This window comes from Pseudomaricurvus albidus, assembly GCF_018863235.1.
GTDB lineage: Bacteria > Pseudomonadota > Gammaproteobacteria > Pseudomonadales > Cellvibrionaceae > Pseudomaricurvus > Pseudomaricurvus albidus.
The window spans coordinates 57,672-115,342 of record NZ_JAHKRS010000006.1 but is presented as its reverse complement, the minus strand read 5'-3'; the positions used below and the strand labels follow the sequence as shown (position 1 = coordinate 115,342).

The 57,671-nt window shown below is 51.6% G+C and carries 54 protein-coding genes and 2 tRNA genes (2 of these 56 cut by a window edge); 21 read left to right on the top strand and 35 right to left on the bottom strand.

Features of this window, described 5'->3' with window-relative positions:
* Both KOI40_RS11545 and KOI40_RS11540 read left to right on the top strand, forming a co-directional pair.
* Nucleotides 1-40, top strand: partial view of a phosphatase PAP2 family protein gene (locus KOI40_RS11545; protein ID WP_216097679.1) — the final stretch only. It extends 479 nt beyond the left edge of the window; only the last 40 of its 519 coding nucleotides appear in the window; the start codon falls outside the window, past its left edge; it ends in the stop codon at nucleotides 38-40.
* Between the two features lie 39 nt (nucleotides 41-79).
* The gene (locus KOI40_RS11540) at nucleotides 80-1,189 is read left to right on the top strand and encodes an MJ1255/VC2487 family glycosyltransferase (RefSeq protein ID WP_216097678.1); all 1,110 of its coding nucleotides are present in this window, start codon (nucleotides 80-82) and stop codon (nucleotides 1,187-1,189) included.
* A 33-nt stretch (nucleotides 1,190-1,222) separates the two neighbouring features.
* Here KOI40_RS11540 and KOI40_RS11535 read toward each other — a convergent pair whose 3' ends face one another.
* The 3 genes from KOI40_RS11535 to KOI40_RS11525 all read right to left on the bottom strand — a co-directional run bounded on the left by KOI40_RS11535 (nucleotide 1,223) and on the right by KOI40_RS11525 (nucleotide 3,620).
* Nucleotides 1,223-1,996, bottom strand: a complete 774-nt coding sequence (locus KOI40_RS11535) for a TatD family hydrolase (RefSeq protein ID WP_216097677.1) — start codon at nucleotides 1,994-1,996, stop codon at nucleotides 1,223-1,225.
* Nucleotides 1,997-2,161: 165 nt separating this feature from the next.
* On the bottom strand, nucleotides 2,162-2,515 hold the full coding sequence (locus tag KOI40_RS11530) for a PilZ domain-containing protein (protein ID WP_216097676.1): 354 nt from the start codon (nucleotides 2,513-2,515) through the stop codon (nucleotides 2,162-2,164).
* A 34-nt stretch (nucleotides 2,516-2,549) separates the two neighbouring features.
* On the bottom strand, nucleotides 2,550-3,620 hold the full coding sequence (locus tag KOI40_RS11525) for a DNA polymerase III subunit delta' (protein ID WP_216097675.1): 1,071 nt from the start codon (nucleotides 3,618-3,620) through the stop codon (nucleotides 2,550-2,552).
* Between the two features lie 170 nt (nucleotides 3,621-3,790).
* Between KOI40_RS11525 and KOI40_RS11520 the strand changes: the two genes are divergently transcribed.
* Nucleotides 3,791-4,438: an RluA family pseudouridine synthase gene (locus tag KOI40_RS11520; protein WP_233710216.1), complete on the top strand. Its 648-nt coding sequence runs from the start codon at nucleotides 3,791-3,793 to the stop codon at nucleotides 4,436-4,438.
* A gap of 54 nt (nucleotides 4,439-4,492) precedes the next feature.
* On the opposite strand, the gene tmk is transcribed toward KOI40_RS11520, so the two are convergent.
* The 10 genes from tmk to KOI40_RS11470 all read right to left on the bottom strand — a co-directional run bounded on the left by tmk (nucleotide 4,493) and on the right by KOI40_RS11470 (nucleotide 12,801).
* The gene (tmk, locus tag KOI40_RS11515; protein WP_369413181.1) at nucleotides 4,493-5,122 is read right to left on the bottom strand and encodes a dTMP kinase; all 630 of its coding nucleotides are present in this window, start codon (nucleotides 5,120-5,122) and stop codon (nucleotides 4,493-4,495) included.
* A 60-nt stretch (nucleotides 5,123-5,182) separates the two neighbouring features.
* Entirely contained in the window at nucleotides 5,183-6,220 is a 1,038-nt protein-coding gene (gene mltG / locus KOI40_RS11510) for an endolytic transglycosylase MltG (protein ID WP_216097673.1), read from the bottom strand.
* Complete coding sequence (pabC, locus tag KOI40_RS11505; RefSeq protein WP_216097672.1) at nucleotides 6,217-7,083, bottom strand: aminodeoxychorismate lyase; 867 nt, start codon at nucleotides 7,081-7,083, stop codon at nucleotides 6,217-6,219. The genes mltG and pabC overlap by 4 nt, the downstream gene beginning before the upstream one ends.
* A gap of 52 nt (nucleotides 7,084-7,135) precedes the next feature.
* Nucleotides 7,136-8,377, bottom strand: a complete 1,242-nt coding sequence (fabF, locus tag KOI40_RS11500) for a beta-ketoacyl-ACP synthase II (protein WP_216097671.1) — start codon at nucleotides 8,375-8,377, stop codon at nucleotides 7,136-7,138.
* A 306-nt stretch (nucleotides 8,378-8,683) separates the two neighbouring features.
* Nucleotides 8,684-8,920, bottom strand: a complete 237-nt coding sequence (gene acpP / locus KOI40_RS11495; protein WP_166993717.1) for an acyl carrier protein — start codon at nucleotides 8,918-8,920, stop codon at nucleotides 8,684-8,686.
* Between the two features lie 184 nt (nucleotides 8,921-9,104).
* Nucleotides 9,105-9,848 (bottom strand): 3-oxoacyl-ACP reductase FabG, encoded by a 744-nt coding sequence (gene fabG, locus KOI40_RS11490; protein ID WP_216097670.1) that lies wholly within the window; start codon nucleotides 9,846-9,848, stop codon nucleotides 9,105-9,107.
* A 130-nt stretch (nucleotides 9,849-9,978) separates the two neighbouring features.
* Nucleotides 9,979-10,917 carry an ACP S-malonyltransferase gene (gene fabD / locus KOI40_RS11485; RefSeq protein ID WP_216097669.1) on the bottom strand — a complete coding sequence of 313 codons (939 nt, stop codon included), beginning with the start codon at nucleotides 10,915-10,917 and terminating at the stop codon, nucleotides 9,979-9,981.
* Between the two features lie 114 nt (nucleotides 10,918-11,031).
* Nucleotides 11,032-12,024, bottom strand: a complete 993-nt coding sequence (gene plsX / locus KOI40_RS11480; RefSeq protein WP_216097668.1) for a phosphate acyltransferase PlsX — start codon at nucleotides 12,022-12,024, stop codon at nucleotides 11,032-11,034.
* 15 nt (nucleotides 12,025-12,039) lie between these two features.
* Complete coding sequence (gene rpmF, locus KOI40_RS11475) at nucleotides 12,040-12,222, bottom strand: 50S ribosomal protein L32 (protein WP_167183736.1); 183 nt, start codon at nucleotides 12,220-12,222, stop codon at nucleotides 12,040-12,042.
* A 42-nt stretch (nucleotides 12,223-12,264) separates the two neighbouring features.
* The gene (locus KOI40_RS11470) at nucleotides 12,265-12,801 is read right to left on the bottom strand and encodes a YceD family protein (protein ID WP_216097667.1); all 537 of its coding nucleotides are present in this window, start codon (nucleotides 12,799-12,801) and stop codon (nucleotides 12,265-12,267) included.
* Nucleotides 12,802-12,927: 126 nt separating this feature from the next.
* Between KOI40_RS11470 and KOI40_RS11465 the strand changes: the two genes are divergently transcribed.
* The 6 genes from KOI40_RS11465 to KOI40_RS11440 all read left to right on the top strand — a co-directional run bounded on the left by KOI40_RS11465 (nucleotide 12,928) and on the right by KOI40_RS11440 (nucleotide 19,175).
* The gene (locus KOI40_RS11465; RefSeq protein ID WP_216097666.1) at nucleotides 12,928-13,512 is read left to right on the top strand and encodes a Maf family protein; all 585 of its coding nucleotides are present in this window, start codon (nucleotides 12,928-12,930) and stop codon (nucleotides 13,510-13,512) included.
* Nucleotides 13,513-13,677: 165 nt separating this feature from the next.
* On the top strand, nucleotides 13,678-14,454 hold the full coding sequence (locus KOI40_RS11460) for a hypothetical protein (protein ID WP_216097665.1): 777 nt from the start codon (nucleotides 13,678-13,680) through the stop codon (nucleotides 14,452-14,454).
* Between the two features lie 204 nt (nucleotides 14,455-14,658).
* Entirely contained in the window at nucleotides 14,659-17,016 is a 2,358-nt protein-coding gene (locus KOI40_RS11455; RefSeq protein ID WP_216097664.1) for a fatty acid cis/trans isomerase, read from the top strand.
* 178 nt (nucleotides 17,017-17,194) lie between these two features.
* Nucleotides 17,195-17,533: a YegP family protein gene (locus KOI40_RS11450; protein WP_216097663.1), complete on the top strand. Its 339-nt coding sequence runs from the start codon at nucleotides 17,195-17,197 to the stop codon at nucleotides 17,531-17,533.
* A 371-nt stretch (nucleotides 17,534-17,904) separates the two neighbouring features.
* Nucleotides 17,905-18,558: a GTP cyclohydrolase I FolE gene (gene folE, locus KOI40_RS11445; protein ID WP_216097662.1), complete on the top strand. Its 654-nt coding sequence runs from the start codon at nucleotides 17,905-17,907 to the stop codon at nucleotides 18,556-18,558.
* Between the two features lie 311 nt (nucleotides 18,559-18,869).
* The gene (locus KOI40_RS11440; protein WP_216097661.1) at nucleotides 18,870-19,175 is read left to right on the top strand and encodes a GIY-YIG nuclease family protein; all 306 of its coding nucleotides are present in this window, start codon (nucleotides 18,870-18,872) and stop codon (nucleotides 19,173-19,175) included.
* A 403-nt stretch (nucleotides 19,176-19,578) separates the two neighbouring features.
* Here the strand turns inward: KOI40_RS11440 and KOI40_RS11435 are convergent, their stop codons facing one another.
* From KOI40_RS11435 to hsdR, 4 genes are all read right to left on the bottom strand, one after another.
* Entirely contained in the window at nucleotides 19,579-20,235 is a 657-nt protein-coding gene (locus KOI40_RS11435; RefSeq protein WP_216097660.1) for a hypothetical protein, read from the bottom strand.
* The gene (locus tag KOI40_RS11430) at nucleotides 20,236-21,846 is read right to left on the bottom strand and encodes a restriction endonuclease subunit S (protein WP_216097659.1); all 1,611 of its coding nucleotides are present in this window, start codon (nucleotides 21,844-21,846) and stop codon (nucleotides 20,236-20,238) included.
* A 44-nt stretch (nucleotides 21,847-21,890) separates the two neighbouring features.
* The gene (locus KOI40_RS11425) at nucleotides 21,891-23,348 is read right to left on the bottom strand and encodes an N-6 DNA methylase (protein ID WP_216097658.1); all 1,458 of its coding nucleotides are present in this window, start codon (nucleotides 23,346-23,348) and stop codon (nucleotides 21,891-21,893) included.
* 63 nt (nucleotides 23,349-23,411) lie between these two features.
* Complete coding sequence (gene hsdR / locus KOI40_RS11420) at nucleotides 23,412-25,847, bottom strand: EcoAI/FtnUII family type I restriction enzme subunit R (protein WP_216097657.1); 2,436 nt, start codon at nucleotides 25,845-25,847, stop codon at nucleotides 23,412-23,414.
* A gap of 455 nt (nucleotides 25,848-26,302) precedes the next feature.
* Between hsdR and KOI40_RS11415 the strand changes: the two genes are divergently transcribed.
* Nucleotides 26,303-26,614 (top strand): type II toxin-antitoxin system HigB family toxin, encoded by a 312-nt coding sequence (locus KOI40_RS11415; RefSeq protein WP_216097656.1) that lies wholly within the window; start codon nucleotides 26,303-26,305, stop codon nucleotides 26,612-26,614.
* Nucleotides 26,614-27,048: a helix-turn-helix domain-containing protein gene (locus KOI40_RS11410; RefSeq protein WP_216097655.1), complete on the top strand. Its 435-nt coding sequence runs from the start codon at nucleotides 26,614-26,616 to the stop codon at nucleotides 27,046-27,048. Before KOI40_RS11415 ends, KOI40_RS11410 begins: the two co-directional genes overlap by 1 nt.
* A gap of 172 nt (nucleotides 27,049-27,220) precedes the next feature.
* On the opposite strand, the gene KOI40_RS11405 is transcribed toward KOI40_RS11410, so the two are convergent.
* From KOI40_RS11405 to KOI40_RS11340, 14 genes are all read right to left on the bottom strand, one after another.
* Nucleotides 27,221-27,307, bottom strand: a tRNA-Leu gene (locus KOI40_RS11405).
* 134 nt (nucleotides 27,308-27,441) lie between these two features.
* Nucleotides 27,442-27,515, bottom strand: a tRNA-Cys gene (locus tag KOI40_RS11400).
* Between the two features lie 206 nt (nucleotides 27,516-27,721).
* Entirely contained in the window at nucleotides 27,722-28,282 is a 561-nt protein-coding gene (pgsA, locus tag KOI40_RS11395; protein ID WP_216097654.1) for a CDP-diacylglycerol--glycerol-3-phosphate 3-phosphatidyltransferase, read from the bottom strand.
* Nucleotides 28,283-28,368: 86 nt separating this feature from the next.
* The gene (uvrC, locus tag KOI40_RS11390) at nucleotides 28,369-30,252 is read right to left on the bottom strand and encodes an excinuclease ABC subunit UvrC (protein WP_216097653.1); all 1,884 of its coding nucleotides are present in this window, start codon (nucleotides 30,250-30,252) and stop codon (nucleotides 28,369-28,371) included.
* 111 nt (nucleotides 30,253-30,363) lie between these two features.
* Nucleotides 30,364-31,017, bottom strand: coding sequence for a response regulator (locus KOI40_RS11385; RefSeq protein ID WP_216097652.1), 654 nt, complete (start codon nucleotides 31,015-31,017; stop codon nucleotides 30,364-30,366).
* A 263-nt stretch (nucleotides 31,018-31,280) separates the two neighbouring features.
* The gene (locus KOI40_RS11380) at nucleotides 31,281-31,943 is read right to left on the bottom strand and encodes an alpha-ketoglutarate-dependent dioxygenase AlkB family protein (RefSeq protein WP_233710214.1); all 663 of its coding nucleotides are present in this window, start codon (nucleotides 31,941-31,943) and stop codon (nucleotides 31,281-31,283) included.
* Nucleotides 31,944-32,088: 145 nt separating this feature from the next.
* On the bottom strand, nucleotides 32,089-33,171 hold the full coding sequence (murB, locus tag KOI40_RS11375; protein ID WP_233710213.1) for a UDP-N-acetylmuramate dehydrogenase: 1,083 nt from the start codon (nucleotides 33,169-33,171) through the stop codon (nucleotides 32,089-32,091).
* Between the two features lie 61 nt (nucleotides 33,172-33,232).
* Nucleotides 33,233-33,706 (bottom strand): low molecular weight protein-tyrosine-phosphatase, encoded by a 474-nt coding sequence (locus tag KOI40_RS11370; protein WP_216097650.1) that lies wholly within the window; start codon nucleotides 33,704-33,706, stop codon nucleotides 33,233-33,235.
* Nucleotides 33,707-33,733: 27 nt separating this feature from the next.
* Nucleotides 33,734-34,507 (bottom strand): 3-deoxy-manno-octulosonate cytidylyltransferase, encoded by a 774-nt coding sequence (gene kdsB, locus KOI40_RS11365; RefSeq protein WP_216097649.1) that lies wholly within the window; start codon nucleotides 34,505-34,507, stop codon nucleotides 33,734-33,736.
* A gap of 54 nt (nucleotides 34,508-34,561) precedes the next feature.
* Nucleotides 34,562-35,593, bottom strand: coding sequence for a tetraacyldisaccharide 4'-kinase (gene lpxK, locus KOI40_RS11360; protein WP_216097648.1), 1,032 nt, complete (start codon nucleotides 35,591-35,593; stop codon nucleotides 34,562-34,564).
* Between the two features lies 1 nt (nucleotide 35,594).
* Nucleotides 35,595-36,020 (bottom strand): ExbD/TolR family protein, encoded by a 426-nt coding sequence (locus tag KOI40_RS11355; RefSeq protein ID WP_216097647.1) that lies wholly within the window; start codon nucleotides 36,018-36,020, stop codon nucleotides 35,595-35,597.
* A 10-nt stretch (nucleotides 36,021-36,030) separates the two neighbouring features.
* Nucleotides 36,031-36,657 carry a MotA/TolQ/ExbB proton channel family protein gene (locus KOI40_RS11350; RefSeq protein WP_216097646.1) on the bottom strand — a complete coding sequence of 209 codons (627 nt, stop codon included), beginning with the start codon at nucleotides 36,655-36,657 and terminating at the stop codon, nucleotides 36,031-36,033.
* Nucleotides 36,658-36,836: 179 nt separating this feature from the next.
* Nucleotides 36,837-39,197 carry a DNA internalization-related competence protein ComEC/Rec2 gene (locus tag KOI40_RS11345; RefSeq protein WP_216097645.1) on the bottom strand — a complete coding sequence of 787 codons (2,361 nt, stop codon included), beginning with the start codon at nucleotides 39,195-39,197 and terminating at the stop codon, nucleotides 36,837-36,839.
* A gap of 75 nt (nucleotides 39,198-39,272) precedes the next feature.
* Entirely contained in the window at nucleotides 39,273-39,749 is a 477-nt protein-coding gene (locus KOI40_RS11340; RefSeq protein WP_216097644.1) for a flavodoxin family protein, read from the bottom strand.
* A 161-nt stretch (nucleotides 39,750-39,910) separates the two neighbouring features.
* Between KOI40_RS11340 and KOI40_RS11335 the strand changes: the two genes are divergently transcribed.
* The 8 genes from KOI40_RS11335 (at nucleotide 39,911) to KOI40_RS11300 (ending at nucleotide 51,991) form a co-directional block, all read left to right on the top strand.
* Entirely contained in the window at nucleotides 39,911-40,933 is a 1,023-nt protein-coding gene (locus KOI40_RS11335; protein ID WP_216097643.1) for an AraC family transcriptional regulator, read from the top strand.
* Between the two features lie 506 nt (nucleotides 40,934-41,439).
* On the top strand, nucleotides 41,440-43,119 hold the full coding sequence (locus tag KOI40_RS11330) for an acyl-CoA carboxylase subunit beta (RefSeq protein ID WP_216097642.1): 1,680 nt from the start codon (nucleotides 41,440-41,442) through the stop codon (nucleotides 43,117-43,119).
* 51 nt (nucleotides 43,120-43,170) lie between these two features.
* A complete protein-coding gene (locus KOI40_RS11325; RefSeq protein WP_216097641.1) occupies nucleotides 43,171-46,026 on the top strand; it encodes a biotin/lipoyl-containing protein in 2,856 nt (951 codons plus the stop codon).
* A gap of 14 nt (nucleotides 46,027-46,040) precedes the next feature.
* Nucleotides 46,041-46,457: a methylmalonyl-CoA epimerase gene (gene mce / locus KOI40_RS11320; RefSeq protein WP_216097640.1), complete on the top strand. Its 417-nt coding sequence runs from the start codon at nucleotides 46,041-46,043 to the stop codon at nucleotides 46,455-46,457.
* A gap of 180 nt (nucleotides 46,458-46,637) precedes the next feature.
* Entirely contained in the window at nucleotides 46,638-48,779 is a 2,142-nt protein-coding gene (gene scpA, locus KOI40_RS11315) for a methylmalonyl-CoA mutase (protein WP_216097639.1), read from the top strand.
* 230 nt (nucleotides 48,780-49,009) lie between these two features.
* Nucleotides 49,010-49,969 (top strand): methylmalonyl Co-A mutase-associated GTPase MeaB, encoded by a 960-nt coding sequence (gene meaB, locus KOI40_RS11310; RefSeq protein ID WP_216097638.1) that lies wholly within the window; start codon nucleotides 49,010-49,012, stop codon nucleotides 49,967-49,969.
* Between the two features lie 222 nt (nucleotides 49,970-50,191).
* Nucleotides 50,192-50,734, top strand: a complete 543-nt coding sequence (locus KOI40_RS11305) for a DUF2062 domain-containing protein (RefSeq protein ID WP_216097637.1) — start codon at nucleotides 50,192-50,194, stop codon at nucleotides 50,732-50,734.
* 129 nt (nucleotides 50,735-50,863) lie between these two features.
* On the top strand, nucleotides 50,864-51,991 hold the full coding sequence (locus KOI40_RS11300; protein WP_216097636.1) for a porin: 1,128 nt from the start codon (nucleotides 50,864-50,866) through the stop codon (nucleotides 51,989-51,991).
* 37 nt (nucleotides 51,992-52,028) lie between these two features.
* Here KOI40_RS11300 and trxA read toward each other — a convergent pair whose 3' ends face one another.
* Both trxA and KOI40_RS11290 read right to left on the bottom strand, forming a co-directional pair.
* Nucleotides 52,029-52,883 (bottom strand): thioredoxin, encoded by an 855-nt coding sequence (gene trxA, locus KOI40_RS11295; RefSeq protein ID WP_216097635.1) that lies wholly within the window; start codon nucleotides 52,881-52,883, stop codon nucleotides 52,029-52,031.
* 119 nt (nucleotides 52,884-53,002) lie between these two features.
* Entirely contained in the window at nucleotides 53,003-53,920 is a 918-nt protein-coding gene (locus tag KOI40_RS11290) for an MBL fold metallo-hydrolase (RefSeq protein ID WP_216097634.1), read from the bottom strand.
* A gap of 251 nt (nucleotides 53,921-54,171) precedes the next feature.
* On the opposite strand from KOI40_RS11290, the gene KOI40_RS11285 reads away from it, so the two are divergent.
* Both KOI40_RS11285 and KOI40_RS11280 read left to right on the top strand, forming a co-directional pair.
* A complete protein-coding gene (locus KOI40_RS11285; RefSeq protein WP_216097633.1) occupies nucleotides 54,172-54,453 on the top strand; it encodes a hypothetical protein in 282 nt (93 codons plus the stop codon).
* A 117-nt stretch (nucleotides 54,454-54,570) separates the two neighbouring features.
* Complete coding sequence (locus tag KOI40_RS11280; protein WP_216097632.1) at nucleotides 54,571-55,926, top strand: DEAD/DEAH box helicase; 1,356 nt, start codon at nucleotides 54,571-54,573, stop codon at nucleotides 55,924-55,926.
* 235 nt (nucleotides 55,927-56,161) lie between these two features.
* Here KOI40_RS11280 and KOI40_RS11275 read toward each other — a convergent pair whose 3' ends face one another.
* Both KOI40_RS11275 and KOI40_RS11270 read right to left on the bottom strand, forming a co-directional pair.
* Nucleotides 56,162-56,620 (bottom strand): gamma-glutamylcyclotransferase family protein, encoded by a 459-nt coding sequence (locus KOI40_RS11275; RefSeq protein WP_216097631.1) that lies wholly within the window; start codon nucleotides 56,618-56,620, stop codon nucleotides 56,162-56,164.
* A 2-nt stretch (nucleotides 56,621-56,622) separates the two neighbouring features.
* On the bottom strand, nucleotides 56,623-57,671 hold the 3' portion of the coding sequence (locus KOI40_RS11270) for an NAD(P)/FAD-dependent oxidoreductase (protein ID WP_233710211.1). Its footprint extends 235 nt past the window's final position; 1,049 of the gene's 1,284 nt are visible here — the last part of the coding sequence; its start codon lies off the right edge, out of view; its stop codon occupies nucleotides 56,623-56,625.

Below are 57,671 nucleotides of genomic sequence, written 5' to 3'. Positions count from 1 at the left end.
CAGCATTGCAATAGTAAGTTTCACCCTCTTGGCTGCTTGATATAGCAGCTTTTTTTACATATCTGATTGCAGGAGTCGTATGAAGTTATTTTATGGTGTTCAGGGAACAGGCAATGGTCACATCAGCCGCGCCCGTGCAATGAACACCCATTTACAGGCAGCAAATGTAGATGTTCAGTACCTGTTTTCAGGACGAGCCCGTGAGGACTATTTCGACATGACCCCTTTCGGGGACTGGGAATGCCGCCGGGGCTTGAGTTTCGTTTCACATGAGGGACGTTTGCGGCCTTTGGCCACAATGCGACAAAACAACTTCACCCAGTTGTTCAGGGACATTCGAGAGCTGGATCTGAGCTCATACGATCTGGTCATTTGCGATTTTGAGCCCATTACCGCCTGGGCCGCAAAACAGCAAGGTATCCCCTGCATCAGTGTCGGTCACCAATACGCCTTTTTGTACGATGTCCCCACGCAAGGCGACTCCTGGTTGTCGAAAAAGATTCTCCAACACTTTGCACCGGGGCATCAGCAACTGGGCCTGCACTGGCACCATTTTGGACAACCGATTCTGCCGCCGATCATTGATCTCAGCATTACACCACCCGAAGACAACGCCGAGCAGGTGCTGGTGTATCTGGGGTTCGAATCTCCAGACGCAGTGATCCCTCTGTTAAAGCAATTCCCAGATACACAGTTTGTCTATTACGGAAAATTCAAAGCGCCAACAGAAGAAGGCAATATCTCCCTGCGCCCTTTGAGCGTGACCGGTTTTAAAGAAGATTTGTACCGCTCTTCCGGCGTGATATGCAATGCAGGATTCGAATTGGCCAGCGAAGCTTTACATCTCGGCAAGCGACTGCTGGTGAAACCACTCCACGGTCAAATGGAGCAGCTCTCCAATGGCCTCGCCCTCGAAGAACTGGATTTGGGAAGTTGTATGCAACAGCTGTCTGCAGACAGTATCAGAAAGTGGCTGGACTCACCGGCAGCGCCACACTGCCAGTATCCGGATGTCGCCAAGGCTATTGTCGAATGGCTAACGAACCCTCAGCGCGAGTCCGTTGAAGCGCTTTCGAGCCGCTTGTGGAAAGAAACCCGGATAACCGGAAGAAACAACAACAGTCCGCGTCACAAAGTATCAACCACCGAAGCTAACAATACCGGCAGCCCCCTTCCCGCGGCACTATAACACCAATGATTAGAAACGGGTCACAAGGCCAAATCAGGCCTTGTAAAACAGCCTGTGGAAGTTCTCGCCGGTGATTTCGCACAGCTTTTCGTAACTGATCCCTTTCAGATCAGCGACAAATTCCGCAACTTCCCTGACGAAAGCTGGCTCGTTGGGCTTTCCACGGTATGGAATCGGTGCCAGATAAGGCGAATCAGTTTCCACCAGCAAGCGATCCAGCGGCATCTTGCGGGCAACATCGCGCAGTTCCTCGGCATTTTTGAAGGTCACAATGCCAGACAGGGAGATGTAATAATTCATGTCCATGGCCGCTGAGGCCATTTCCCAGCTCTCGGTAAAACAGTGCAACACCCCGGCGTATTCTGAATTGCCGTGCTCGCGAATCAAATCGAGTGTGTCCTGCCGTGCATCGCGGGTATGGACAATCACCGGCAGCTTGGCTTCACTGGCCGCCCGCAGGTGAATGGCAAAGCTTTTACTTTGAACCTCTTTGGTTTCGTCACTGTAGTAGTAATCGAGTCCCGTCTCACCCAGAGCCACAACCTTGGGGTGTTTTGACCACTCCACCAATTGCGTCTCGGTAGCCAGCCCGGCGTCCACATCCAGAGGATGAACCCCCACAGAGGCCACCACATCGTCGTGCTTCTCTGCCAGCTCAGTCACTGCCTGACGGTTATCCAGGCTGATCCCTACACACAGCATTTTCCCGACGCCACGATCACGTGCAGCCTGTAAAGCTGCATCGAGCTCACCGTCGTATTTGTTCAATTTCAGGCGGTCGAGGTGACAATGGGAATCAACTAACATACAAAACCTCTTACATCTTTTTTCAAATGTGCACGCTTCTTTGAAAAGTACCAAAAATACAAAGAAGAGTACCAAAAACACAAACGCTGTCGTTCATAAAGAAAAAGGCCAGGAAACCCTGGCCTCTCGTTCTGATCCATACGCTGGTGGTGCCCCAATGCATACCTACATCGTATGTGTCGGGCGATCCGATTCCAGCGAGCCCGCCAGATAGGTCTCAATTTTGTTGGCTGCGGTGTCATCCTGATCGCTGAATTGAACACCAACGCCTGCTGCACGGTTGCCCTGTGCTCCCTTCGGGGTGACCCACACAACCTTGCCAGCCACAGGGATCTTTTCAGGCTCATCCATCAGATTGAGCAGCATAAAAACCTCGTCACCAAGGCTGTAGCTTTTGTTGGTGGGGATAAACAATCCGCCATTTTGCACAAAGGGCATATAGGCCGCATAGAGAACCGCCTTGTCCTTGATCGTCAAAGACAGAATACCGTTGCGGGCACCTCCTCCCAATCCCTGCATACATCCTCACTCACATTGCAAATTTAACCAGAGGTTAAAGTAATCCATTCATCACTTGCTGTCTACTTTGCGAGACCTGAACGGACTGTCGGGTCAACGCCTGCCAATCCATCATCAGTTCTTCCAAAAGCAACTGTTTGTTGGGGTTGGCACTGCTCAGGAGCTGGCGTTTGACGGCCACTATTTTATCCCAGAAGCGGTAAACAATAGCACTGGGGATGGTGCCTATAAGCGCCAGCAACTGGTCTTCAACGGAATTACCCACCGACACCTCTTCGGTCACCTGGCGCTTTAACCCCAGTTGAAGCCACTGCATGAGCGATTCCACCACCGGCAAGGGCTCTCCCCGTTGTAATTCGGCCGCGAGCTCCAGGGCTGAACGAGAGCTGTCCGAGAGCGACAGCAATCCAGTGGCCAGTGATTGCCTTTGCTCCAGTGCATCACCATTCAGCAGGTCGAGTGCTGCCAAGGGCGCTCCGCCGGCACAGCCGAGCAGATAAACAGGATCCTGCCCCACAGCCAATGGCGTCAACCAGGCCAGGCTTTCTTCCGACGTTGGGATCTGAAAAGCAATCTGCTGACAGCGGCTGCGAATGGTGGCCATAACCTGACTGGGCACATGAGACACCAGAATCAGGGAGCTGTTGCCTGAAGGCTCCTCCAGGCTTTTCAGCAGGGCATTGGCCGCATTCACGTTGAGTGCCTCTACCGGCTCAATGACCGCGACCTTTTTACCCCCCTGCTGAGCCGTCTTGGCCAAAAATTCGGTCAATTGACGAACCTGATCGATCTTGATGACCCGGCTGGTGCCCTCAGGGCGCAATACAAAAAAGTCGGGGTGGGTTTCGGCCAGATTCAACTCACACCCTTTACACCGCCCGCAAGGTACCTGATTAACCGGCGACAGGCACAGCAAGTAATACCCCAACGCCTTGGCAAAATGGTACTTGCCAATGCCCTTGTGTCCGGACAGCATCAGCGCGTGAGGCAACTTCTGATCCATATGCTGCTGTGACAGGCGCTGCCAGTGCGTCATCTGCCAGGCATAGGGAATTGCCAGATCATCTCGGGATGAACCGTTTGAAGAGCCGTGTTCATTGCTCATAGGTGGAATCCAGTTGGAACTACTGTTCAGTTTGCCAATTAATACCCAATCAGCTCACTTATTGACGACGATTCAGTTAAAAACTGTTGACGGCAAAGCTTAACAATATGGCGTTTCTTTTGCGATAATTTCCGCCCCTGCCCTTATGTCCCTTGAAATTGAGTATTCCTTTGACCCAGACTCCCGCTCTTCCCATCGAACTCGCCTATCACGACGACTATTTTCTGATTGCCAACAAGCCTCCTGGCTTGCTGACCGTCCCCGGACGCGGCCCGGACAAGCAAGATTGCCTGATCAACCGCCTGCTTCCCGAATACCCCAACAGCCGTATTGTTCACCGGCTGGACATGGCCACCTCAGGACTGGTGATCATTGCCCAAAGCCTGCCGGCACTTCAGGCTCTTGGGCGATTGTTTGAAACGCGACAGATTGCCAAGGAATACATCGCCGTGGTGGATGGGTTACTGGAAGAAGATCAGGGAGAAATAAACCTGCCGTTGATCTGTGACTGGCCCAATCGTCCGAAACAAATGGTATGCCATGACACGGGCAAGTCGGCACAGACCCGCTTTGAGGTGATTCAAAGGAATGAAGAGGCAATGCAATCCCGAGTCATCCTGCGCCCCGTCACCGGTCGCTCTCATCAGCTTCGGGTGCACATGCAGGCACTGGGACATCCCATTGTAGGGGACGAGTTTTACGCCCCGGAAGAAGTACGAGTGGCTTCACCACGGCTGTTACTGCACGCCACCAGATTGAAATTTCAACACCCTTTCGAAGAGAGGGAAATGGATATCAGCCTGGCGCCGGCATTTTAATAAACGCAGCATGAGCCTCGGGAAGTCAGACGAAAGGAACAATACAGATGTGGATCAGGAAGCTGACAGCAAACCATCCAACACGGATTTGATATCCTGCTGAACATCCTCCAGTGACTGCCCTGCATCCACCACCGCGTATTGTGAAGGATTGGCCGCCACTCTCTGTTGATAGCCCGCTCTGACACGGTGGAAGAACTCAACGGCTTCGGATTCGAAACGGTCCAGAGCCGCTCGCTGTCCCGCTCTGGCCAGTCCGGTTTCCACATCAATATCGAGCACGATGGTCAGGTCGGGGCGCAGATCGCCTTGCACCAACTGTTCGAGCGTTTCGATGGTACTCAAGGAGAGTCCACGACCCGCGCCCTGATAAGCATAGGTCGCATCGGTAAAACGATCACACAACACCCACTCGCCACGCTCAAGGGCAGGCACAATCACCTGATTGAGGTGCTGAGCTCTCGCGGCAAACACCAGCAACAACTCCGCCTGCTCATCGACGGTTTCGTCGCGCTTCGACAACAGCAATTCACGCACCTCCTCAGCCAGAGGAGTCCCGCCGGGTTCGCGAGTAACGCAAAGTGGAATGCCTTTCGCTTCAAGATAATTCTGAATATATTGACGATTGGTGGTCTTACCGACACCTTCGGTACCTTCCAGGGTAATAAATTTTCCGCGTGCAATCGTCAAAAGAGATTCCTTACTTGTTGGGTCGGGCTAATCGTCACTTTTCGACAGTAACGGTTACTGAACACTGGAGCGGTACGAAGAAGAACGCTGCAACTGGTATTTCTTCACGGCATTTGTGTGTTCAGCCAGAGTTTCAGAAAAATAGTGAGTGCCATCACCTTTGGCGACAAAGTATAAACTTTTACCCTCGGCAGGATGAAGCGCCGCATGAATCGCCTCACGCCCTGGCAAGGCAATCGGTGTTGGTGGCAATCCATTAATCATGTAGGTGTTGTAGAGGGTTTTCTCTCTCAGGTGTTTACGACGGATGTTGCCCTGATAATTGCTGCCCATGCCATAAATTACCGTTGGGTCAGTCTGCAGGCGCATTCCCTTGTTCAGTCGTCGAACAAATACGCCGGCAATCTCTGCACGTTCGTGCTCTGCGCCGGTTTCCTTTTCAACGATCGAAGCCATGATCAGCGCTTCGTAAGCGTTGTCATAGGGTAAATCCTCGGAACGCATCTCCCACTCTTCGGCCAGAACCTCTTGCATGCGCAGGTATGCCTGCTGAATCAAATCCCAATCCGTAGTGTGCTTGGTAAACACGTAGGTATCAGGAAACAACCAGCCTTCAGGATTGTCCTGTTCTATACCCAGTCGGGCACGCACAGCGCTCACATCGACGTCTTGCAGTGTGGTTTTCAGATTTTCATTCGCTGTAATCAGCTTCAATGCATCCGCAAATGTAATGCCTTCCACCAGCGTTAACGTTCTCTGCTTTACCCGGCCATCATGCAATTGCTGCAACAATTGCACGGGCGTCACACTGGCTGGCAACTCATATTCACCCAGTTTGATGTTCGTAGTTTTCGCAATCCTGGCATAAAGAATCAACAACCGCGGGTATTGCAAACCGATCTCGCCACGCAGGCGATAGGCGACTCGCGATAACGAATCCCCGGGCGACAACTCCAGAGTCTGTTTGTCTTCGGGGATCTCCATTGGATCATGAAGCCAATGCCAACCAAAGAGGCCAGCAGCAAGACACACAGAGACACCAACTAACACCAACAATCGGAATGGCTTGGAAACCAGAATTTTTGAAATCATATACAGAACCGACTGGCTTTGAGTGAGCTTAACAAGCGATGAATTGTCTTGCTGTCTGAAAAGTTCACTAATGCCCTGTCACGATTAATCATTACTTTTTCGACCACAACGATGCCACGCAAACTGTTACAACAAATTGCCGAGGAAAAGCTATGCAGCTGATCTTTATGGATTGGTTCTACATGAACCTTAATACCTGACTCGTGAGCCAGCTCTTCCAGTATAAAACGACGCATGACACCGGCGACACCGCATTCATTCAATTCAGGGGTATAGAGCTCGCCGTCACGTTCAAAAAATACATTGCTGCTGACCGTCTCAATAATAAACTGACTGTCAGTCACCAGACCATCATCAAACCCTGCCTGCTGGCATTCGGCTTTCAGCAACACATTTTCGAGACGGTTGAGATGTTTTAACCCTGCCAACATTGTGCTGCGAGCCAATGGTTGCTGGCAAAGGTACAAAGCTGTGGAATGATCAGTTAAGGGCAAAGCGGAATGCAGCTGGCAGACAACCGTTGGCGGCATATGAGGATCAATACCATAGCCCCGTCCGCCTGCACCTCGGGTCACGATAATTTTTAACGTAGCGTGGAGTTGGCCATCCTGTTTGTGAGCGGTTAACAGCTCATTCACCCAGAGCTCCATCAGAGAAGCATCGAGCGGAATACCCAAACGCTGACAGCCCGAAATCAATCGCTCGCGATGATACTGCCAAAGGGGAACCATACCGTCTCTGACACGAAGTGTTTCAAACACACCATCGCCATAGGCCAGACCACGGTCTGCCGGAGACACGGAGGCGCCCATCTGACCGTTTACAGACACAGTATCAATAGCGGGATTGTTCACAGATGACATGAAGGCTGGGAAATCGGGTGCCGGGAGTGGAAACCACCGGCACCCTCACTCATCAGGAGAGCTTGCGGAACAACAAAGAACCGTTGGTACCGCCGAAACCAAAGGAGTTGCTCAAGGCTGCATCGATACTCATTTCCTGAGCGGTGTGTGGCACCAGGTTGATGTCACAGCCTTCGTCAGGATTATCCAGGTTGATCGTAGGCGGAGCCACCTGATCACGAATCGCCAGCACAGAGAAAATCGCCTCAACACTGCCTGCCGCTCCAAGCAGATGGCCAATCATGGACTTGGTGGAACTGACCGCAACCTGATCGACAGCCGATCCCATCACACTCTTGACCGCTTTACACTCAGCCAGATCACCAGCCGGTGTCGAGGTGCCGTGAGCATTGATGTAATTGATACTGGAAACATCAATCTTGGCGTCATTGATGGCATTTTGCATGGACTGAGCAGCACCTTCACCGTTTTCAGGAGGTGAAGTCATATGATAGGCATCGCCACTCATGCCAAAGCCGATCAGCTCTGCATAGATTTTTGCACCACGAGCCTTGGCACTTTCATATTCTTCCAGCACCAGAACACCCGCACCATCACCCAACACAAAACCGTCACGGTCTTTGTCCCATGGACGGCTGGCAGCCTGAGGATTGTCATTGCGGGTAGACAGAGCTCTAGCTGCAGCAAAGCCACCCAAACCAACCGGTGTACAGGCCATTTCTGCACCACCGGCGATCATGGCATCAGCCTCACCGTGTTGAATCATACGCGCCGCCAGACCGATGTTGTGCGTACCGGTAGTACAAGCCGTAACCACCGAAATATTTGGCCCTTTGAACCCGTACTTAATACTCAGGTTACCGGCAATCATATTGATGATGGCACCTGGCACAAAGAAAGGAGACATGCGACGGGGGCCCTTGGTGTTGATGATGTGGGCGCCCTCTTCGATTGAGCCAATACCACCAATACCCGCACCGATTGCCGCACCGATGCGCGGAGCATTTTCTTCGGTAATTTCCAGCCCGGAATCTTCAATGGCCTGAATACCGGCCACCATACCGTACTGAATGAATGGATCCATTTTGCGGGCATCTTTCACCGGCAAATACGGCTCCACATTGAAATCTTTGACGGGAGCGCTGAACTGAGTGGAAAACGCCGATGCATCAAATTTATCGATCGCACATGCGCCACTGCGACCAGCAAGAATTCCCTCCCAGGTGGAGGCCACATCGTTGCCCAATGGCGTTACCATTCCAAGACCTGTTACAACTACTCTGCGACGTGACACGCTGCCTCCTTAAACGGCTCTTATGCTCCTCGGTCCTGCACTGAGTGAGCGGGTTTTCGAGGAACCTGACACCACCCCAGTGCCAGAGAACCTAATAATTTCTGTTATTCATTATGCACGCAACAACAAATTCAGGGCACCGTTAATCATGCAGAATACACACTGCATCAGAAAATTCGATACCTTCAAAAATTTGACTGCTGCAAACACAGAAAAGCCGCACTATCTTTCAATAGAACGGCTTTTCGTGAAACGTTTCAGCTCTGACTGAAACGATTGGCTTTACGCAAAGCCACCAACCGGAAATTAACCCAGGTTAGCGTTTACGTAATCAATCGCCAGCTGAACGGTAGTGATCTTTTCAGCTTCTTCGTCAGGGATCTCGGTTTCGAATTCTTCTTCCAGAGCCATAACCAGCTCTACAGTATCCAGAGAGTCAGCGCCCAGATCTTCAACGAATGAGGCCTCGTTTTTTACTTCTTCTTCTTTAACGCCCAGTTGCTCAGCAACGATCTTTTTTACGCGCTCTTCAATGCTGCTCATAGTGGTTTTCAACTCCTAATTGAAATAAATAGTTCGCAGTTGAACCGTTCTCCTGTACACCAGATGACGGCTCTTTATGGGTACGATCAACACAAAGGCGCATTCTACATCGAATTACCCGAGTTGTAACGTATCCGGTTAAATTTCTTTGTTAATTCGAGAAAAACCTCGCAAAAACAAAGAGTTATGACATATACATGCCACCATTAACATGCAATGTATCGCCCGTAATATAGCTTCCGGCGTCACTCGCCAAAAAGCCCACTACTGCAGCAATCTCTTCAGGCTGCCCCAAACGCCCCAGGGCAATTTGCGACAACATTAATTCTTTTTGCTCTTCACTTAACTCTTTGGTCATATCTGTGTCGATAAAACCTGGTGCTACGGTATTAACCGTAATTCCACGAGAACCAACCTCTTTTGCCAGAGCTCTGGCAAAACCTGCAACACCCGCCTTGGTAGCGGCGTAGTTTGACTGACCGGCATTACCCATTGAGCCCACAACCGAGCTGATATTGATAATGCGGCCCCAACGGGCTTTCATCATGCCACGCAGGCAAGCCTTGCTGAGTCGGTAGATGGCACTGAGATTGGTATTGATCACATCAAACCACTCATCCTCACTCATGCGCATCAGCAGGTTGTCTTTGGTAATGCCTGCATTATTCACGAGAATTTCTGGCGTACCAAACTCTTCCTGAACGGATTTCAAAAGGCTCGCTACAGAATCGGCGTCTGTAACATTCAACACCTTGCCGACACCTTTAATGCCCTTTTCAGCAAAGCGGGCAGTAATTTTTTCTGCGCCAGACTCACTGGTAGCCGTGCCGACAATAACAGCACCTTCTGCACCCAAATGATCCGCAATTGCCGCACCAATCCCGCGACTGGCTCCTGTGACCAGAGCCACTTTTCCATTTATGCTCATAAAAACCCTATTTTTGGTTTATATCTTTGTTCTGTATAAGCCAGCTTAGCAGCACTACGCCGACTTATTATTAATCTATCAAGAATTAAGCCAACTCGTATTAAGCCAGTTCTTATTAAGACAATGATTATTAAGACAGCTCGGCCAGCGCTTTATCCAGGTCTGCCGGTGTTTCAGTGGCGAAAGTAGAGAGACTTTTCTCAATGCGACGACACAGTCCTGACAACACCTTGCCCGGGCCACATTCAACCACCTGAGTCACGCCAGACTCAACCAGAGTGCGGGTACAGTCTACCCACAGAACCGGCGTGTATATTTGCTCAATCATGAGCTGTTTGATTTTTTCCGGATCGGCTTCGGTTTTTGCGTTCACGTTATGCACAACAGGAACCGTCGGAGCCGAGAATTCGGTCGCCATGATTTGCTCGGCCAGATTATCTGCCGCAGGACGCATCAGCGACGTATGGAAAGGTGCGCTCACCGGCAGTGGCATAGCTCGCTTGGCGCCAGCTTCCTTACAACCTTCAATGGCACGTTCAACAGCACCCGCATGCCCCGCAATAACCACCTGACCCGGAGAGTTAAAGTTAACCGCAGCGACGACCTCATCACCTGCAGCCTGCTCACAGGCTGCGTTAATGGCATCATCGTCCAGACCAATGATAGCTGCCATGGCGCCAACGCCTGCTGGCACAGCTTGTTGCATATACTTACCACGCAGCTGAACCAGCTTGACGGCATCCTCAAACGCAACCACACCGGAGCACACCAGCGCAGACCACTCACCCAGACTGTGGCCGGCCATCAATACAGGCTTGGCACCGCCCTTCTGCTCCCAGATGCGCCAGATGGCCACACTGGCAGTCAGTAGCATCGGCTGAGTTTTCTCGGTTAAATTCAGCTCTTCCTGAGGACCATTCTGGATCAACTGCCATAAATCATAGCCCAAAACGCCAGAAGCCTGTGCAAAGGTCTCCTCAACCACCGGGTAGCTTTCGGCCAATTCGGCCAGCATGCCTACCTTCTGAGAGCCCTGCCCAGGAAATACAAACGCAAGCTGTTCACTCACTCCAGAATCCTCTTTATGAAAATATCGATACCACGACGAACTCGTGATCTGTTTTGTGTCACCAGACAGCAACACATCTTAAAATTAATAAACCAGCCAGACACAAACCTGTGATCAGGCCAGACTTTCAGCCAGCAGCGCCTGAATTTTTTCAGGTGTCTTTTTTTCGGCCTGCTCTTTAGCAACCGCCATCGCGTAGGCAAAACCTTTGGCATCCACAGAGCCGTGACTTTTGACCAAAACGCCACGTAAACCCAGGAAGCTCGCGCCATTATAGCTGGCAGGGTCAATTTTTGTATGCCATTGTCGCAAAAAGGGACGGGCAAATTGGCCAACAAGCCGGCTTATGAAGCCCCCTTGCGAACCACTCTTCAAATATGACACCACCAGGCGGGCCGCCCCCTCGCTAACTTTGAGGGCCACATTGCCGACAAAACCGTCGCACACCACCACATCGGCCTTGCCGTCGAAGATGCCATCCCCTTCAACATAGCCGATGTAATTCAGTTGTGGCGCCGACTCAAGCAGCGTTGACGCCTGTCGAATTTGTTCGTTGCCTTTGATGTCTTCTGAACCAATATTGAGCAAACCTACCGTTGGTTCCGCCACCCCAGAAGCCTCAGCCAGAACACTGCCCATCAGACCAAACTGCAGCAGCTGCTCAGCAGTACAATCCACATTGGCACCGAGATCCAACACATAACACGACCCGGTTTGAGTCGGCATGGCCTTGCAGATCGCCGGACGATCAATCCCCGGAAAGGTTTTCAGCAGCAGCTTGCCCATAGCCATCAATGCACCGGTATTGCCGGCACTGACACAGGCGTGCGCCTCACCGGTGGACACCAGTTCGATGGCCTTCCACATGGAAGAATCCTGCTTGTGACGAAGGGCTTGTGCGGGTTTGTCGTCCATCGTCACCACTTGCGTAGAGGCGAGACTGCGGACATTGGAAGGAAGCGAGGGAGGTATTTCAGAAACATCACCCACCAGCACCAAGGCTATTGCCGGATTGGCCCGGGCAAAATTTAGTGCGGCAGGTAACGTAGAACGGGGACCTAAGTCCCCGCCCATAAGATCAACTGCAATCGTCAGCTGAGTCGGCAAACGAACGATTCCGAATTAATCGTCGCTACCGGTATCTACTACTTTACGGCCTTTGTAGAAACCATCAGCAGTCACGTTGTGACGCAGGTGCTTCTCACCGCTGGTTGGATCTACTGACAAAGTCGGTCCAGACAGAGCGTCATGTGAACGACGCATGCCACGTCTTGAACGGGTTTTCTTACTCTTTTGAACAGCCATCTTGTGCTCCTATTACTCAAAGTTCGTCGGAACCGGGGCGCCTCAGGATTTCGGCGAGCCCTTAAGTTGTTCCAACACTTGAAACGGGTTTTTGGTTGATTCGGTTTTCGCTTCAACCTCGTCATCACCAAAACTGGTTTGCTCAATACAGTCCTCGTCGTGATAGGACACCATTGGCAAATTCAGCAGTAATTCATCTTCGATAATCGAGTAGATATCCGCCGCACCTTCAGGCAGGATCAAAGGATCCAGCGCTTTAGGCAACTGCTTCGCCCGCTCTTCATCCCAGACAATCGCCAAGTTAATCTCGGCATCCAGAACAACTTCAACCGGCTCAAGGCATCGCTGGCAGGTCACTTTAAGAGCACAATTGGCTCGACCCACAATGACACGATGTCTTTCATCATCGACTCCGAACTCAAGCTCCACCTCGACCTTATCGCTGCTATCGAGCGAGATCTCTGCCAGACGGGTAAGTTCGGAGACGGCAATAAAGCCGCTCAGATCGAGCCCTTGCTGAGCAAATTTCCGCGGGTCAATATGACGCGGCAATTGGGTATTTGAGGGGGTACTTGACATAAGCGCGCAATTTTAGGGAGTCCACTGCCCGCTGTCAAAGAAAAATCAACACATAACCTTATGAATTTACACAAAAACAGGCCCAAACCATTAAAATGGCCATCCAACCCCTAAAAAGACGCCATTATGCTGCCTATCGTCCTTGCTTCAAGCTCTCCTTACCGCCGACAACTCATTGAAAAGCTTGGAATTTCCTTCTCTACAGCCTCACCGGATATCGATGAAAGCCCACAAACCGGCGAGTCGCCTGCTGATCTGGCTAAAAGGCTGTCTGAAAACAAGGCCAAAGCACTGGCTGCTGACTACCCGAACCATCTGATCATCGGGTCAGATCAGGTGGCCGAACTGCACGGCAAACCTCTCGGCAAGCCCGGTAACCATCAGGCTGCCACAGCCCAGCTGCAAAGCGCCAGCGGACACATTCTGCACTTTCACACCGGCCTGGCCCTCTTTAATAGTCAAACTGGAACACTGCAGTACGCCAACGCCACTTACACCGTGAAATTCCGCTCACTGAGCGACTCGCAAATCGAATCCTATCTGAGCAGGGAAAAGCCCTACGACTGCGCCGGCAGCTTCAAATCCGAAGGCCTGGGCATTGCGCTGTTTGAATACATTCGCGGCGATGACCCCAACAGCCTGATTGGCCTGCCCCTCATCGAACTGACACGCATGCTGTTAAATGAAGGAATCGATATTCTTGGTAACTAATCTGATATCAATGAAACCAAACAAAATAACAGCCACACATTGAAAGCCAATTTTCTTGGAAAATGCCGCCTTTAACTCTTGGTGAAGCACGCCCTTTTCAGTAGAATCCCTGCCCCGCTTACGGGCGGCTGACCATTGAATAGCTTCCAGGCAATAATTTCGTCCATGTCCAAACCTTTAACCAATAACGAACTTCTGGTCCTTCAGGAAAATCTGGATCTCTTCGGCTCACCGGAAGACATTCCCGCACCCAAGACCAAAAAGAACAGCCCGAAAACCAGGAAGCGCACGGCGTCTACCCAGAAAGGTCGCAACAGCAAGTCTCATTCCATCGTCAGTCAGACATCAGAAAGCACAACCAAAGCCACACCCGCGACGGCGGACATGCTCAATGCGCTGGCAGAGGTTGAATCACAAGAAATAAAAGAAGTACAAGAAACCACGGTACCGGCCTCTCCTCTTGAAGAGCCGTCAACCAAAGAGCAGCCAACGCCAACAATAAAGTCAGCCACTGAAGCGTCTATATTCGAGACTTCTGTATTTGAGACACCCACACCTGAGGCCTCTATAGAAGAACACGATTCAGCGTCATCCCCCGAGAAGTATCTTGCCGTTCGCGCAGCCAGCAGCACAGCCGCGAAAGATCTTTTGGAAAACGACGGGGCTCATGTGATCAATTACGCTCTGGAAAAACGAGACCCGGCGCTCAGAAATGTTTCAGAATCGTTATTGGATCTCGGTATGGAATACCGAATCAACAATCAGACCATTCACTGGCTGTTGATTGAAGACGAACTCAGCGTTGAAGATCATTTATCCAAACCTTATGTAGAGATTGCATTTTCTTCCAGCTGGTTTGAAAAAGAGAAAGAGCGTATCCGCCAATTACGAGGCATCGCCTACCTGGATGCCTGCTTAGAAATTGCACAAAAGCTTCATTAAACCATCACACTCCTGCATTTACGGTTTATAAACCTCGCCCAAGGCTCTGCTCTCTTCTTTTAATAACAATTATAGGGTCTTAATAACCTCTATAGAGTTTTAATAACCGCTATAGAGAACTGGGGTCGCACCCTATCGCCAAAAGCCACTATACTGAGCATTGAAAGCCATCAGCCCGTTCATGGGCACAGCAGAGAGACAGGCATGCCCTCAAAAAGCTTTTTCAGCATTACCCTGGTCATCATACTTGCAAGCTGCGCAGGTATCTCAAGCGCCCCACTCGATAAATTATACGGCCACAGCACACCACAGGAACGACAAGTTCCGTCCGATAGCCAACGCGGACAAAGCTACACAAAAAACATCAAGCCCATCATCGAACACCGCTGCACAGTGTGTCATGGTTGTTACGATGCGCCCTGCCAATTAAAAATGTCTTCCACTACCGGCCTCAACCGTGGCGGCAGCAAAGAGCTGGTCTATGATGGCTTGCGCCTGACAGAGAGCACACCCAACCGGTTATTCATTGATCACCACACCACGGAAGCATGGCGAAAAGCCGGCTTCCACCCAGTGATTAACGAGCGCGCCCAAACACCAGCAGCCAACCTCGAAGGCAGCCTGATGTACAAAATGCTGGAATTAAAGACCCAAAACCCTATTCCACAAGAAGGCCTGCTCCCCGAAGACATTACCGTCAACATTGATCGCGAATACTCCTGCCCCAAAGTGGAAGAGTTCAATGCGTATAAAAAAGAAAACCCCAATTGGGGCATGCCCTACGGCCTGCCGGGGTTATCTTCCGTCGAGCTGCACAAACTCAGCTACTGGCTGACCATCGGCGCACCCATGCCGGAAGAACCACCCCTGCCCGCAAACCTCAAGCAGGAAGTCGAGCGCTGGGAATCTTATTTCAATCAGGATTCACTAAAGGCACAGCTCACCAACCGCTATATCTATGAGCACCTGTTTTTAGCCAACCTGTATTTTGACGAATTATCGACAGATACATTTTTCAACTTGGTTCGCTCCAGCACACCGCCGGGACAACCCATCCAGGTCATACCCACACGCCGCCCGTACGAAGATCCCCAAGTGGATCGCGTGTACTATCGCTTGCAAAAAGTCACCACCACACGCCTGGCAAAAACCCATATGCCTTACGCACTCAATTCAGAGCGCAAAGCCAAATGGGATGCGTGGTTTTACAACACGGATTACGAAGTCACCTCACTGCCCTCTTACAAACCCGAAGTGACTGGCAACCCGTTTATGGTTTTCCAGCAATTGCCGACAAAATCCCGCTATCGTTTTATGCTCGATGAAGCCGAGTTCACGATCATGGGTTTTATCAAAGGCCCGGTGTGCCGTGGACAGATTGCGCTAAACGTCATCAACGATCGATTCTGGGTATTCTTTTCTGATCCCGACTTAATTGACCCGATTGAATCCAATGCGTTTTTGGCCGAACAGAGCGAACACCTGCGTCTGCCCACCGAAGCCGGCAGCACGATCCTGCCGATCACCAACTGGCTTAAATATTCCTCGCTGCACGAAGAGTATCTGGACGCTCAGCACGAAGCCCAAAAAGCCTTTTACAGCGTCAATGACATTGCCCTCAACGAACAAACCGTTTGGGACGGCGATGGCGACAACAACAATGCCGCCCTCACCGTCTTTCGACACATTGACAGTGCCAGCGTTGTCAAAGGGCTGGTCGGCAAAGAACCCAAAACCGCCTGGATCATTAACTACCCCATCCTCGAGAGAATTCATTACCTGCTGGTTGCCGGCTTCGACGTTTACGGCAATGTGGGCCACCAGCTGACAACGCGCTTGTACATGGACTTCCTGCGGATGGAAAGCGAGATGAACTTTTTGACGCTGCTCCCGCCCGAAGAACAAAAGAAACAGTGGGACAACTGGTATCAGGGCGCCAGCTCCAGCGCCAGAGACTTTGTCGAGAAAAGCAGCAGTGCCTACTTCGACGCCTCGAGAATCAACTACAAAACCGATGCGCCGAAAACAGAACTGCTGCAACTGCTCAAAGACCGTTTGCAACCGGTCCTGATGACCTCCCATTCGCTGGACGAATCCGGACTGAGCAAGCAACACATCGCCGCGCTTGAAGAGCTGGGCACCATTACCGGCACAACCGCCAACCTGTTGCCGCAAGTGGTTTTTCTGAGCATTGAAGACGCCAACGGCAAACTGCATTTGTTCAGCGTGCTTCACAACAATGCCCACACCAACATCACCAGCCTGCTGAAAGAAGAATCCAACCGACTGCCAGAGAAAGACTCCATCACCGTAACCAACGGTTTGATTGGTGCCTACCCTGGCGCGTTTTGGCACATCAAACAAAACCAGCTGGACCTGCTGGTCCGCGATGCCAAAGAACTGAAGTCCGAACAGGATTACCAGCGGTTCATGGCCCGCTATGGCATTCGCCGTACCAATCCGAACTTCTGGCAGCACAGCGATAAGATTCACGCCACGGATGAACAGAACCACCCCATTGAATACGGCCTGTTTGACTTTAATCGCCTGGAAAATCGCTGACAGGTTTTAAACCATTCCTTTCTGAACCCCTTTGCCTGATCACCTCGGGCACTGGGGTTCTTGTTCCAACAGCACGACCTATTCCCCCCGACACAAAAACTCGCAAGACCCAAAGCATGTGCTAGCCTGAAATGTGAGGTTTTATTCCCTTCCTATTACTCATTGAGGCTTAACAATAATGGCACACGGAAAATTTGAGCTATACACAGACAAGGCTGGTGAATTTCGCTTTCGCTTGAAGGCGGGCAACGGAGAGAATATTGGCGCGTCGGAGGGCTACAAAGCCAAAGCGGGCGCACTCAACGGCATAGAATCCGTCAAGAAAAACGCCCCGCTGCCCGAGCGCTACACCGTTTTTGAAGGCAACGGCGGCAAATGGTATTTCAACTTGAAGGCAGGCAACCACGAGATCATTCTCAGCAGCCAGGGCTATGCCTCCAAAGAGTCTGCGGAGAATGGCGCCGCTTCGGTACAGAATAATGCGCCAGAAGCCCCCACAGTAGAGCTGACCACTTAAAGACCACACAAAGACATTCAACCCACCTTCAATACTTTTGGATTCGTTGACCTCTCAGGGATGAGAGCCTTTACCAACCCGTTGACCCAAGCTTTAACCTCCCCTGTTTTATACCCCCGACAACACGCCCCACACTCCCCCGCTTGACGCATAAAGCGCTCACCCCAGACACAGACTATTCTGCAGCCCACCTTTTAATCCGCCCAAGCGTTAACCAACAGTGATCTAAAACCCCAACAGCCTCGTAAAACCTTAAAAATTACCCATGTGCTGGCAGCTTGCAGCGACCGCTCAGGATTACGGATACCTGAATGACGGCATCGCCTTTGGAACATGAACCAGCACATCAACCCTGCAAATGAGTAACCATTATGACAACAGCAGAAATAAGCCGTGATGCGCTAGTGGTCAGAGAAGCGCTCATAGAACACAACCTGGAAACCCCGCTGGTGGAAAACGGCCTCACCAGCGAACAGAAGTACGAGCGCATCAAGGGCTTAATGGCAGAAGTGGTTGGCACCCTGGGGCTGGATTTAAACGACGACAGCCTGACCGAAACACCCCACCGCATTGCCAAAATGTACGTCCATGAAATCTTCGCCGGCCTCGATTACCAACAGTTTCCAAAACTGTCACTCATCGACAACAAAATGGGCGCGGACGAAATGGTCAAAGTCCGTAACATCAATCTCACCAGCACCTGCGAACACCACTTCGTTGTCATCGACGGCCTCGCTAAAGTGGCCTACATCCCCGCCGGTAAAATCATCGGCCTGTCCAAAATCAATCGCATCGTGCAGTTCTTTGCCCAGCGCCCACAGGTGCAAGAACGCCTGACCCGGCAGATCCTCATTGCCCTGCAAACTTTGTTAGAGACCGACGATGTGGCAGTGAGTATTGATGCCAGTCATTATTGCGTTAAAGCTAGAGGGGTTAAGGATAGTAACTCGCAAACCAGCACCACGGCGCTTGGTGGGTGTTTTCGGGATAATATTCATACCCGGGCGGAGTTTTTGAGTCCTTGAGGTTCGAATGAGGACGGCTTCCACAAATCTCCGTTCGCCCTGAGCCTGTCGAAGGGCCGTACCACCACACCTTCATCAAGATCAGCCTGTCCCCACCAACCCTTCGATTCTTCGACGAGCTCAGGACTCAGGGTGAACGGTTTCAACAAAATCCCGCCAGCCCAGCACTGAGCTCGCCAAAGGTTCGAAGGGCCACACCATACCCACAAATCCCGCTCGCCCTGAGCCTGTCGAAGGGCCATACTACCAACCCCTGAACACCAAACTAAAAGGTGTTCAATACAAAGGACCAAATTCTCTAAGGATAGAGTATGAATTTCTGGCTATACATCCTTAAATGCAGTGACAACAGTTACTACACCGGACACACAGACAACCTCGAACAAAGGTTGAACCAACATCACACCAGACAATTCCCAACCTGCTATACGGCGAGGCGACTACCCGTCGAACTGGTATTCAGCCAGTCTTTTACAACACGGGAAGAAGCACTTGCGGCCGAACAACAAATCAAAGGCTGGAGCAGAAAGAAAAAGGAGGCCATGATACGTGGCGATTGGGAGGCAGTATCCCGACTTGCGGAGAATGCCCTTCGACAGGCTCAGGGCGAACGGTAATGGTAGAACGTTCGGAATTATTTAGCCTAAAATCTGTGCTCATCAAAAGATCAAAGGCCAACCACCGTACCCGTTCGCCCTCCGTTGAAGAGACTTACCCCCAAACTCGTTCGCCCTGAGCCTGTCGAAGGGCCATACCACCCAACCCCGCTCGCCCTGTCCTGAGCCCGACGAAGGATCGAAGGGTCATACCACCCAAACCCGTTCGCCCTGAGCCTGTCGAAGGGCTATACCACCAAACCCCGCTCGCCTTGAGCCTGTCGAAGGGCCTTACCGCCAAACCCTGAATACAGGCAGACTCACAACTTAAGACTTAAACCACATATAGTAAGTATGGCTGGATAGCAATCAAGACATATATCTGAGTCCCATTCGTTATTCGAGATTAAGAGTAAACTTAGACTTACCCACTATATTCAGTTTGAGGGCATTTAAACTTGATCAACCTGTCGTAAGTCACGCTTATATCCAGCGCCAACTGACGACCCGGAATTACCGTTTGGAATTTCTCTGCGTGAATTAAATTGCGGGCTTCACGAACTTCGTTGACGAGGTCTACCTCAGAAGCACTCAGGAGTTCATTTTTTCGTGCAAGATTTATCATCCAATTGAAGTTGGGCTTTTTAAAGTGATACCAAAGGAGGCCTTCAACAACAGCACCTGCCATCACCACATAAGAAAACCACGCCTGGCTTTCAAAAGCTTTATCGGCCTCTTCTGCAAAGTCAGCCAGACGAGCCACCAGTTCTAAATTATCTATATGTGGGAACAATAAGCGGTAGTCTCTAATACCAGCATGGTAGACAGTCAGCGTACCGGACGGCTTTTGTATATGATCGTAAACATGGCTAGCGACAATCACATTGCTACCTTGCAGCTGATAAACCGGCTTTACATACCCAACATCAACGTGACGGCTATTATCCATTTCCAAAGAGGTGTAATGCTGTGCATAGGCTGGCAAAACAGGAACACTAAAAACGGCCTCAGTGGTAATGAACGGAGGTCTACCCACCTCCTGAAAAGCAGGGTTTTCCAATCGAAATGTAGTTACTTTCACTTATGCTAAGGCCCCCGCCACCACCGCATCGGTAAAGTGTTGCTGAGTTTGCTGGGCGGTTTGTAGGCGTTGTTTGAGTTGGTCGCAGAGGGTGGTGAGCTTTTCGACTTTGGCGACTATGCGTTTTTGTTCTTCGAGTGGAGGCACAGGAATAACCAAATCTGTCACATCGCCTACTTTCAAATTTGGCTGCAAACCTGAACCGCCAAACCTACGCTGATAAAGACCCAAAACAAAATCGCTTTGCATGTAAGAGTAAAGAAACTCTGTTTCTGTAAATGCTCTAATGGCAGCTACTCGCTGATTAAGCAATGCTCCATCATAAGAAGCCGGACAAGAACTCACCTTGAGGCCAGTTGAAATATACGGTCGAGTTAGAGCTAGGATTAAGTCGTCTCTACGAACCACGTAGTTCGGGTACTCAGTTGAGAACTCGCTCGGTAAAAAGTCTTCAGTTTCTATTAATTTACCAACGCCAGCATTCGTTATTTTGATGACTCGCACACCCGATTGCTCATTGAAATCTTGGCTTTTAAAAGAATTACCTGAGAAAACGTATGCAAAATCGCCAAGTCGAGTCCACTCCCATCCCTCCGGCAGTTCAAACGGCTTTTCTTCCTCAGAAATCAGCGGCAGCGGCTTTTGCTTTTTGATTTTCTTCTCTTTAACCAACTGCTCCTTCTCAGCGGCAATACGCTTAAGCAGTTCGCTAGCAGGCTCGTCAGCGGGGTCTCGCTTGACGAGCTTACCCATAACAGCCAGCTGCAAGATGGTTTGTTTAAGTTTATCAATGGCACGGATGCCGGCGATGGTGCTGGGGAAGAGAATGTCCCAGTTTTGCTCTAACCTTGCCCAGTTTTCCATTAGCTCGGTGTGGCTTTGGGCCTGGGTGAGTGCATCCAGCAGGGTGTCGGCCAGGGTGGCGTGGGCGTCCAGGCTCTGCTCGGTTTGAGTTTCCAGCTGGTCGCAGAGGGCCATTAGTCTCCCCACCTCATTGACGATCGCAATTTGCTCCTCAATATCAGGCACTCGAATCACAACGGCATTTAAAACCGACTTCCCTATCACCCCCTGCGCAGAGCCTTTACTTTTTTCTCTGACTCGCATAGTAAAAGGCATTAGCGAATAATAAAGAAATTCAGTATTTATAATACTGCTAGGGCGGATTGCAGCAACACTCCGACCAATAGCGCAATCAATTGCTAAGTTTAACTTTCCAATTGTTGCACCGACCACACAAATCAATACATCACCGCGACGCGCCAGCTTTAAGGGTTTTGTTGTCCACTCTTCGACTTTTGGATATAGGTCACCGAACTCACCAGTTTTTACAAAGATGGTTCCGATTCCATTCTTGTTACACTCCGAACCCGGTGGAGCCTGCCCCATAACTAACTCTACGACATCACTTAAGCTCTTCTTACATTGAGCACTAGATGTCCTTTTAACTAGCCTTCCTTCTGAAGCCAACTCCAAAATCAGCTCACGCAGTTTTTTAACCCCATACAGCTCTATTTTCTTATTACTGCCTCGACCAGTGGTATTTTTGGCTGTGATGGCACTGCTCCAAAGATCCAGATGCTCTGTAATGACATGTTCTGTGTTTTTCATAGATAGATTGCCGCGTCGCTGACGCTCCTCGCAATGACGTGGGCTTAGTGAGATAAAGCTTCGCCGAGAATGGTTTTTAGCTGATCGCGCAAGTCTTGTATGTCCTGTTGCTGCTCAGCATATTGGGCCAGTAGCTCATCGGGGTCGTGAATCACCTGTTCTTCGACGTGCGGATTTTTAATATCGAGGTTGTAATTGCGCTGTTTGATTTCATCAATACTAACCTTCCAGGCCCAGCGGTTTTCCTCGCGGGTTTTAAAGCCGTTTTCGCGTTTGCCCCACCAAGCACGACAATCATCAAAGTGCTTTAACTGCATGGGTTTGGTTTTATTAAACGCTTTTACACCTTCGGGCAGAGGGACTTCGTAGTACCAAACGTGTTCGGTAGGCGTGCCTTTATCAAAAAACAGGATATTGGTTTTAATGCTGGTATAGGGGGCAAATACCGAGTTAGGCAGGCGCACCACAGTATGCAGATTGCACTCTTTCAGCAGTTGCTCTTTGATTTTGGTTTTGACCCCCTCGCCAAACAGGGTACCGTCAGGCAGTACCACGGCGGCGCGACCGCCCTCTTTTAATACTTCGATAATCAGTTGCAGAAACAAATCCGCCGTTTCGCGGGTTTGCATCTCGGCGGGGAAGTTTTTCTCGATACCGTCTTCTTCCATGCCGCCGAAGGGCGGGTTGGTGATCACCACATCTTTATCGGCGTCCCAGTTGGACAGTGGCTGATTGAGCGTATTGGCGTGGCGAATATTGGACGGCACCTCGATGCCGTGCAGCAACATATTGGTGGTGCACAGCAAATGCGGCAGTTGCTTTTTCTCCACCCCGGCGATTTGGCCTTGCAGGGTTTGGTAATCCTGCGTGGTTTTTTGGTAGTGGGTGCGAATATGGTCCGTGGCGCAGGCCAAAAAGCCGCCTGTGCCGCAGGCTGGGTCAAACACTGCCTCGCCCAGTTGCGGGTCGACCATCTCGACAATAAAGCGGGTGACGGCACGGGGAGTATAGAACTCACCGGCGTTACCGGCGCTTTGCAAGTCTTTAAGGATTTGCTCGTAAATATCGCCAAACAGGTGGCGCTCGTTGGAGTTGGTAAAGTCGACTTCGTTCAGCTTGTTAACAACCTGACGCAAGAGTGTGCCATTTTTCATGTAGTTGTAGGCATCGCTAAAGGCCTCGCGCACGATAAAGCCACGCGGGTTGGTTTGAATATTGGCTTCGTAGTTTTTGAGCGTTGGGAATAAATCGTCGTTAACGAATTCCAAAAGCTCGTCACCGGTAATGCCCTGCTCGTCGGCAGCCCATTCACGCCAAAGATATTTAGTGGGGATGGGTTCGCGGTAGTCGTCTTGCTCTAGCTCTAGCTGTTCTTCTTGCGCATCGAATATTTTAAGAAACAATAGCCAGCTGAGCTGGCCCAGGCGCTGGGCGTCGCCGTCGACGCCGGCGTCTTTGCGCATAATGTCTTGAATGGATTTGATTACGGTACTGATGGACATAGGTTTCTCTGATTCAAAGGCCACAAACACCCATTGGTGATTGCGGCAATACTGCGTAGAAGGTTAAGCCGTTTGATGGGATTCCTGATAGAGCTGGCGCTCCAGATCCGCGATGGCCTGTTGGTATTTGGGTTTGCCGCCAAAGCCCTGCTTTACAATCTCTAGCGGCGAGCCATATTGGCTGATGGGCTGCACTTTAAGTACGTTCATGCTTTCGATTTCGGGTATACCGGCATCGGCGTATTTATCCAAAAGGGCTTCCAGCACAGCGCGAGCCGTGCCGGAATACTTGCCAAAGTAATTGCGCTTTTTGACATTGTCGGCACGCTCTTTTCTCGTCAGCGGCGGCTGATCAAAGGCAACGTGACAGATCAGGTCGAAGGCATCCAGGTCGCGGCCTACGTCCTCACGCAGGGCCTCCCAGATGACGCCCTGCTCTGCCAGCTCATCCATAACGGCTTGCTTGCGGTCAGCTTCGTTCCACTTGTTGATAAATTCATCCAGCGAGGCAAATTGCTGCTGCACGGCCTTGCGGGTGTAGTCTTTAAAAGATTCTGTCACCAGCTTGCCGTCAGCATCGTAATACTGCACGCGCTCGTCCAGTTTTTTCACGATTACACCGGACACGTGGTATTTAATGTATTCACTGCCGACCTCGCCCTCCATGGGGCCGGTGCCAAACGGCGTATCATCACCGTAATTCGGCGGGTCTGCATCGTTGATTTCGTTGGTGTTGTCACCTTCTGCCCCATCTTCATTCTGATTGGTGGGGTCGTTAATCGCGTCTTCCAACTCGTCGGAATCCGGGTCGTTAATCACGTCTGGTTTGAGCTTGATGATTTTTTCAGGGATGCCGTCAAAGCGTTCATCGGCAAACAGCTCGGTGGCTTTTTTAAAGTCCAGAATGGTAAACCAGAGTTTGTTGTAGCGATCGTCAATGCGGGTGCCACGACCGATAATTTGCTTAAACTTGGTCATGGACTGAATGTTTTGATCCAGTACCACCAGCTTGCAGGTTTTGGCATCGACCCCGGTGGTCATCAACTCGGAAGTGGTGGCAATAACCGGGTAGGCTTTTTTAGGGTTAATAAAGTTATCCAGCTGGGCCTTGCCGATGGCGTCGTCGCCGGTGATTTTCATCACGTATTTGTCGTCTTTGGCGACTTGCTCAGGATTGAGGTTAACCAGAGCCCGACGCATACGTTCGGCGTGATCAATGTCGTTACAAAAGACAATGGTTTTGGCCATGGGGTCGGTGCGCTTGAGGTAGTTGGTGATGGTTTCGGCTACCAGTTGGGTGCGTTCATCGATCACCATCACCCGATCAAAATCTTTTTGGTTGTAGATACGGTCTTTAATCACCTCACCCTGTTTGTCGGTTTGGCCTTTGGTGGGGCGCCAACCCTCTACGTCGATGTCGATATCCACACGCACGACTTTGTAGGGGGCAAGGAAGCCGTCCTCAATGCCCTCTTTGAGCGAGTAGGTGTACACCGGATCGCCAAAGTAATCGGTATTGGACACCTCTTCGGTTTCTTTGGGGGTAGCGGTTAAGCCGATCTGGGTGGCACCGCTGAAGTATTCCAAAATTTCACGCCAGGCGCTGTCTTCGGCAGCGGAGCCACGGTGGCACTCGTCTATCACGATTAAATCGAAAAAGTCCGGGTCGACTTGCTTATAGGCTTTTTGGTGTTCTTCAGGGCCAGTAAGCGCTTGATATAGGGCCAAATGAATTTCGTAGGCCGGATCAACCGTGCGCTTGGTGACCTTAGTCATGGCTTCGCCAAAGGGCTGAAAGTCGTTTATGCGGGTTTGATCCACCAACACGTTGCGGTCTGCCAGGAACAAAATGCGCTTTTTCTGCCGAGCCTTCCACAGTCGCCAGATAATTTGAAAGGCGGTGTAGGTTTTACCGGTGCCGGTGGCCATAACCAGCAGTACACGGTCTTGCCCGCTGCTGACCGCCTCAATGGTTTTGTTGATGGCCTGAAGCTGGTAGTAGCGCGGGCTTTTGCCGCTGCCGTCGTTATAGTAAGGCTGCTGAATTATGGGTAGCTGAGCGTCGGTATAGCCTTTGTAGGCGCAGAACTTTTGCCACAGGGTCTCGGGACTTGGGAAGTCATGCAAGCTGATTTCGGTCTCAAGCGCGGCAGGGTTGGTTTTATCGTGGAAGATAAAGCCATCGCCATTGCTGGCAAATACAAAGGGTACGTCGAGCAGACGGGCGTAATCCAGCCCCTGCTGCATGCCCTTGCCCATCTCGTGCTTATTGGCCTTGGCTTCAATCACCGCCAGAGGCAGATTGGGCTTGTGGTATAGAACAATATCGGCGGCTTTGACGGTTTTGCGCATACCCATCTGACCACGCACAATCACCTTGCCGTCGCGCAGCTTAACCTCTTGGCGGATTTGCGCCATCTTGTCCCACCCGACGCTCTCTACGGCGGGTAGAATGAATTTGGTGATGATATCCGTTTCGGAGAGTTTCGCCTTATCCATTAGGGCTTGATCCTATACTCACTGTCGCATAAATCGTTCTGTTTTCAGTTGCCGTACTATAGCATGAAATCTGCGGTTCTATGGGACTCCTTCAGACCTCGATACTAAGACTAGCCGAGTATTCAGGGCAATTGGGTTTGGTGGTATGGCCCTTCGACAGGCTCAGGGCGAGCGGAGTCTGGTGGCGCGGCCCTTCGACAAGCTCAGGGCGAGCGGGTTTGGTGGAATTGTAGAGATTGAATGAAGCAAAGCGGATGCCTGCGGGCATGACTCTTCCTTGAGTGGCTGGGATTGTGTGTATTGCAGACCCTTCGACAGACTTAGGGTGAGCGGGTTTGGGAGGGCAATGGCTTGGAGAACACCTTTACAGTAAACCCTGCAAACCCAAGAGTTCACAACTTGTAAACAAAGCCCAATCCCCTATAGTCTACATATTGTGAACTCAAGGAAGTTAAATGCACGTAATATCAAGGAAGCCGTTCAACGATGCGGCTAAGCGTTACCCCAATGATTCTGGGGCTATAGATGCCCTGTATAAGGTCTTGAGAAACAGCAGTTTCAACTCGCCGGATGACTTGAGAAGGGTTGTGCCTAGCCTGGACAACTTTAAATACAAAGACAAAAGGTGGGTTCTGGATATTGGCGGTAATAACTTGCGAATGATCGCCTTTATCGAGTTCCGCGATAACCGAATGTACGTTAAGCATATCGTGACTCACAGTGAATATGACAAGCTTTGCAAGAAGTACGCGAAGGAGGCTGAATAATGATCGACTTTGAACAAGTGAAAACTAAAGCAAAAGACTTGTTTTCTGATGCCTCGTTTTTGGGGCATATCAACAATGAGGAAGAGTATCAGAGCGCCCTAGAGTTAATGGATGAACTGATTGAAGAATACGACACCTACCGCCCTCTTATTGAAATCCTATCGGCTTCGATTGAGCGATGGGAGGATCAGGCTGATGAGTTTCAAGAGTTTAATGCTCGAATTGCCGCACTGGGTGATGGTGTCGCCGCGCTAAAGACTCTTATGGATCAACACCAATTAAAAGCTGATGACCTGAAGGACGAGATTGGTGGCAAGAGCTTGGTTTCCATGATTTTGAGCGGTAAGCGTAATCTGACTCTGGATCACATCAATGCGCTGGCAAGCCGTTTTAATGTATCACCCGTCGTTTTTTTAAGTACTACCGATCACTAAAAGTACTACCGCTCACTAAAAGCACTACAGCTCACTAACGTTGGGCTGTTGCACTTCTTTGGATGGGCATTAACACACAGCGCAAACGGTCAAGTGATTCGAAACGTTTCGAAAAGGTAAAAACACTATTCAGAAAGGATGAAGCCAGCGATTGGAAGTCAGAATCTTTGAATGGTGCCCGGAGCCGGACTTGAACCGGCACGACCGTGAAGTCGGGAGATTTTAAGTCTCCTGTGTCTACCAATTCCACCATCCGGGCGAGGAAGGTTTTTTTATAGTAGGGATTGGGCCCTACTTGCTATCGTCAGATTATGTCTTCTAACGACATCACCAAACGCCGGGGGTGGGTTTGGCTGGTACAAGCCAGACAGGGTCTGAGTTGTTGGAAATTAGTGGAGGCGCGGGTCGGAATCGAACCGGCGTACACGGAGTTGCAGTCCGCTGCATGACCACTCTGCCACCGCGCCTTCAAGTTCAGGAGACTAAAGAGAAGTATTCCTGAGATGTATCACGACAAAATCTTAAGGGAACCCAAAGTCTGCCTGATACCGCATTCACCAGTGGTGAAGTGGGAGGCATTTTACGGATATCTCTTTTGTAGTCAAGGAGTTAATACGCTTTCTTTAGCCCCTGCTCCAACAGCCACAATACTCGCCAACCACAAGAGCCATCATTACCGATGCTCTTTGGACATCAGCTCAGGCCAGGCGGCTTTCAGATAGATAATCATAGACCACAGTGTCAGCCCTGCTGCGATATAGAGGGTGATGTAGCCAATGATCATCCAGGTCGGGTAAAGCGCAGGATCAAAGGCCAGCAAGACAATGATGGCGGCCATCTGGGCGGTGGTCTTGATCTTGCCAAGGTAAGAGACGGCAACACTGGCACGCTTGCCCAGTTCGGCCATCCATTCCCGCAGGGCCGAGATGACGATCTCGCGCCCGACAATAATCACCGCCGGTATTACAAACCAGGCGCTGCCGTGCACTCCGACCAGCAAGACCAGGGCCACGGCCACCATCAGTTTGTCGGCGACCGGGTCGAGGAAGGCTCCAAACGGCGTGGATTGATCGTACTTTCTGGCGACATAGCCATCCAGCCAATCGGTGATGGCAGCGATGGAGAAGATGATGGAAGAGACAGGAAAGCTCCACTCAAACGGCAAGTAAAAGACAACAACCAAGAGCGGGATCAGGATAATACGAAATAAAGTCAGCTGGTTAGCAAGTGTCATAACTACTCAATATTACCAACACAGGGCTGGTCTTCAATTCTGGTGGGCAGCACTGAAAGGCATCAGTGTCATTCGCACGCTGCAACTTACTCGGTGTTTAGAGCACTGTAAATATCTTCGGCCATTTTTTTGCTAATTAGCGGGACTTTGGCCAGATCACCAACGCTGGCTTTCTGCACCCCTTGCAAACCACCGAAATGCCTCAGTAATTCTCGCCGGCGCTTGGCACCAATGCCGGGGATATCTTCGAGCCGCGAGGTACGTCGCTTTTTGTCCCTGCGCTGCTTGTGGCCGGTGATGGCGAACCGGTGGGACTCATCCCGTATGTGCTGGATCAGGTGCAAGGCCGGGGAATCCGAGGCCAGGGTCATCTCCCCTTCGCCCTTGGGTAAAATCAGGGTTTCGAAGCCGGCTTTGCGGGTTGTGCCCTTGGCCACACCGACGATCAGTACTCCGGTAACCGCCAGGCCTGCCAGCACTTCCTCGGCACGGTTGAGCTGTCCCTTGCCGCCATCGATCAGCAGGATGTCGGGCAAGACCCCCTCGCCTTTTTGCAACCGTGTGTATCGACGGTGCAGCGCCTGCTCCATGGCAGCGTAGTCGTCGCCACCGGTGATGCCTTCAATATTGAAGCGGCGGTAATCGCTTTTTAACGGGCCATTGGTATCAAACACCACGCACGAAGCTACGGTCAGTTCGCCGTGGCTGTGGCTGATATCAAAACACTCCAGACGCTCGGGCATGGATTCCAGCCCCAGCGCATCCTGCAGGGCTTCAAAGCGCTGCAAGGTATTCTGCTTGCTGGCCAGCTTGGCTTGCAGGTTTTCCTTGGCGGCTGATGCGGCCAGTTGCATCCACTGTTGTCGCTGTCCGCGGTAGCTGTTCTGAAAGGTGATCTGACGCCCTGACTGCTGCTGGATGGCTTCTGCCAGAACATCCACACTGGCCACTTCATGGCTTAACAGCACCGCTTTCGGGAAGTCTCGCTCGACAGACTGCAAATAGAACTGACCCAAAAAGGCTTCGAGCAATTCGCTTTCCGTGCCCATCATCTGGCCTTTGGGGTAGTGGCTCTTGCTGCCGAGAATCCTGCCCTGGCGGATGTACAACACATGGACACAGACCAGCTCGCCCTGCTGATGCAAGGCAACCACATCCACATCGGCGGTGCCGCTTTCGACAATTTGCTGGGCCTGCACCCGCTTCAGTGCCGAGATCTGATCCCGGTACTCTGCGGCTTTTTCGAAGTTCAATTCGTTAGAAGCCGCTTCCATCAGGTCGGCGAGTTCTGTAACCAGCGCCTGACTTTTGCCCAGCAGAAACATCTCGGCGTGGCGAATGTCTTCGCGGTAGGTTTCTTCATCGATATAGCCGACACACGGTGCGGTGCAGCGATTGATCTGAAACTGCAGGCAGGGACGCGTACGGTTTTGGAACACGCTGTCTTCGCACTGTCGCAGGCGGAAGGTTTTCTGCAGGAAAGACAGGCTCGATTTGACTGCCCCCACATTGGGGAACGGCCCAAAGTAGCTGACACCCTTGCGCTTCACCCCACGGTGCATGGCCAGTCGGGGAAACTCATCGCCGCTGGTAAACATGATGTAGGGATAGGACTTGTCGTCCCTGAGCAGGATATTGAATGGCGGCCGCTGGTGCTTGATCAGGTTTTGTTCGAGCAGGAGCGCTTCGGCTTCGGTCGGCGTGACGGTTACTTCGACATGCTGAATGCGGGACACCAGAGCCCGGGTTTTGGGCGCCAGACCGGAGGACTGAAAGTAACTGGAAAGACGACTTTTGAGGTTTTTGGCCTTGCCGACGTACAGGATTTTTCCGTCGGAGCCGTACATTTGATAGACACCCGCCTGACGGCTGACCTGCTTGAGAAAACTCTTGGCGTCGAATGCCTTGTCGGGCGCCACTTCATCAGAGAAGTTTCGCGAGGAAGAATTATTGGATTCCGGATCATTCATAAAAGGGATAAACCACTGAGGCAGACTGACTGACCTTAATAAGACAGGCCTCTACAGAACCGCCACATTCAAACAAACACCTAACACACCCAATTAAAGAATGGCCTCGAATTAAAGAATAGCCTCGACATCGAGAATATTATGCTTAACGGCTAACAGTGCCAGCTCAACGTCACTGTTAATACTGAGTTTGTCAAAAATACGATAACGGTAGCTGTTGACGGTTTTTGGACTCACACAAAAAGTATCCGCAATCTCCTGAGCTTTTTTGCCCGTGGCAATCAGCATGGCTGTTTGCAGCTCTCTTTCTGACAGGGTCTCGAACGGTGATTTTTTGACCTTGCTACCACCAAAATTTTTCAGGGCAAGTTGCTGAGCCACACTGTTGCTCATATACAGGTCACCGGCGCACACAGCGCGGATCGCCTTGATCATTTCATTGAGATCTGCGCCCTTCGTCACATAGCCCATAGCTCCCGCTTGCAATAAGCGCGCAGGAAACAGATCATCATCGCACGCGGTAACCGCAATGATTTTTACGTAGTCATGCACGGCCAGAAGCTTCTTGGTTGCTTCAATGCCCCCTATGCCAGGCATTTTAACGTCCATCAGTACAACGTCTGGTGCCAGGTCACGTGTCAGGCTTGAGGCTTCTTCCCCACAACAAGCCTCACCTACTACATCGAACTCGGTGACATCGGATAGCATTCTGACCAATCCCATGCGCACAAGTTCGTGGTCATCGACCACCAATATTTTAGTCAAAGTAACGTCTCCGGCCCCAAACTCACTGGACTCTGCAAAATAATTTAATCTTCTTGTTCCATGATGACGAGACAGGTTCCTTGATAGTTTCTGAATGTACCACTTGGCTTTCGCGAATCCTAGCACCACTCACCTGATAGCAGCGATTTTATAGTTTTTACCCCGCTACAAAAAGGATTTTAATGCCAAAAACATTATTCCAGTAATATCTGAGCCACTTCCATTATGTCTAGTACGAAACAGGAACTGGCTCACACTTTGTTTCACTTTGATGACCGTCGAAATCCCGGAAAGACCTGTCGAAATGTAAGGTTGATTCTGGGCTCTGTCATGCTTTGCATTTTGGGCAAACAATGATGCCAATGATGCTGTGTTTGCCCGGACATCACCAACAGTGAACCCGACGGCAGCGACAGATGTAAGGGTTTCACTGATTTGTGACGACGATGTTTCAAACTGAATCGTCTTTCGCCGCCCAGGCTAATGGAAGCAATGACCGGATCCCGTCCCAGCTCTGGCTCATCGTCACTGTGCCAGCCGACACTGTCCTGCCCATTGCGATACAGGTTTACCAATACAGAATTTGTGGTGATGCCCAACTCTTGGTGCAGACGCTGGCGCAACTCAGTCAAAGGCGCCAGCCATGGATGCAAAGGTAACTGATAACCCGAATACTGATAATCACACCCTTCATCACCAAACCAGGCATTGAGACGCGGGATCTGCACCGGACGACCATACATCTGAATCGTCGATTGCTCCCAGGGCACCTGCTGTTCCAGCTGATCAAACAACGCAGCCACTTGTTTATCGGTGATCCAGTGCGGATACAGAGTCAGTTCACCATCCGGCAATTCGATTCGCTGAGGCACAGATTCATTAGCTGCGTCATCATCAAACAGCGATGGTTGCTTACTATTTGCCATGTCACCCCGCATACTTTACTTCGCCGGGTAGAGTTTACTCCTCAACGGCAGATAACTCGATGAGTTGTTAAATGAGTCGTTTAATGCGCCCTGCACAACTCATCGATCAATTTACTGATAGATACGAGTTACTGATAGATACGAGTTACTGATAGATACGAGGCTCAACCTCTAAAACCACACCAAATTTGGCCTTGATGTCGTCTTGAATCTTTTTGGCCAGAAGCAAAATTTCTGCGCCACTGGCATGACCCGGATTGACCAACACCAGCGCCTGATCTTTGTGAACACCCACCGAGTTTTGCTGATAACCCCGCCAGCCGGCCTGATCAATCAACCAACCCGCCGCCAGCTTTATTTGACCATTCTCAACCGGGTAACCTACCAGACCTTCATGTTGCTGCTGCAAGTTCTGGTACTGCTCCTGAGTGACGACCGGGTTTTTGAAAAAGCTGCCCACATTGGGAATCACATCAGGGTCCGGGAGTTTGCTTTGACGAATACTGCAAACCGCATCGAATACCCGGTGCGGCGAAGGCGGCTCGACACCGTACTCAAGCCCCTCTTCTGACTGCTGTTCAAAAAATTGCTTTAACGCGGGATATTCACACACAACGGCGGGCTCTTTTCTGAGTTTGAAAGTCACCGAAGTAATGATGTAGCGATCCTTCATTTGCTGCTTGAAAATACTGTCCCGATAACCAAAACGGCAGGCAGTTTTGTCGAAGTTCACACTGAGACCACTTTTGATCTCGACAGCACTGAGTTCAGAGAAGTAATCACACAACTCGACACCGTAGGCACCGATATTCTGAATAGGGGCCGCACCCACCGAGCCGGGAATGAGAGCCAGATTTTCCAATCCCCAGTAGTGAAAGTTCATGCAGAACTCCACCAGTTGATGCCAGTTTTCACCGGCGCCCACTTTCAGCCAGACATAATCATCATCTTCGGCAATGATGTCGCGCCCCTGAATGTCGATCTGCAATACCAGTCCGGGAAAATCCGCAGCCAACACCACGTTGCTGCCGCCTCCCAACGCCATGATCGGCAACGGATCGCCCTGCCCGGCCTCTTGCTTTCGCCAGGCCAACACAGCGCGCAATTGCTCCACCGAACTCACACGAGCCAGAAATGCCGCGGTCGCAGGCACCGCCAGGGTATTGAGAGACTGCAACGACGCTGACGGCATCATGGTCGGCAGAGGCATTGCAGAGTGATTATCCATTGAGCATTTCCACTGTTACGAGGCTTAAAAAATCAAAGCATTCAAAATTTATGATCGTCAATTAGAACTTATGATCAACAATATGTTGCAGCAACCCCTCGGACGCCGCTTCGATTAAATCCACAACATGAATAAATCCGGACTCGCCACCATAATACGGGTCTGGCACTTCTTCGACTTGAGAGGACGCGTCAAAACGCAGAAACAGATCCAGATGCCCCGTGTAGTCTGCGGGGGCGATGGCTCTTAAATTCGACAGGTTTTGTTTGTCCATCGCCAAAATATAATCAAAGGTATCGAAGTCTTCCCGCGTCACCTGACTGCCACGCAGCGAACTCAGGTCGACCCCGCGTTCAAGCGCCATGGCCACAGAACGGGGATCGGGCGGCTCGCCAATGTGCCAGTTGCTGGTGCCCGATGAGTCCACGAATATTTTGTCGTCCAGGCCCCTTGCTTTCACCAACCCGGAAAACACACCCTGTGCGGTTGGCGAGCGGCAAATATTGCCCAGACAAACAAACATCACTTTGATCATGGGAGTACGAAACCTCTGCTTTGGTTTTTAACTACTGGCAGCCGCCAAATACTGGCGTACGCGCTGCAAGTCTTCTTCGGTATCCACGCCTCCGGGGACGGCCTCGACGGCCTCCTGCACATGAATCCGGTGACCATTCCACAGGACTCTCAGCTGCTCCAGACATTCGAGTGATTCAATGGGAGCGACCGGCCATTCGACAAACTGATTGAGCAGGCTGACACGGTAGGCGTAAATGCCAATGTGTCGCTGAAACAGGCTGCTATCGGGCAACGCAGCAGTCTCGACGCCTTTGGCGAATTCATCCCGCGGCCAGGGCATGGAGGAACGGCTGAAATACAGGGCGAGACCATTTTTGTCCGCCACGACCTTCACGACATTGGGGTTCAGAAAGTCCGCCTTATCGTGAATGGGTTCGCTCAGGGTTGCCACGCTGGCGCCTTGTGCATTCGCCAGGTTCAAAGCCACCTGATTAATCACAGACGGGGGAATCAGCGGCTCGTCGCCCTGCACATTGACCACAATATCACTGTCATCGAGACCCAGCTGGTCGGCGACTTCCTGCAGACGGTCCGTGCCCGACTCATGCTTGTCTGAGGTCATGCAGAACTTGCCGCCAAAGCCTTCAACAACATCTGCAATGCGCTGATCATCAGTCGCGATGACCACCTGACTGGCGTCACTCAAAAGCGCCTGCTCATACACCCACTGAATCATCGGTTTGCCGGCAATGTCCTTCAAGGGTTTTGCGGGCAAACGGGTTGAGGCATAGCGTGCAGGGATGACGACGGTAAACTTCATTAAAGAATCTCGATAAGTAATGGGGCGTGAGGCTCAGCCCGCTTAATGAATATGTTAGCCAACCAGACCGGATTTCGACAAAAACTCAGAAAACTGGTCGTAGAATTGCGCGGGCAAGTCGGCTTCGACCGACAGATACCACCAATCCGGCTTGGCAAAGGACTGGCATTTTACCGCATCCTTGGCGGTCATCAGAAGGGGTCGGGAACCCACATAGGCCAGATCTTCCGCGTGAAACGCGTGATGATCCGGGAAAGACTGCCCTCTTACGGCAATGCCCAGACCCTGCAGGGTTTTGTAAAAACGGTCAGGATTGCCAATCCCGGTCACCGCATTGACCACTGTATCGCCTGCAAACGGCAAAGCGTCCAGCGGCAACTGCTCTCCGGTCTGCACATTGCACCAGGCTGTGGGCTGCAATGACATGGGGAGGGCCTCTACCCCATTCACAGAAACACCCTGCTTTGAACCATTAACAATCACGCAGTCGACTTCTTGCAACCTTTCTGGCCCTTCACGCAACGGCCCAGCGGGCAGACACAGCCCATTGCCCAGCAGCCTTGCGCCATCCAGCAAACAGATCTCCCACTGGCGGGACAACTTGTAATGCTGCATGCCGTCATCGCTCAAGATGACGTTACACTGATGCTCGTTGATCAATTTCTGGACAGAGGCGTTGCGGTCAGCCCCGACCATCACGGGGCAATCGGCTTCCATGGCGATCAGCAGTGGCTCATCACCACTCTCGGACACCGGGGACGTGGCGCTGACAAAATAAGGATAGGATGGTGCAGATCCGCCGTAACCACGGCTGATGACACCCGGTCGCAGCCCCTGCGCTTTGAGGTAGCGGACCAGGGCGATGATCACCGGGGTTTTGCCGGTGCCACCGAGTGTAATATTGCCGACAACAATCACCGGCGCAGAAAAAGGCGTGGCCCGCTTCTGCAAACGACGACGGCGAACACCGGCCAGCAAGCGCAGTAACAGACTCAACGGCCACAACAGCCACAACCACCACCGCCCCTGATACCAGGCATCCAGCCAGAAGGCTTCTCTGGAATGACTGGATTTGGGCGCAGCCACGCTATTCGCCGTCTTCTGTGGGTTTACGGGTGGTGATACTGAGATGAATAAAGCCCAGCTGACCAGCGACATCCATGGCCGTCACCACCGCCTGGTGGCTGGATTTGGCATCGGCCGTGATCGTCAGAGGAGCCGAATTATCCCCTTCTGACAATTTCTCCAGGGCAGATCTGAGGGTTTCCGGCTTCTTGTTGATCAAAGACTGACCGTTGACCGAATAGCTGCCGTCGGCAGCGATCAGAATGTCCATGACCTTGTCATTCTTTAACGCAGGCTCGCCATTGGCTTCCGGGAGGTCGACGGTCAGATGGGTTTCTTTGGTAAAGGTGGTCGACACCATAAAGAAGATCAGCAGCAAAAAGACCACATCGATCAGGGGCGTCAGGTTGACGGAGTCTTCCGTCTGAAGCTGTCGTTTAAACTTCACTTCAGCATCCTCAAGACGATTTCACGTCAACTCGACGTTCACTGTGTAACGCATCCACCAGTTTCACAGCTTCCTGCTCCATGGTAACCACCAGGCCATCCACTTTACGGGTAAAGAAACGATGCACCACCATGGCCGGAATCGCGACACACAAGCCTGCAGCGGTGGTGATCAGGGCTTCAGAAATACCACCGGCCAGAACGCCGGCATTGCCCGTGCCCTGCATCATGATGGCGGTAAACACTTTGATCATCCCCAGCACCGTACCCAGCAGGCCCAACAGAGGCGCTACCGCAGCAATGGTTCCGAGAGCACCCAGGTAGCGCTCCAGATCGTGAACCACCTTGCTGGCGGCCTCTTCGATGCTGTCTTTCATCACATCACGACCATGACGGGAGTTGCTCAAACCCGCCGCCAGAATCTGACCCAGCTCGGAGGATTGTTTCAGTTCTTTGAGCTTGGAAGCGTCCAGCTGGTTGTTTTTAATCCAGCCCCACACCTGAGCCAGCAATTGCTTGGGAGCGATTTTCTGAGCATTTAATGTCCAATACCGCTCAATACTGATCGCGATCACAGCAATTGAACACAAAATAATCGGCAACATCAGCCAGCCACCGGCAGATACAATTTCCAGCACTTCTTGCTCCAGAATCTCTTGTTGTCATTGTGAGCACCCTGATACCGGTGCCATCATTTTTCTGATGCAGGACTTTACCACACTCCCAGAGCATTAGAACTCCCCCTGGCTCTCAGATTTTGCCAGCGATATTTAAAAAAACCTCACTGACATCAATAAGATAGCGAGACCTGCCGTTTTCACTCAAAATCAAACTGGCGCCAATACCGGCGCACATCCTGACGATACCGGTGCAGATCCACCACTGGCCCCGCCCCCACCTGAAATTCAATGGCTCCTGCCCGACTGGTGTGAAGCAGCTCTGCCCCTTCTTTCTGATAGCGCTCAACCACTTGACGCTGCGGGTGACCGTAGCGGTTGCGATAACCTGCACTGAACACCACCCAGCGCGGAGACAATTGTTTCACCAGGGCAATGGACGATGACGTGCCGCTACCGTGATGAGGCGCCACCAGCAGATCCACCGGCTCTTGCAACGCAGGGTGAGACAACAGGGAAAACTCTCGGGACCTTTCAATATCCCCAGGCAACAAGGCCCGAAACCCGTAGGCTTCGAGCAGCAAGACACAGGAGGCGTTATTGGTGTCGGCACCTGCCCAGCGTTCATCCCCCAGAACCGATACCGACCAATCGCCTATCTTTAGCCGCGAGTCCTGATCACAAGGTTCGAACAGCGCCTTTTGCTCTACATATTCAGGGGTCTTGCCGCCACTTATCCAGCGTGAAACGGCCACGCCCTGCAGGAGGGACTGAAGCCCGCCGCTGTGATCCCGGTCCCAATGGCCAATCACACCCAAATCCAGCGAGCGAACACCCCGATCAAACAGAAAAGGCACGACCACCGCACTGCCCGCATCAAAACTTTCCGAGTACCCCGGGCCGGTATCGTAGACCATCCAGCGGTTGCTGCTACCGGCGACAATAGCCAGCCCCTGCCCAACATCCAGCACGGTGATCGCTGCCTGTCGATGTGCGGGTGCAGCAGGCAATGCAACCCCAAGCACGGCCATCAGTCCCAAAATGCGAGTGGATACATTCAGCGGCAAGATGGCCAGCACCAAACCGAAACAAGCCACAGCAAAAGCCAGTGGACTTAACTGGACTTCAGGCGTCAGTAACCCATGAGCAGCCAATTCTGAAAACTGATCCAGCCCCCACCAAAATCCATCCACCGTTAAATGGGTCAACTGCCAGAGATAGCTGGCGAGCTGTTGAGACCACAAGCTCACAAACAGGGCGAAAAGAATCAGTGGTACCACCACGACACTGACAAAAGGCACCGCCAGATAATTCACCACAGGTGAGACAAAACTGATTGGCATCCCCCAAAACAGCTGCAACAACCCCATCGTCAAAAACAGAGCCAGCTGCATTTTTAACAGCACCCACAATGTCTCAAGCCAGCCCTGTGCCGGACGTGACAACAGCAACAACAGCACGCCAACCGCGCCAAACGAAAACCAGAAGCCAGGCTCCAGAATCGATAAAGGCTGCAGCAACAGCACAGCCATCATGGATACCCACAACCCCTGCCAGACACTGTAGCGGCGATAACAGCAATACCAGAAAGCCGCCGCAACCAGCATGATCAGTGCTCGCTGCGTCGCGAGAGAAAAACCCGCCATCCAGCCATAGACAGCGGCAACCATGACCGCACAGCCCCAGGCACAATGAGGCCCATATATCCGCAGGGGAAAACCAAGACTCAGACAGGCACCGATCATGCGACCGATTAGAAAACCCACCGCTGCCGCCAGACCAATATGCAAGCCGGAAATAGACAGCAAATGACTCAGGCCCATCTGCTGTACGGTGTTAGCATCCCCCTCTTCCATGACAGAGCGATCCCCCATAGACAGTGCCAGCATGACCGCCAATGAGCGATCACGCCCAAACTGCTCAAGCAGATTCTGTCGTAAGCCGGAGCGCCACAACTGCGGCGGACTATCCAGTGCGCTTACTCTTGCCTCATCCCTCAAACGCACATAACCGGTGGCCCCTATGCCGCGGCTGAGCAGCCAACGCTCGTAATCGAACCCTCCGGGATTGGCAAAACCGTGAGGCCGTTTTAATCGCACCTGAAAACGCCAGCCTTCGCCACCACGGATCACAGGGCCGTCATACAATGACAATCGGATCTTTGAAGGCACCCGCTCAATCGGTTTACCCCCCTCAAGCGATATGCTGTCTACCCGTAGCGTCATCCGTTGAATAACGCGAGATGCTTCCACCTGTTTGGACACCAAGCCATCCACCCGTCCCTCAACCCATAGATCGATACCTTCCAGCTCGGGGGCCAGCCTGTTATCGAGTCGTGAACTCCCCCAGCCAATTGCCCAGATAAAAGCCAAAAGTACAACGGAGAGTTTTATCAGCCCGCTTTTTTGATCATCACTGGATAGAAAGAAGCCGAGGCAAACTGAAGAGACAACAACAAAGGCAGCCATCAGGGAACAAACAGATACGGAGGGAATTTCAGGTAATAACGATGCCAGCACAAATGCACTGACAAAAAGAATTCGAAAGATCAGTGAACTCACACGCCTTCATCCTTGATGGCTGGAATTGAGTTTATTCAATTACTGGTGGTTAGCGACTGCGGCTCAGGGCGTCTCTCAAAACACTCCCATGCTTAAACCACAGGCAAGAGTTTGACCAAACTCTTCTGCCGCTGTCAGATGATCATCAGTAATTTCACCACGAGCTATCAACGGTTCCATCACTTTTTTCATGGGGTATCCCAACAAAATACGATCGCACTCCCTCACCGCACCCGTGCCGTCATTGCCCGCAGAAATAAACAAACCATAGGGCCGATTGAGCTCATAGGGTTCTGCCGGGTAATAAGTGCGGTCAAAAAAATCCTTGAGCATGCCGCTCATGTAACCGAAGTTTTCCGGCGTACCAAACAGCACAGCATCACACCAGAGCAAGTCTTCCAGCGTGCCCTCGGCAGCACGAACCAGCCGGGTCTCGGTGGTTTCAGACTCGGCACAGGCACCGCGGTACACCGCTTCAGCCAGCCGGCCGGTATTGCCAGACTGGGTATGGTAGAGAACCAAAAGGTGCTTTTTGTCGGATGCATCATTCATGAAAGGGATTGTACGGTGGGACTGAGGACACGAAAACCCTGTTTAACAGGCTGTGACCAGAGAACAGACTTCTGGTAACCTTTCGGTCATCTTTTAGCATGAATCTTTCGTGCTAGTACATGTATACGTAATGCATCTATAGGGATAAAGCATCTACCGTTATGGCAACCATTGGTGTTCACTACATAAAAAGTGCATTGGGCGGCGCGGCTGCAAAGGGGCTGGATACCAAAGCCCTGTTGCGTCAGGCTCGCATCCCTGAAAAACCCCTTAAGGACCCCAAAGCACGTATCCATGTGGATCTGGTGGCCAAACTCTATGGCGACATCAGTCGCGCCCTGAATGATGAGTTTATGGGATTCACGGAACACCCCTGTAAATACGGCACCTTTGCCCTGATGGCAGATTGGGTATCCACGGCTGAAACCCTGGAAGAACTGCTGCAAAAAGGCATCCGCTTTTACAACCAGATCACCGATGAACTGCAAATGTCACTGGAATATGAAGGTGACCATGTTTACCTGACCACGGTGTTTCGTCGCCCTGAACTGGATTTTGAACACTTCTATATCGAATACTGGCATGTTATCTGGCACCGCTTTGCCAGCTGGTACATTGGTAAACCCATTAAATTACTGGGTACCTATATCAACTACACACCACTGGACGCCGATGAATTCCGCGTTTTATACCGCTGCCCTACCTACCTGAAAAGCAAGGTCAATCGGCTGGTATTTCATCGCCACTACCTCAACCAGCCTTTGGTCAAAAGTCAGCGAGAGCTTCAGGTGTTCCTGCGCCGCGCGCCCATCGACATGCTCACCATCCCCGGCGAGGACACCAGCCTCACCGCCCGGATCAACCAGATGCTGCAGCCCAAGCCCAACACCGTATTGGTACTGCCTAAATCCAATGAAATTGCTGAGCAGCTGGACATCAGTGAGCAAACCCTGAGGCGCAAGCTGAATGCCGAAGGCACCAGCTATCAACAGATCAAGGACAATCTTCGCAGTGATCTGGCCACAAAGCTGCTGGCCAACCGCAGTCTGAACATCGCAGAAGTGGCGCGCCTGCTGGATTTCAGTGAACCCAGAGCCTTCACCCGGGCCTTCAAGCAGTGGTCTGGCCAGACACCCCGCGCCTTCCGCTCTGCCAGACAGTCTCGCAGCAAAACATCCGTTTAATCATCTTATTTCGGCAATATAGACAAAACCGCCAAAGCGGCTTGGGTCTTGAGCACACTCCCCTTTTTTACACTATGCTGATGGGCAAACGACCCTATGGTCATGTCCATGTCGCCCAATTGCTGAGCACAAAATCTCAAACCGTGCACTTGCAGTGCGCAGCTTTTGATCAGACAACCTCAAAATAGACACTTTCTACCATCCAAAATCACAAAATTATTTTTTTGAAGTATGTTTTTGTCTATTTTAATTATAATTTTTTGTAACAATTTCAATCACGTAAAATATGTTTTTTAAATATATATCAATAGCTTACAAAATTTATGAGTGGTTATTACGGACGTATTAAGCTGTTCCAAAGATAGACATAAGACATTAAGATCCGACCACCTAATAAGTCCTGTTCTGTGATTAACCCCAACACACAGAACCGGGAATAAAAAGTCGGGCTCGGCCTTTCGCAAAGCCCCCGAACGTCAACATGACCAACAAGAGCTGGAATAAGCATGACGAACGCAACTAAGCCGCAGGCAACCCTCGTCAACCCATTCGATGATGCCGCAGAAGTGGAATTCAGTGTTCCCGGACAGGCCTCTTACGAGCCGGGTTTGTACGAAGAAAATCTGAAACAAGGTTACGATCTGATCCAACGTCCCCGCAAAGCGGCTGGTGTACCTGCTGTAGAGCGTCAGCACGCCAAGCAGCGTATGACCATCTGGGAACGTCTCGCTTTCCTGACAGACGAAGATCCTCAGGTTCTGTTCCAGAACTGGGGCAAGAATCTGGACGGCGCCTCGATTGTGACTGCCGTAGTCAAGATCAATGGCCGCGATGTTGCCGTTTACGGGCATGACTTTACGGTTCGCGCGGGCTCCATGGATGCCACCAACGGTAAAAAGCTGGCTCGCCTGTTTGAGCTGGCGGGCAAGCGTCGCATCCCTCTTGTAGGCATGAACGACTCTGCCGGTGCTTTTGTCCCTGCCGGTGTCGGCGGTCTGGACGGCTACGCTGAAGCGTTTACTGCATTGCGCAAGATCAGCGGTGTTGTGCCTTCCATTATGTGTATGTTCGGCTTTAACGCCGGTGGTGGTTCTTACCTGCCACGTCAGGGTTCTTTCCTGATTCAGCCCAATGAAACCTTCTTTGGCCTGACCGGCCCTGGCGTTGTGAAATCCGTTCTGGGTGAAGACGTAACCCCCGACGAACTGGGTGGCCCTGGCGTTCACAGCCAATCTGGCGTGACCGATTTTGTGGTACCGGACGAAGTGGCTGCACTGCGCAAAGTAAAAGCACTGCTGAACTACATTCCGGACAACAACTCTGTACTGGCCCCTTTCCAGCCAACGTCTGACCCGATTGACCGTAAAACCTGGGACATCGACATTCTGTTGAAGAAAGCCTTCAACTCACCCAGCGGGTTCAACACACCGCTGGACGTCACCATCATGATCCAGCAGCTGTGTGACCACGGCGACTTTATGGAAATCCAACCCGATCGCGCCCGCAACACCGTGTGTGCTCTGGGTCGTATGGGCGGTAATGTCATTGGTTTTGTGGCCAACAACTCCGCCGTATCCTCGGGTCAGATCGACATTGATGCAGCCCTGAAGAATGCTCGTTTTATCCGCTTCTGTAACCTGTACAACATTCCCATGATCTTTATGGAAGACACCACTGGCTTCCTGCCCGGTCGTGAACAGGAAGCTGGCGGTATCGTGCAGGCCGGTCGCGCCATGCTGGATGCCATCATCGACCTGCGTACGCCGCGCTTCCTGATGATTATCCGTAACGCCTTTGGTGGTGCTTACGCGTCCTATAACAACTACCCTACCGGTGCTGACTTTGTTTGCGCCTTGCCTTCTACCCGCGCTGCGGTAATGGGCCCCGCCGGTGTTGAGTTTGTTTACAAAGACGAAGTCAAAGCCATCCGTGCCGAAGTGAAAAAGCGTCTGGCTGCTGGCGAGCCGGAAGCGGACGTTCTGGCCTGGCAAGCGGCTCAGGACAAAGCCCTGAAAGATCGCTACGAAGCGGAGCTGATGAACCCGAACGAAGCCCTGAGCCTGGGCTCTATTTCTCAAATTGTTATGCCTTCTGATCTGCGTGAAGTGCTGTGTAAACAAATGGACTTCCATTTGCGTCATTACACACCCGAACCCTTCGCCGGTCCGCAACGCGAGTTCCACTAAAACCGCGCACGTTTAGGCAACGAAACAAACAAATTTATAGAGGCTAGAGCCGTGAAAAACAGCAACACTAATTATCTGAACAACCCTTTGATCCACAAGGATCGCCGTCTGGCAAACGCCGACAGCGAGTGGGTTCGCAGCTTTGACTGTACCCACATGCGCCCGCTGATTATCTGTCGTGGCCCCATTCGTAAAGAAGCCATCGACGTATTTACCGAGATGGGCATTGAGCACTACGGTATTTTGCTGTCTGAAAAAGACTCCATCACTTACCAAAACGCTCTGGCTCCCGAGCTGCGCAGCCTGACCAATCCTGATCACATTCACCGTGTACCTGACTACACCGGTGCCGACAAGGAAGAGCGTGCGGTTCGCATCAAGCAAATCGTCAACATCGCCAAATCCAACGGTTACAACTCCATCTTCGCCGGCTACGGCTTTATGTCCGAAGACGCCGAAATGGTTGAAGCCATGGAAGAAGCCGGCCTGAACTTTATTGGCCCCTGCTCTTTCACCCAGAAATCTGCGGGCATGAAAGACCAGGCCAAGCGCACCGCGCTGGAAACCGGTGTATCCGTCACACCTGGCGTCAACAATGCCACCAGCCTGGCGTTGTTTGCCAAGTACGGCAAAGACGGACTGGAAAAGTGTGCCGCTGACAACAACCTGACCGTTGACTTTGCGTCCTGCAAGGACGTAGAAGAACAGGCTCTGGCTCTTCTGGCCGCCTCTTACGACGCCGGTATCGACATTATTGATGCCGCCGACATTGGCGCTGCCCTGCAGGTTGAAGCCAAACGCATGCTGGCCGAGAAACCCAACAACCGTTTCCGTCTGAAAGCCATTGCCGGCGGTGGCGGTAAAGGTCAACGTATTCTGCAATCCGCCAATTCTTACGAAGGCGCAACGCTCAAAGAAAAAGTCGAAAAAGCGGCAGCCAAGGTACCGTCTCTGGTACTGGAATGTCTGATCGAGCTGAAAACCAACGGCGTTGGCGACAACAAAAACGTTCTGATCGAAATGAACATCGACACCACCCGCCACCAGGAAATTCAGGTGGTTGGTAACGGTGAATGGTGCATGACCATGGGCGGCCGTGACTGTTCCCTGCAGATGCACGAACAAAAGCTGCTGGAAGTATCTGTCACCGAAGAAGAACTGAAAGACGCCATCGAAGTGGCCGAAGCTGCGGGTAAAACCGCGGAAGCAGAGCAACTGAAAAAAGATCTGGTGATTCTGGAAAAAATGGAGCACGAAGGTGCTGTGTTCGGTGAAGCCGTAAAACTGGATTCCGTCGGTACCTTCGAGTGTATCGTGGATGGCGAGTCCCACTACTTCATGGAAATGAACACCCGTATCCAGGTTGAACACCGTGTTACCGAGCTCTGCTACAAACTGAAGTTCACCAACCCGGACAACAGCGACGAATACTTTATCGCCGAGTCTCTGGTCGAAGTGATGGTCTTGATTGCTGCTCACACCACTCGCCTGCCGAAGCCTGAGCGTATTCTGCGCAGCAAAGCGTCTGTAGAAGCGCGCATGAACGCCACCAACCAAGCTCTGCAACCCCACGCTGGCGGCGTCATTGAAAACTGGTCCAACCCGATTGAAGGCGAAATTCGCGACGATCAGGGCATCAGCCTGCACAACCCGGACACCGACGTGTTCATGAAGTATCACCTGGCAGGTGCCTACGATTCCAACATCGCCCTGTTGCTGACCATTGGTGACGATCGCACCAACACCTACGAGCGCATGGCCGAAGTGCTGCGCGTGACTGAGTTACGCGGTAAAGATCTGGCCACCAACCTTGAGTTCCACTACGGTCTGGTTAACTGGTTCCTGGGCAACAACATCAACGCCCGTCCAACCACTCGCTTTATTGTCCCTTATCTGACCGCTGTAGGTCTGCTGAAGCAAGAAGCCAACAACCTGGACGTGAACTACGCCTATCAACAGGTCTGCCAATCACTGCTGAAAGCCACCAGCTCGGCCGAAGAAAAGTCAGCCCTGCAAAACGTACTGGCTCGCAAGCAACTGCTGATGACTCGCCCTCTGCAACAGCTGCTGGCCGAGCCGCATCTGCTGGCGGGCTGGTTGAGCGTCAATCAACCGGCTTACTCCATGGAAGCCGGCAAACTGACCTGGAAACAAAACCCGATTCGCATCCTTGCAGACACCTATCACTTCCTGAATATGGATTACTGCGAAAGCAAAGCGGCCGCAGAAATGATCTGGGAGCACGACAACGAGATCCTGCAGCAAGCCATTGCGTTCTATGATGTGCTGGAAGAAAAGCTGGGCACTCAGGACTACGGCCAGATCGTCGAACTGCTGGCTGGCAGCGCACCTGCCGGAATCGGTGCCGAACAGTGGGCTGCGGCTCAGGCTGCTCACGCCGGCTATCAGGCTGGCAGCGACATACTCAGCCTGCTGCCTTACATTGGCTACCGCACCAACTTCTTCGAGTTGCACGTGAATGAAGACCTCAGCATCAACATTCCCGAGCGTCTCACCGAAGAGAGCCTGCAGAAAGCCATGGCCAAGGTACTGGTACCACCACCGGTGGCCAAATCCGATGAAATCCTGGCCCCGACCGGCGGTATGTTCTACTCCTGTGAAGCGCCAGGCATGCCGGCATTCGTCGAAGTGGGCAGTCATTTCAACGCCGGCGAGCCGCTGTACATTATTGAAGTTATGAAAATGTTCAACAAAGTGGCAGCCCCCTTCTCCGGTACCATCGACGAGATTCTGGTCGATCTGGATGGGACTATCATTAAGAAAGGTCAGCCCATTTTCAAAATCACTCCGGACGAAGTGGTTGAAATTGAGACCGAAGAGCAGATTCAGGCTCGCCGCAAAGCCGAGACGGACGTTTTTCTGTCACAACTGACACTTAGCGCGTAACTGGGAGAAGTAGCATGATTGTTGCCCTGGACCATATTGCCATTGCCGTTCCCGATCTGGAAAAGGCGATCAAACGTTTTATGGAAGATTTCGGCCTGAAGTACGAAGGCAAGGAAGACGTAGCTTCCGCAAAAACCAGCACCGCGTTTTTCCCTCTGCCTGAGACCAGCATTGAGCTGGTCCACCCGTTGAATGGCGAAGGCCCGATTGCCGGCTATCTTGAAAAGAAAGGTGGCGGCCTGCATCACCTGTGTTTTCGCACTGACGACATTGAAGCCGATGTGGCGCACCTCAAGGAAAAGGGTTACCAATTCCTGTCTGACGCTCCCACCATTGGCGCTCACAACTGCAAAGTGATCTTTATTCACCCGAAAAGTTGTGATGGCGTACTGATTGAACTGAACGAACCACAGGAAGATCACGCTCACTGAGCATGATCTTTCAGAGCTTCTGAAACGGATGGAGCTCACCAAACTGTAGACAGCAAGATCGTCCATCATTAGCACAAACTTCTCAATCCATAGTTGAAGGGTTTTGTGATTAGATGGCGTCAAAATAAAACGACCAGGCCTCTGGCGAATTACCAGAGGCAGACAACAAGAGAAATCTTTATGTCCGACCAGAAACCAACATTAGCCGACTGGGAAGCGTTGGCCACCAAGCAAACCAAGGGCCTGAGCCCCGCAGAACTGACCTGGCACACGCCCGAAGGTATCGACATCAAGCCGCTGTACACCAAAGCTGACGTTGAAAACCTCGAATTTACTGACACCTTCCCGGGTATGGCGCCTTATGTACGCGGCCCCATGGCCACCATGTACGCTGGCCGTCCCTGGACAATCCGTCAGTACGCTGGCTTCTCAACCGCTGAAGAATCCAATGCGTTTTACCGTAAAAACCTGGCCGCTGGTGCCCAGGGTGTGTCGGTCGCCTTCGATTTGGCCACTCACCGCGGTTATGACTCCGATCACCCTCGCGTGTCCGGAGATGTGGGTAAAGCCGGTGTTGCCATCGACTCGGTCGAAGACATGAAGATTCTGTTCGACGGCATTCCGCTGGATAAAGTGTCTGTGTCCATGACCATGAACGGTGCGGTTTTGCCGATTCTGGCCAACTACATTGTTGCCGCCGAGGAACAAGGCGTTTCTCAGGACCAGCTGGCGGGAACCATTCAGAACGACATTCTGAAAGAATTTATGGTGCGTAACACCTATATTTACCCACCTGCCCCATCGATGAAAATTATCGGCGACATCATTGGTTACACCTCTGAGCACATGCCGAAGTTCAACTCCATTTCCATCTCCGGTTACCACATTCAGGAAGCCGGTGCCGATGCCGCACTGGAGTTGGCCTACACCCTGTCTGACGGCCGTGAATACGTTCGTACCGCTCTCAATGCCGGTTTGGATGTGGATGCCTTCGCACCGCGTCTGTCGTTCTTCTGGGGCATCTCCATGAACTTCTACATGGAAATTGCCAAGTTGCGCGCTGGTCGCCTGCTGTGGAACCGCATCATGAGCGAGTTCGAGCCGAAGAATCCCAAGTCTTCCATGCTGCGTACCCACTCACAGACTTCCGGCTGGTCACTGACCGAACAGGATCCGTACAACAACGTGGTTCGTACCACCATCGAAGCCATGGCTGCTGTATTTGGTGGCACCCAGTCCCTGCACACCAACGCGCTGGACGAAGCCGTAGCCCTGCCCACTGAGTTCTCTGCCCGTATTGCCCGTAACACTCAGATTATCATTCAGGAAGAGACCGGCATTACTCAGGTTGCTGATCCCTGGGGCGGTTCCTACATGATGGAATCCCTGACTCAGGAAATCGCCGATAAGGCCTGGGAGCTGATCGAAGAGATTGAAGAAAACGGTGGCATGGCAAAAGCCATCGAAGCCGGTCTGCCAAAACTGCGTATCGAAGAATCCGCCGCCAAGAAGCAGGCCCGTATCGACCGTGGTGAAGACGTGATCGTGGGTGTGAACAAGTACATCCTCGAGAAAGAAGACGATCTGGATATTCTGGAAGTCGACAACGTTCGCGTTCGCGATTCCCAGATTGCCCACCTGAAAAAGCTGCGTGCTGAACGCGATAACGACGCGGTGAAAGCCGCTCTGGCCGATATTACCGAAGCCGCCAAGTCCGGCAAAGGTAACCTGCTGGATCTGTCTGTTAAAGCGGCTCGCCTGCGCGCTACCGTTGGGGAGATTTCTGACGCAATGGAAGAAGAATTCGGTCGTTACAACGCTCAGGCCCGCACCATTTCCGGTGTTTATGGCGCGCCTTACGAGGACGACAGCGATTGGCAGGCGATCAAGTCTGACATCGAAGCTTTCGAGAAAGAACAAGGCCGTCGCCCACGTATGCTGGTGTGCAAAATGGGTCAGGACGGACACGATCGCGGCGCCAAAGTCATTGCCACCGCCTTTGCCGACGTAGGCTTCGACATCGACCTGTCCCCCATGTTCTCCACGCCTGAAGAAGTGGCCAAACAAGCTGTTGAGAACGACGTACACGTTGTCGGCGTCTCCTCTCAGGCCGCAGGTCACAAGACTCTGGTACCCGAACTGATTGCCGAACTGAAAAAACAGGGCGCCGAAGACATCATCGTCGTTGCCGGTGGCGTGATTCCAAAACAGGATTACGACTTCCTCTACAACGCCGGTGTCAAAGGCATCTTTGGTCCTGGCACCAAGATTCCTCTCGCCGCTCGCGGAGTACTGGACGAGGTTCGCAAAGCGAACGCCTGATCCAGACCTCTACAAATTCAGCACTGCCGTTTGCAGTGCTGACTATTACAGCGCTAATAATTGCTGTACTACCGATTGCTGTACTATCGATTGCTGTACTACCGATTGCTGTACTACATTTGCCCCCTCTGGGGGCATTTTTTTAGCTTTTGGTTTTGATGACTGGCTTGCCTGTATCATCTATAACCCGTTACAACTCATTTTTTGCACAACCGTTTTGAGGAATCTCGATGTCGAACATCAATCTGGATCTGTTGCGTCAGGGGAATCGCAGAGCACTTGCGAAAGCCATCACTCTGGTCGAAAGCAAGCTCGACAGTCACCGCGCCCAGGCACAGGAACTCCTTGAAGCGGTTCTTCCGGAAACCGGCAAAAGCATCCGTATCGGTATCAGTGGCATTCCCGGCGTGGGGAAATCGACGTTCATTGAGGCTTTTGGCAAACTTCTGATCAGTCTGGGTAAAAAAGTTGCGGTTCTGGCCGTCGATCCCAGTTCTCCCCTGCGGGGCGGCAGTATCCTCGGCGACAAGACCCGTATGGAAGAACTCTCCCGAGAGGATAACGCCTTTATCCGCCCTTCTCCCTCCGAGGGCGCTCTGGGCGGTGTTGCACAGAAAACCCGGGAAACCATGCTGCTGTGTGAAGCTGCAGGTTATGACGTGATTCTGGTGGAGACCGTCGGTGTTGGCCAATCGGAGTATGAAGTGGCCGCCATGGTGGATTTCTTCCTTGTCCTGATGATTCCCAACGCCGGTGACGAACTGCAGGGTATCAAGCGCGGCATTATGGAGCTGGCTGATGCGCTGGTGATCAACAAGGCCGATGGCGAGAGCATCAATCTCGCCCAGCGTACCAAGCAGCACTACCAAAATGCCTTCCATCTAATTAAACATGGCAGCTTCTGGACCCCAAAAGTCGAGACCTGCTCGGCTCTGGAGAAAGACCGGATTAAGGATGTCTGGGACATGATTTGCGAATACCAGCAGCTGGCGATTGATAATCAGGCCTTCTTTGAAAAGCGCGCACGGCAAAATTCAGAATGGTTGAACAAACTGATCCATGAAATGCTGGAGATGCGGTTAAAACAAAATCCCGATGTGCAGCGGAGAATGCCCCGCCTGCAACAAGGGGTCATGGATAACACCACCACGCCTTACAACGCCGCCAAACAAATTGTCGAGCTGCTGTAATACAAGGCCTTCAGCGCGATAATCAGCCATCAACAACTGCTGAGTCGGGGTGTTAATAATTGTTATTGTGGCGATTCAAGCGCAATAAGCAGGATGTAACTGTCTGATTTTCAATCAAATAATGGCTAATGCAGGGGGATACCGGGCAGACAACTATGTCTAGAGTTAGTCCCCTTTTCCGTGCATAATGTTGCGCCTCGTAGCAGAGCCGATGATAGTTGAATGGCAAAAAAGATCTTCAAACGCTGGTTGCCCGACCCCGCAGAGTTCAGAAACAGACCCTCTCTGAATTTCTTGGGCCATCTGCTGCATGATCCCAACCTGTTCCACCTTAACCGCCATTCGGTCTCAGGTGCCTTTTTTGTCGGCCTCTTCATAGCTTTTCTGCCCACGCTGGGCCAAATGCCCATCGCTGCCGGTGCCGCCCTGCTTTGTCGTGTAAATCTTCCTATTGCCGTCGCTCTGGTATGGATCTCCAATCCGGTCACCATGCCACCCATATACTTTGCCTGCTATGAGCTCGGACGCTGGGTCCTCAGTATTCCGCCTGCGGCCTTCTCCATCGAACTTTCAATGGAATGGTTCAGGAACGAGTTTACTCATATCTGGAAGCCGCTGCTTGTAGGCTGTCTGCTGTCAGGGGTCTTTTTTGGTGGATTGGGCTATGTCTTTATCCAGATATTCTGGCGTCTGCACGTCATTCGTAACTGGAAAAAACGAAAGGCCCGAAGGGAAGCGGCTGACAGTAACAGCCCCCAGAGTTGACCTTAAGACTTACGCTCAAATACATCCCCTGCTTTACTTCAAAATCCCCTGAACACCCTTGATAACAAACAGCTACACTGACCTTACCCTGCTCATAAAACATACAAACATCAAAATCCAAGGCAATTCATGATCAAGCAATTATCCCTTTTACGCACTGCTGTCTTTGCGTCGCTACTGATGACCATCACTAACGAAGTGGTGGCCAGCGAGACAAGCTCTACCTACGACAAGATCTGGGATTACGCAAAGCTGTATGAGAGCGAGAATGGCAACTACCTGAATCTATCAGGCCGACTTCAGGCAGATCTGGCGGACTTTGAGGCCTCAGAGGGAGATTTTGAGGATACGTTATGGCGACGCGCCCGCTTCGGATTTAAAGGCAGGTACGGCCAGACGACCTACCATCTGGAAGCTGACTTCAACCTCCACTCCTCAATACCGGATACCTACAACCGTCTGACCGATGCCTATTTGAGCTGGAAACTTCCCAATCAAGCAACCCTGAAAGTCCTCAAACACTCTGCGGGCTTCACTCTGGACGGGAAAACGTCCTCCAAACGTTTATTAACCGCTCAGCGGAACAACCTCACCAACAATCTCTGGTTCACGGGTGAGTACTTTACCGGTGTCAGTCTCAGTGGCCCCATCAATGAACAGTGGAGTTTCAATAGCGGCGTATTTTCCAGTGACCCTTCTGACGAGGTCGGCTTCAGCAACGCCAGCTATTTCGGTCTGCTGTCTCTGGCCAGAGCCTTTGCTGCAGGGGGTTACTGGGACAAGGGCGATATCCGTCTTGATTACGTCTATAACGACACCCATGAAGATCAGAACACCCGTGATTTCTCACAGGTGGTTTCACTGAACAGTCGACTCCAAAAACAACAATGGGGGCTCTCTACAGACCTTGCTTACGGCAACGGCGACATGGGACAGCAAGATGTGTGGGGGCTGGTTGTTATGCCTCACTACCAGCTCAATGACATGCTTCAGTGGGTGGTCAGATACACTTACCTGGACAGCAAGGGGCCCGGCGGTATTCGTTTGGGACGTTATGAAAACGAGATCGTCGGTGGCCGCGGCGACCGTTATAACGAGTTCTATGGTGGTGTAAACCTGTTCCTTTACGGACACAAGGCCAAGGTGCAACTGGGTGCCCAATACACCACCATGGAAAACTCAGGAGACTCCCCTGACAACCGCAGCAATGAGTATGACGGCTGGGGAGTCACTCTGGCGCTCAGAACCTACTGGTAATCAAACCTCAATAGCCGCGGTCCTGAGACATTTGAAGTTAATACAGCAAAGTATAAATTTTGCGCTGGTATTCAACCGCTAACGGATCGCCCTGCCCAAGGCTGGTGACGATATCCATATACGCTTTTTTCGCCGCGCCATCTTCGTAATTCAGGTTTTTACGCAACAGGCCAAGTAACAAATCCAAAGCCTCACGGGGCTTGCCATGCTGGCTGTACTGAACCGACAACAGGTACGCAGTTTCCATATCATCGGGATTGGCGGCGTGCTTGTCTTCCAGTGCTTTCATTTCTGGTGAGGAGGCAGCTTCACGTTTCAGCTTCAGCAACGCCATAGCCTGCTCATAGGCTGCATCCTGATCCACCATCATGACCTTGTCCAACAGGGCCTCGGCCTCATCACAGCGATTCAGGTGCAGATATACCTGTGCCAGACCGACACCAATAGAGGCCTTTTCTTCAGACTCTCGGTAGGCTTGCAGCAACAATGGCAAGGCATCAGAGAACTTTTCCTCTTGCATCAGCGCATTGGCCTGCTCAATCAGTGCTTCCCAGGGGGCAGGCAGGTGCTTTTGCAGAATGGCGCGAATCTCGGTTTCCGGCTGCAGTCCGGCGAAGCCATCAATCGGCTGACCATCTTTAAAGATCATCACCGTGGGCAGGCTTCGCACTCCCAACTGCTGAGCAATCGGTTGCAGTTCGTCTGCATTCACTTTGGCCAGCAAAAACTGTCCGTTATATTCGTTGGCCAGTTTTTCAAGAATTGGCATCAGGTTTTTGCAGGGTTCACACCAGTCAGCCCAGAAATCAACCACCACAAGACGGGAACGAGACTCTTCGACCAAAACCTGTTGGGCGTTTTCCTGGGTGATATCGATAATGTGTGGACTCATACTACGGCTCCGGAATATCTGCGAACTGAATGGAAAATAAATGGTGTGATTGTAGCATCAAACCGACGGAGCCCGAACGTCGAACTCCGACAGACAGATCTTGAGGTTTCACTTACAAATTAAAGAGCACTGTAGACAATACGCACCCACTGGTCGGTTTTGAGGAAACCGTCGCCCCACTCGGCTTCAAACTCAGTCAGAGGCTTAGCGGCAACCACTTCATCAGCAGATTTACCCTGCGATTTCAGAGAGTCGATTTTGGAGACAGCGGCTTTCATGAAATCGTGGTAAGCCTGCAGATCGGACTTGCTGGCCAATGGACCGTGTCCCGGAATAATGACGGTGTCATCGTCAATTCGAGCCAGTATGTCGGCAGCACCTTTGACCATACCTTTTGCAGAGCCACCACTGCCTGAATCCAGGAATGGGTAGAAACCATTAAAGAAAAGGTCACCCGTGTGCACCAGTTTTACCTTATCGTCCTGGTAGAAATACACCACCGTATCGCCATCCGTGTGGGCAGATGCCGGATGTATCAATTCCAGACGCCAGCCATTCCAGTACAGCTTCATTGACTCATCGTAGGTGGCCACTGGAAGCGCTTCCGGGTTTGCCGGAGGGATGACCATATTAAATGCCTTGACCTCTCCACCCTGCTGCAAGCGCTTGCGGACATTATCGTGCGCCACAATGATGGCGCCATCACCTGCCAGGGTTTCATTATTGCCGGTGTGGTCGGCGTGCCAGTGAGTGTTGAGCAGAAAACGCGGCCCCTTGTCATCCAGCTTGTTCAGGCTGGCGGTGAGCTTTTCCCCCAGATCCTGATAATCGTCATCGATGACCAGCAGACCGTCTTTCCCCGTAGAAACTGCAATGTTTCCACCGGAGCCCTGTAGCATGACAATGCCATCAATTGCTGGCACTTCCTTAAATTCAACATCGCTGAGGTGTTGATGGGCAGATACAGAAGAGCCCGCCAGCAAAAAAAGTATGCCATGCAGCCACTGACGGCCCCGAAAACCGGTTTGTGTGTTCATTCCCTACACTCCTTGAGAATTATTGAAAATATTGATCAGAAATCGACTCCAGCCGGTAAACATAAAGCAAAGCCCTGCAACAATAAACCGTCTAAACATACGCAGGCAGAATTGCTGTCGTTCAACTCGTCACTGGTCTGGCATCCCTGACACCTCACAAATACAGCATCAATAGCGCCAAACAGCAACGGATGTTTGCAGTTTCTCCTAAAATCATGCCTAATCGCACCGTTTTTCCGGAGGAGCATCCCATGTACGTTTTTTCAGCAACAGCCGAGGCAACCAAAGCCTTCGATGGCCTGGAACCTGGCCAAAAAGCCCCCTTTATCGTTTACATCAACTTTCAGGATCTCTTTGGCGCAGAAACACTCTGCAAGGTTCTGGTCATGCGCGAAGGCTTTAAGGACGTGGTTATTGAAAAACGTCAGTGGCTGACCCCTGAAAAGTGCCAGGACCAACGCATTCTGAACGCCGACAAAGGCCTGAGAGAAGCACTCAAAGCGGGCTTTGCCATCCAGCTTTACAGTGAGTAACTGAATTACTCGGTACAAATGCAGTATAAACAGACATGAAGGCCGCTTTTTGCTAAAGTCGCCTAGTGACTCACAATCACTTGTCGCACCGTCTATTTCCTTTATGAGATTTCCCCCTTGTTTGCAGACCTTAAGATTCATGATCGCCTGATCAAAGCCCTGGATGCTCTGGAATTTACCGAGCCTACCGAGGTACAGAAAGCCACCATTCCTCTGGCACTGGAAGGTCGTGATCTGGTGGTCAGCTCTGAGACAGGCAGCGGTAAAACTGCCGCCTTCATGCTGCCGACCCTGCACAAGCTGCTGCAGCAAGATGCCCCCAAAAGTGGAACCCGGGCGCTGATTTTGACGCCAACCCGCGAGCTATGCCGCCAGGTGGTAAAACACTGCAAGCAACTGGCTGCGTTTTCTCACCTGGAAGTCAACGCCATTACAGGTGGTCATGACTTCAAGTACCAGCGAGCCATTTTCCGTAAAAATCCGGAAATTCTGGTTGCGACACCGGGCCGCCTGAAGGAACACATCGAACGGGGCTCTGCGGATTTCTCCGACCTCGAGGTACTGATCCTCGATGAAGCCGACCGCATGCTCGACATGGGTTTTACCGATGACGTCATGGAAATTGCAGCCCACTGCAACAAGGATCGTCAGACCCTGCTGTTCTCGGCAACACTGGACGGCCAGCAATACCTGACCGACTCCCTGCTGCGCGATCCGGAAACCATTGCCATTGGTGAACACACTCAGGCCAACACCCTGGTTCAGCAGAAAATTGTTCTGACCGATGACGAAAAACACAAGAACAAGCTTCTGCTGAAGCTTCTGCAAACGCAGGAGTACGACAAAGCCATTGTCTTTGTGAACACCAAGAGTCACACCAACAAACTGGTTGGATGGCTACGTTATATGCAGATGGATATCGGCGTTTTACACGGTGATATGGATCAGGATGCGCGTAACAACGAAATGAACCGCTTGCGTCGCGGTCGTGTAAAAATATTGATTGCCACTGATGTTGCTGCCCGCGGACTGGACATCAAAGGTATCGATCTGGTGATTAATTACGATCTTGCCCGCAACAGTGAAGACTTTATCCACCGTACCGGACGTACCGGTCGTGCCGGCCAGGAAGGTCTTGCCATTTCGTTAATCACCCAAAAAGACTGGGACCTGATGGTTCGGTTCGAACGGGAACTCGAAATCCGTTTTGAACGATTCACCGTACCTGGACTGGAAGCCAAATTTAAAGGTCCCAAAAAGGTCAAAAGCTCTGGCAAGGCTGCCGGTGTTAAAAAGCGTGACAGCCAGGATAAGAAAACACCCAAAAAAGCCGAAAAGGTTAAAGTTCGTCATCGCGATACCAAAAACATTGGTAAACGACGCAAACCGTCAGCCAAACAGGAAGAAGCCGCCAAATCAGCTGCGGAAAAGTGGGGAGACGGTTTTGCCCCTGCCCCTCTTAAGAAGAAATAAAACGTAAGAAAAAATAAAACGACCGACAAAAAAAGAGGCCATTCATTGGCCCCTTTTCCTAATAAATACAGCGCCGTCATCGCGAGAAGCGCTTTTTGCGACGCGGCGATCTATAATTAGCACAAAGTAGCTTACATGTGTGCCACCATGGATTGCTTCTCTCCACTACGTTACGCTCGCAATGACGCAGTTCGAATTTGTCAGTAATCTGAACCTTTCTTAGCGTCTTCTTACGTTACGATTCCTTATCAGCCTTCATGTTATCCACAAACGCTGGAATCATCTCACTGACGTAGTGCTCATAGTAGGCCTCCATAAAGGTGGTTTCACACCAGACCTCCCCCAGGTTTTCATCCGTGATGGCCGCGCCCTGCAAATACATATAGCAACTCACAGACTCACCACTGGCCGTCACCACTTGCACCGTATCGCGTCGATAAATCTGTTCGTCAATCATTTCAAACTTGTCCATCACTGACAGCGCTTCCGGGGAGACGCCGCGAAAAAGCATCCCTTGCAGAAACTGACCGTCTTGAGGAACCGCCATTGCACAGGGCTTGAAGCCCGGCAGAATCAACTGTCGACGTGTGTAATCCTGTATTTTCGCTGTTTCACCCTGCAGCGAGTCACCGATCAATTGCCGCAACACATCACCATGTTGCAGCAGCCCATAGGCAAACAGATTTATCGTCATAATCAAACACCCAATTTATCACGCAACGCGTAGAACCAGGCCCCCATAGCGGTAAATGGTACACGGAACATATGGCCGCCCGGAAATGGCATATGCGGCAGAGCGGCAAAGGCGTCAAAACGCTCAGCTTGCTGGGTCAGGGCTTCGGAAACCAAACGACCGGCAAGGTGTGTTGAGCAAACCCCGTGGCCACTGTAGCCCTGCATATAATAAATATTGCTGCCAATACGACCAAATTGCGGCAAACGGCTCATGGTCAGCAGGAAGTCCCCCCCCCAACCGTAATCAATTTCCAAATTGGCCAGCTGCGGGAAGGTCTTGATCATTTTTTTGCGGATAAACTGTTTGATATCATCCGGATCGCCACCGCCGTAATTCACACCGCCGCCGTAGATCAAACGGTTATCCCCGGTGAGTCGGAAGTAATCCAGCAGGTAATTACAGTCTTCAACACAATAATCTGACGGAATCAGAGCCTTGGCCTGCTCATCAGTTAAAGGTGCCGTTGCAATCATCTGGGTACCACAAGGCATTGAGCGAGAAGCCAGTTTGGGAATCAGATTGCCGAGATAGGCATTGCCCGTCACGACCACATAGTTAGCCGTTACGCTGCCTTTTTCGGTGAACAGTTTGACCTTTTCACCCTCTTCTACACGCAGAACTTTGGACTGCTCATAGATTTTGCCACCAAGGGATTCGACAGCCGCCGCCTGACCCAACACCAGGTTTAACGGATGGATATGGCCACTGCGTTTATCCAGCAGCGCGCCTTCGTAGCGATCTGTCTGGACTTCTTTACGGATAGCGTCCTTGTCCAGTAACTCAAGATCAGTATGGCCGTAACGCTCCCACAGAGCTTTATGCTCTTCCAGGCCTTTGTACTGCTTGGCCGTGATTGCGGCAAAAATACCACCTGTTTTCAGGTCACAGTCAATGTTATAGGTTTTGATGCGTTCACGGATGATATCTCCGCCTTCAAACGCCATAGCCCCAAGGGCTTTTGCCGTATCCACGCCATACATCTTTTCAATGACGTCCATATCGCGGCTGT

What these genes read in the sequence shown, in the direction of transcription:
- KOI40_RS11530 (WP_216097676.1), bottom strand. Translation starts at nt 2,515, where the DNA reads ATGCAGGGATTGGGAGGAGGTGCCCGCAACGGTATTCTGTCTTTGACG.
- KOI40_RS11300 (WP_216097636.1), top strand. Translation starts at nt 50,864, where the DNA reads ATGATCAAGCAATTATCCCTTTTACGCACTGCTGTCTTTGCGTCGCTA.
- mltG (WP_216097673.1), bottom strand. Translation starts at nt 6,220, where the DNA reads ATGATTTCAAAAATTCTGGTTTCCAAGCCATTCCGATTGTTGGTGTTA.
- KOI40_RS11290 (WP_216097634.1), bottom strand. Translation starts at nt 53,920, where the DNA reads ATGAACACACAAACCGGTTTTCGGGGCCGTCAGTGGCTGCATGGCATA.
- KOI40_RS11410 (WP_216097655.1), top strand. Translation starts at nt 26,614, where the DNA reads ATGATCGACTTTGAACAAGTGAAAACTAAAGCAAAAGACTTGTTTTCT.
- KOI40_RS11460 (WP_216097665.1), top strand. Translation starts at nt 13,678, where the DNA reads ATGTCCAAACCTTTAACCAATAACGAACTTCTGGTCCTTCAGGAAAAT.
- KOI40_RS11455 (WP_216097664.1), top strand. Translation starts at nt 14,659, where the DNA reads ATGCCCTCAAAAAGCTTTTTCAGCATTACCCTGGTCATCATACTTGCA.
- KOI40_RS11380 (WP_233710214.1), bottom strand. Translation starts at nt 31,943, where the DNA reads ATGGCAAATAGTAAGCAACCATCGCTGTTTGATGATGACGCAGCTAAT.
- KOI40_RS11340 (WP_216097644.1), bottom strand. Translation starts at nt 39,749, where the DNA reads ATGAATGATGCATCCGACAAAAAGCACCTTTTGGTTCTCTACCATACC.
- KOI40_RS11465 (WP_216097666.1), top strand. Translation starts at nt 12,928, where the DNA reads ATGCTGCCTATCGTCCTTGCTTCAAGCTCTCCTTACCGCCGACAACTC.
- trxA (WP_216097635.1), bottom strand. Translation starts at nt 52,883, where the DNA reads ATGAGTCCACACATTATCGATATCACCCAGGAAAACGCCCAACAGGTT.
- KOI40_RS11470 (WP_216097667.1), bottom strand. Translation starts at nt 12,801, where the DNA reads ATGTCAAGTACCCCCTCAAATACCCAATTGCCGCGTCATATTGACCCG.
- uvrC (WP_216097653.1), bottom strand. Translation starts at nt 30,252, where the DNA reads ATGAATGATCCGGAATCCAATAATTCTTCCTCGCGAAACTTCTCTGAT.
- pgsA (WP_216097654.1), bottom strand. Translation starts at nt 28,282, where the DNA reads ATGACACTTGCTAACCAGCTGACTTTATTTCGTATTATCCTGATCCCG.
- folE (WP_216097662.1), top strand. Translation starts at nt 17,905, where the DNA reads ATGACAACAGCAGAAATAAGCCGTGATGCGCTAGTGGTCAGAGAAGCG.
- KOI40_RS11535 (WP_216097677.1), bottom strand. Translation starts at nt 1,996, where the DNA reads ATGTTAGTTGATTCCCATTGTCACCTCGACCGCCTGAAATTGAACAAA.
- KOI40_RS11305 (WP_216097637.1), top strand. Translation starts at nt 50,192, where the DNA reads ATGGCAAAAAAGATCTTCAAACGCTGGTTGCCCGACCCCGCAGAGTTC.
- rpmF (WP_167183736.1), bottom strand. Translation starts at nt 12,222, where the DNA reads ATGGCTGTTCAAAAGAGTAAGAAAACCCGTTCAAGACGTGGCATGCGT.
- KOI40_RS11525 (WP_216097675.1), bottom strand. Translation starts at nt 3,620, where the DNA reads ATGAGCAATGAACACGGCTCTTCAAACGGTTCATCCCGAGATGATCTG.
- murB (WP_233710213.1), bottom strand. Translation starts at nt 33,171, where the DNA reads ATGGATAATCACTCTGCAATGCCTCTGCCGACCATGATGCCGTCAGCG.
- KOI40_RS11540 (WP_216097678.1), top strand. Translation starts at nt 80, where the DNA reads ATGAAGTTATTTTATGGTGTTCAGGGAACAGGCAATGGTCACATCAGC.
- scpA (WP_216097639.1), top strand. Translation starts at nt 46,638, where the DNA reads ATGTCCGACCAGAAACCAACATTAGCCGACTGGGAAGCGTTGGCCACC.
- KOI40_RS11275 (WP_216097631.1), bottom strand. Translation starts at nt 56,620, where the DNA reads ATGACGATAAATCTGTTTGCCTATGGGCTGCTGCAACATGGTGATGTG.
- kdsB (WP_216097649.1), bottom strand. Translation starts at nt 34,507, where the DNA reads ATGAAGTTTACCGTCGTCATCCCTGCACGCTATGCCTCAACCCGTTTG.
- KOI40_RS11450 (WP_216097663.1), top strand. Translation starts at nt 17,195, where the DNA reads ATGGCACACGGAAAATTTGAGCTATACACAGACAAGGCTGGTGAATTT.
- pabC (WP_216097672.1), bottom strand. Translation starts at nt 7,083, where the DNA reads ATGTCATCTGTGAACAATCCCGCTATTGATACTGTGTCTGTAAACGGT.
- KOI40_RS11370 (WP_216097650.1), bottom strand. Translation starts at nt 33,706, where the DNA reads ATGATCAAAGTGATGTTTGTTTGTCTGGGCAATATTTGCCGCTCGCCA.
- KOI40_RS11430 (WP_216097659.1), bottom strand. Translation starts at nt 21,846, where the DNA reads ATGAAAAACACAGAACATGTCATTACAGAGCATCTGGATCTTTGGAGC.
- fabG (WP_216097670.1), bottom strand. Translation starts at nt 9,848, where the DNA reads ATGAGCATAAATGGAAAAGTGGCTCTGGTCACAGGAGCCAGTCGCGGG.
- KOI40_RS11415 (WP_216097656.1), top strand. Translation starts at nt 26,303, where the DNA reads ATGCACGTAATATCAAGGAAGCCGTTCAACGATGCGGCTAAGCGTTAC.
- mce (WP_216097640.1), top strand. Translation starts at nt 46,041, where the DNA reads ATGATTGTTGCCCTGGACCATATTGCCATTGCCGTTCCCGATCTGGAA.
- KOI40_RS11440 (WP_216097661.1), top strand. Translation starts at nt 18,870, where the DNA reads ATGAATTTCTGGCTATACATCCTTAAATGCAGTGACAACAGTTACTAC.
- meaB (WP_216097638.1), top strand. Translation starts at nt 49,010, where the DNA reads ATGTCGAACATCAATCTGGATCTGTTGCGTCAGGGGAATCGCAGAGCA.
- KOI40_RS11330 (WP_216097642.1), top strand. Translation starts at nt 41,440, where the DNA reads ATGACGAACGCAACTAAGCCGCAGGCAACCCTCGTCAACCCATTCGAT.
- acpP (WP_166993717.1), bottom strand. Translation starts at nt 8,920, where the DNA reads ATGAGCAGCATTGAAGAGCGCGTAAAAAAGATCGTTGCTGAGCAACTG.
- KOI40_RS11335 (WP_216097643.1), top strand. Translation starts at nt 39,911, where the DNA reads ATGGCAACCATTGGTGTTCACTACATAAAAAGTGCATTGGGCGGCGCG.
- KOI40_RS11425 (WP_216097658.1), bottom strand. Translation starts at nt 23,348, where the DNA reads ATGTCCATCAGTACCGTAATCAAATCCATTCAAGACATTATGCGCAAA.
- hsdR (WP_216097657.1), bottom strand. Translation starts at nt 25,847, where the DNA reads ATGGATAAGGCGAAACTCTCCGAAACGGATATCATCACCAAATTCATT.
- KOI40_RS11285 (WP_216097633.1), top strand. Translation starts at nt 54,172, where the DNA reads ATGTACGTTTTTTCAGCAACAGCCGAGGCAACCAAAGCCTTCGATGGC.